Source organism: Aeromonas sp. FL131 (assembly GCF_049860615.1).
Lineage (GTDB): Bacteria > Pseudomonadota > Gammaproteobacteria > Enterobacterales > Aeromonadaceae > Aeromonas > Aeromonas hydrophila.
Genome location: NZ_CP187595.1, coordinates 4,282,501 through 4,338,257, shown reverse-complemented (window position 1 = coordinate 4,338,257; position 55,757 = coordinate 4,282,501). Strand labels below are relative to the sequence as shown.

51 protein-coding genes and 1 pseudogene (2 of these 52 only partly in view) are annotated in these 55,757 nt (G+C 62.2%); 22 read left to right on the top strand and 30 right to left on the bottom strand.

Translation table 11 applies throughout. The annotated features are described in order from the left end of the window. Together gppA and rhlB are read right to left on the bottom strand one after the other, a co-directional pair. Positions 1-1,476, bottom strand: the 5' portion of a protein-coding gene (gppA, locus tag ACPW75_RS20185) for a guanosine-5'-triphosphate,3'-diphosphate diphosphatase (RefSeq protein WP_016348957.1). 15 nt of this gene lie to the left of the window's left edge; the window shows 1,476 of its 1,491 coding nt (coding positions 1-1,476); the start codon lies at positions 1,474-1,476; its stop codon lies off the left edge, out of view. A 14-nt stretch (positions 1,477-1,490) separates the two neighbouring features. Then, positions 1,491-2,780, bottom strand: coding sequence for an ATP-dependent RNA helicase RhlB (rhlB, locus tag ACPW75_RS20180; protein WP_029302597.1), 1,290 nt, complete (start codon positions 2,778-2,780; stop codon positions 1,491-1,493). A 113-nt stretch (positions 2,781-2,893) separates the two neighbouring features. On the opposite strand from rhlB, the gene trxA reads away from it, so the two are divergent. From trxA to fre, 5 genes are all read left to right on the top strand, one after another. Next, positions 2,894-3,220 carry a thioredoxin TrxA gene (gene trxA / locus ACPW75_RS20175; RefSeq protein WP_005307306.1) on the top strand — a complete coding sequence of 109 codons (327 nt, stop codon included), beginning with the start codon at positions 2,894-2,896 and terminating at the stop codon, positions 3,218-3,220. 207 nt (positions 3,221-3,427) lie between these two features. Next, positions 3,428-4,693, top strand: a complete 1,266-nt coding sequence (gene rho / locus ACPW75_RS20170) for a transcription termination factor Rho (protein WP_005307308.1) — start codon at positions 3,428-3,430, stop codon at positions 4,691-4,693. Between the two features lie 106 nt (positions 4,694-4,799). After that, the gene (locus ACPW75_RS20165; protein ID WP_143239001.1) at positions 4,800-5,807 is read left to right on the top strand and encodes a hypothetical protein; all 1,008 of its coding nucleotides are present in this window, start codon (positions 4,800-4,802) and stop codon (positions 5,805-5,807) included. A gap of 30 nt (positions 5,808-5,837) precedes the next feature. Beyond that, positions 5,838-7,307: a 4-hydroxy-3-polyprenylbenzoate decarboxylase gene (gene ubiD, locus ACPW75_RS20160; RefSeq protein ID WP_077096695.1), complete on the top strand. Its 1,470-nt coding sequence runs from the start codon at positions 5,838-5,840 to the stop codon at positions 7,305-7,307. 168 nt (positions 7,308-7,475) lie between these two features. Beyond that, entirely contained in the window at positions 7,476-8,174 is a 699-nt protein-coding gene (fre, locus tag ACPW75_RS20155; RefSeq protein WP_016348960.1) for an NAD(P)H-flavin reductase, read from the top strand. A 132-nt stretch (positions 8,175-8,306) separates the two neighbouring features. On the opposite strand, the gene ubiK is transcribed toward fre, so the two are convergent. Next, positions 8,307-8,564, bottom strand: coding sequence for a ubiquinone biosynthesis accessory factor UbiK (ubiK, locus tag ACPW75_RS20150; protein WP_005307315.1), 258 nt, complete (start codon positions 8,562-8,564; stop codon positions 8,307-8,309). Between the two features lie 301 nt (positions 8,565-8,865). Between ubiK and ACPW75_RS20145 the strand changes: the two genes are divergently transcribed. Beyond that, the gene (locus ACPW75_RS20145) at positions 8,866-11,295 is read left to right on the top strand and encodes a VolA/Pla-1 family phospholipase (RefSeq protein ID WP_077096693.1); all 2,430 of its coding nucleotides are present in this window, start codon (positions 8,866-8,868) and stop codon (positions 11,293-11,295) included. A gap of 60 nt (positions 11,296-11,355) precedes the next feature. On the opposite strand, the gene glpG is transcribed toward ACPW75_RS20145, so the two are convergent. Then, positions 11,356-12,189 (bottom strand): rhomboid family intramembrane serine protease GlpG, encoded by an 834-nt coding sequence (gene glpG / locus ACPW75_RS20140; RefSeq protein ID WP_011704134.1) that lies wholly within the window; start codon positions 12,187-12,189, stop codon positions 11,356-11,358. Then, on the bottom strand, positions 12,186-12,509 hold the full coding sequence (gene glpE / locus ACPW75_RS20135) for a thiosulfate sulfurtransferase GlpE (protein ID WP_011704135.1): 324 nt from the start codon (positions 12,507-12,509) through the stop codon (positions 12,186-12,188). Before glpE ends, glpG begins: the two co-directional genes overlap by 4 nt. A gap of 70 nt (positions 12,510-12,579) precedes the next feature. Here glpE and ACPW75_RS20130 point away from each other — a divergent pair, with 70 nt between their 5' ends. Beyond that, entirely contained in the window at positions 12,580-13,266 is a 687-nt protein-coding gene (locus ACPW75_RS20130) for a LysE family translocator (RefSeq protein ID WP_077096691.1), read from the top strand. On the opposite strand, the gene ACPW75_RS20125 is transcribed toward ACPW75_RS20130, so the two are convergent. The 6 genes from ACPW75_RS20125 to ACPW75_RS20100 form a co-directional block, all read right to left on the bottom strand. Further along, complete coding sequence (locus ACPW75_RS20125; protein WP_077096689.1) at positions 13,263-14,096, bottom strand: AraC family transcriptional regulator; 834 nt, start codon at positions 14,094-14,096, stop codon at positions 13,263-13,265. The genes ACPW75_RS20130 and ACPW75_RS20125 overlap by 4 nt on opposite strands. A gap of 3 nt (positions 14,097-14,099) precedes the next feature. Next, the gene (locus ACPW75_RS20120; RefSeq protein ID WP_011704138.1) at positions 14,100-14,801 is read right to left on the bottom strand and encodes an ABC transporter ATP-binding protein; all 702 of its coding nucleotides are present in this window, start codon (positions 14,799-14,801) and stop codon (positions 14,100-14,102) included. A 10-nt stretch (positions 14,802-14,811) separates the two neighbouring features. Further along, positions 14,812-15,585, bottom strand: coding sequence for a high-affinity branched-chain amino acid ABC transporter ATP-binding protein LivG (gene livG / locus ACPW75_RS20115; RefSeq protein WP_024945484.1), 774 nt, complete (start codon positions 15,583-15,585; stop codon positions 14,812-14,814). 100 nt (positions 15,586-15,685) lie between these two features. Continuing rightward, positions 15,686-16,954: a high-affinity branched-chain amino acid ABC transporter permease LivM gene (locus ACPW75_RS20110; RefSeq protein ID WP_077096687.1), complete on the bottom strand. Its 1,269-nt coding sequence runs from the start codon at positions 16,952-16,954 to the stop codon at positions 15,686-15,688. Between the two features lie 94 nt (positions 16,955-17,048). After that, complete coding sequence (gene livH, locus ACPW75_RS20105) at positions 17,049-17,975, bottom strand: high-affinity branched-chain amino acid ABC transporter permease LivH (RefSeq protein WP_077096685.1); 927 nt, start codon at positions 17,973-17,975, stop codon at positions 17,049-17,051. A gap of 64 nt (positions 17,976-18,039) precedes the next feature. Further along, positions 18,040-19,161 carry a branched-chain amino acid ABC transporter substrate-binding protein gene (locus ACPW75_RS20100; protein ID WP_016348967.1) on the bottom strand — a complete coding sequence of 374 codons (1,122 nt, stop codon included), beginning with the start codon at positions 19,159-19,161 and terminating at the stop codon, positions 18,040-18,042. A 435-nt stretch (positions 19,162-19,596) separates the two neighbouring features. Here ACPW75_RS20100 and ACPW75_RS20095 point away from each other — a divergent pair, with 435 nt between their 5' ends. Then, positions 19,597-20,601 carry a substrate-binding domain-containing protein gene (locus ACPW75_RS20095; protein WP_011704143.1) on the top strand — a complete coding sequence of 335 codons (1,005 nt, stop codon included), beginning with the start codon at positions 19,597-19,599 and terminating at the stop codon, positions 20,599-20,601. Between the two features lie 69 nt (positions 20,602-20,670). Here the strand turns inward: ACPW75_RS20095 and ACPW75_RS20090 are convergent, their stop codons facing one another. Both ACPW75_RS20090 and ACPW75_RS20085 read right to left on the bottom strand, forming a co-directional pair. Further along, a complete protein-coding gene (locus tag ACPW75_RS20090; RefSeq protein ID WP_077096683.1) occupies positions 20,671-21,990 on the bottom strand; it encodes a 6-phospho-alpha-glucosidase in 1,320 nt (439 codons plus the stop codon). Positions 21,991-21,992: 2 nt separating this feature from the next. Continuing rightward, positions 21,993-23,579 carry an alpha-glucoside-specific PTS transporter subunit IIBC gene (locus ACPW75_RS20085; RefSeq protein ID WP_049045702.1) on the bottom strand — a complete coding sequence of 529 codons (1,587 nt, stop codon included), beginning with the start codon at positions 23,577-23,579 and terminating at the stop codon, positions 21,993-21,995. Positions 23,580-23,863: 284 nt separating this feature from the next. On the opposite strand from ACPW75_RS20085, the gene ACPW75_RS20080 reads away from it, so the two are divergent. After that, positions 23,864-24,571: a GntR family transcriptional regulator gene (locus tag ACPW75_RS20080; RefSeq protein WP_077096681.1), complete on the top strand. Its 708-nt coding sequence runs from the start codon at positions 23,864-23,866 to the stop codon at positions 24,569-24,571. 79 nt (positions 24,572-24,650) lie between these two features. Here ACPW75_RS20080 and norR read toward each other — a convergent pair whose 3' ends face one another. After that, positions 24,651-26,180, bottom strand: coding sequence for a nitric oxide reductase transcriptional regulator NorR (norR, locus tag ACPW75_RS20075; RefSeq protein ID WP_252411315.1), 1,530 nt, complete (start codon positions 26,178-26,180; stop codon positions 24,651-24,653). 170 nt (positions 26,181-26,350) lie between these two features. Between norR and norV the strand changes: the two genes are divergently transcribed. The 5 genes from norV (at position 26,351) to ACPW75_RS20050 (ending at position 32,247) form a co-directional block, all read left to right on the top strand. Then, the gene (norV, locus tag ACPW75_RS20070; protein WP_077098216.1) at positions 26,351-27,835 is read left to right on the top strand and encodes an anaerobic nitric oxide reductase flavorubredoxin; all 1,485 of its coding nucleotides are present in this window, start codon (positions 26,351-26,353) and stop codon (positions 27,833-27,835) included. Beyond that, positions 27,832-28,983, top strand: a complete 1,152-nt coding sequence (gene norW, locus ACPW75_RS20065) for an NADH:flavorubredoxin reductase NorW (RefSeq protein WP_077098218.1) — start codon at positions 27,832-27,834, stop codon at positions 28,981-28,983. Before norV ends, norW begins: the two co-directional genes overlap by 4 nt. A 51-nt stretch (positions 28,984-29,034) precedes the next feature. Next, positions 29,035-29,376 carry a DUF1971 domain-containing protein gene (locus tag ACPW75_RS20060; RefSeq protein ID WP_077098219.1) on the top strand — a complete coding sequence of 114 codons (342 nt, stop codon included), beginning with the start codon at positions 29,035-29,037 and terminating at the stop codon, positions 29,374-29,376. A gap of 121 nt (positions 29,377-29,497) precedes the next feature. Then, positions 29,498-30,733 (top strand): 4Fe-4S binding protein, encoded by a 1,236-nt coding sequence (locus ACPW75_RS20055; RefSeq protein ID WP_077098221.1) that lies wholly within the window; start codon positions 29,498-29,500, stop codon positions 30,731-30,733. A 287-nt stretch (positions 30,734-31,020) separates the two neighbouring features. Continuing rightward, a complete protein-coding gene (locus ACPW75_RS20050) occupies positions 31,021-32,247 on the top strand; it encodes an aromatic amino acid transporter (RefSeq protein WP_043126334.1) in 1,227 nt (408 codons plus the stop codon). A 90-nt stretch (positions 32,248-32,337) separates the two neighbouring features. Here the strand turns inward: ACPW75_RS20050 and ACPW75_RS20045 are convergent, their stop codons facing one another. The 4 genes and pseudogenes from ACPW75_RS20045 to ACPW75_RS20030 all read right to left on the bottom strand — a co-directional run bounded on the left by ACPW75_RS20045 (position 32,338) and on the right by ACPW75_RS20030 (position 34,843). After that, a complete protein-coding gene (locus ACPW75_RS20045) occupies positions 32,338-32,817 on the bottom strand; it encodes a DM13 domain-containing protein (protein ID WP_049045714.1) in 480 nt (159 codons plus the stop codon). Positions 32,818-32,930: 113 nt separating this feature from the next. Then, a complete protein-coding gene (locus ACPW75_RS20040) occupies positions 32,931-33,335 on the bottom strand; it encodes a hypothetical protein (protein WP_010635548.1) in 405 nt (134 codons plus the stop codon). Positions 33,336-33,595: 260 nt separating this feature from the next. After that, positions 33,596-33,868, bottom strand: a pseudogene (locus tag ACPW75_RS20035) (hypothetical protein); the annotation flags it as partial. Between the two features lie 57 nt (positions 33,869-33,925). Beyond that, positions 33,926-34,843 carry an IS5 family transposase gene (locus ACPW75_RS20030; protein ID WP_024946304.1) on the bottom strand — a complete coding sequence of 306 codons (918 nt, stop codon included), beginning with the start codon at positions 34,841-34,843 and terminating at the stop codon, positions 33,926-33,928. Positions 34,844-35,601: 758 nt separating this feature from the next. Between ACPW75_RS20030 and ACPW75_RS20025 the strand changes: the two genes are divergently transcribed. Both ACPW75_RS20025 and ACPW75_RS20020 read left to right on the top strand, forming a co-directional pair. Beyond that, positions 35,602-36,108: an AAA family ATPase gene (locus ACPW75_RS20025; protein ID WP_077097546.1), complete on the top strand. Its 507-nt coding sequence runs from the start codon at positions 35,602-35,604 to the stop codon at positions 36,106-36,108. A 286-nt stretch (positions 36,109-36,394) separates the two neighbouring features. Continuing rightward, positions 36,395-36,709, top strand: coding sequence for a hypothetical protein (locus ACPW75_RS20020; RefSeq protein WP_077097544.1), 315 nt, complete (start codon positions 36,395-36,397; stop codon positions 36,707-36,709). Positions 36,710-36,782: 73 nt separating this feature from the next. Here the strand turns inward: ACPW75_RS20020 and glyS are convergent, their stop codons facing one another. Then, on the bottom strand, positions 36,783-38,852 hold the full coding sequence (glyS, locus tag ACPW75_RS20015; protein WP_077097542.1) for a glycine--tRNA ligase subunit beta: 2,070 nt from the start codon (positions 38,850-38,852) through the stop codon (positions 36,783-36,785). Between the two features lie 9 nt (positions 38,853-38,861). After that, positions 38,862-39,791 (bottom strand): glycine--tRNA ligase subunit alpha, encoded by a 930-nt coding sequence (gene glyQ / locus ACPW75_RS20010; RefSeq protein ID WP_010672400.1) that lies wholly within the window; start codon positions 39,789-39,791, stop codon positions 38,862-38,864. Positions 39,792-40,000: 209 nt separating this feature from the next. Here glyQ and ACPW75_RS20005 point away from each other — a divergent pair, with 209 nt between their 5' ends. Further along, on the top strand, positions 40,001-40,582 hold the full coding sequence (locus ACPW75_RS20005) for a DNA-3-methyladenine glycosylase I (RefSeq protein ID WP_077097540.1): 582 nt from the start codon (positions 40,001-40,003) through the stop codon (positions 40,580-40,582). Positions 40,583-40,644: 62 nt separating this feature from the next. Here ACPW75_RS20005 and ACPW75_RS20000 read toward each other — a convergent pair whose 3' ends face one another. After that, positions 40,645-41,205: a cysteine hydrolase family protein gene (locus ACPW75_RS20000; protein ID WP_029302619.1), complete on the bottom strand. Its 561-nt coding sequence runs from the start codon at positions 41,203-41,205 to the stop codon at positions 40,645-40,647. Positions 41,206-41,462: 257 nt separating this feature from the next. On the opposite strand from ACPW75_RS20000, the gene ACPW75_RS19995 reads away from it, so the two are divergent. Beyond that, a complete protein-coding gene (locus tag ACPW75_RS19995) occupies positions 41,463-42,119 on the top strand; it encodes an OmpA family lipoprotein (RefSeq protein ID WP_011704158.1) in 657 nt (218 codons plus the stop codon). A 144-nt stretch (positions 42,120-42,263) separates the two neighbouring features. Here the strand turns inward: ACPW75_RS19995 and ACPW75_RS19990 are convergent, their stop codons facing one another. Genes ACPW75_RS19990 through tusA form a run of 3 tightly spaced genes read right to left on the bottom strand, consistent with a single transcriptional unit; the run spans position 42,264 to position 42,996 of the window. Continuing rightward, on the bottom strand, positions 42,264-42,371 hold the full coding sequence (locus ACPW75_RS19990; protein ID WP_010672406.1) for an endoribonuclease L-PSP: 108 nt from the start codon (positions 42,369-42,371) through the stop codon (positions 42,264-42,266). 10 nt (positions 42,372-42,381) lie between these two features. Continuing rightward, positions 42,382-42,729 (bottom strand): RidA family protein, encoded by a 348-nt coding sequence (locus ACPW75_RS19985; protein WP_016348988.1) that lies wholly within the window; start codon positions 42,727-42,729, stop codon positions 42,382-42,384. Between the two features lie 21 nt (positions 42,730-42,750). Beyond that, complete coding sequence (gene tusA / locus ACPW75_RS19980; RefSeq protein WP_005307416.1) at positions 42,751-42,996, bottom strand: sulfurtransferase TusA; 246 nt, start codon at positions 42,994-42,996, stop codon at positions 42,751-42,753. A 171-nt stretch (positions 42,997-43,167) separates the two neighbouring features. Between tusA and ACPW75_RS19975 the strand changes: the two genes are divergently transcribed. Then, positions 43,168-43,359, top strand: coding sequence for a hypothetical protein (locus ACPW75_RS19975; protein ID WP_005307420.1), 192 nt, complete (start codon positions 43,168-43,170; stop codon positions 43,357-43,359). Between the two features lie 72 nt (positions 43,360-43,431). On the opposite strand, the gene ACPW75_RS19970 is transcribed toward ACPW75_RS19975, so the two are convergent. From ACPW75_RS19970 to ACPW75_RS19945, 6 genes are all read right to left on the bottom strand, one after another. Then, the gene (locus tag ACPW75_RS19970; RefSeq protein ID WP_077097538.1) at positions 43,432-44,670 is read right to left on the bottom strand and encodes an ABC transporter substrate-binding protein; all 1,239 of its coding nucleotides are present in this window, start codon (positions 44,668-44,670) and stop codon (positions 43,432-43,434) included. A gap of 4 nt (positions 44,671-44,674) precedes the next feature. Beyond that, positions 44,675-46,120, bottom strand: coding sequence for an ATP-binding protein (locus ACPW75_RS19965; protein ID WP_042064458.1), 1,446 nt, complete (start codon positions 46,118-46,120; stop codon positions 44,675-44,677). A gap of 51 nt (positions 46,121-46,171) precedes the next feature. Next, positions 46,172-46,894, bottom strand: a complete 723-nt coding sequence (locus ACPW75_RS19960) for a response regulator (protein ID WP_016348992.1) — start codon at positions 46,892-46,894, stop codon at positions 46,172-46,174. A gap of 324 nt (positions 46,895-47,218) precedes the next feature. Next, on the bottom strand, positions 47,219-48,382 hold the full coding sequence (fadA, locus tag ACPW75_RS19955; RefSeq protein ID WP_043168043.1) for an acetyl-CoA C-acyltransferase FadA: 1,164 nt from the start codon (positions 48,380-48,382) through the stop codon (positions 47,219-47,221). 21 nt (positions 48,383-48,403) lie between these two features. Continuing rightward, on the bottom strand, positions 48,404-50,551 hold the full coding sequence (gene fadB, locus ACPW75_RS19950; RefSeq protein ID WP_077097536.1) for a fatty acid oxidation complex subunit alpha FadB: 2,148 nt from the start codon (positions 50,549-50,551) through the stop codon (positions 48,404-48,406). Between the two features lie 202 nt (positions 50,552-50,753). Then, positions 50,754-52,691: an acetoacetate--CoA ligase gene (locus tag ACPW75_RS19945; RefSeq protein WP_077097534.1), complete on the bottom strand. Its 1,938-nt coding sequence runs from the start codon at positions 52,689-52,691 to the stop codon at positions 50,754-50,756. A gap of 190 nt (positions 52,692-52,881) precedes the next feature. Between ACPW75_RS19945 and pepQ the strand changes: the two genes are divergently transcribed. The 3 genes in view from pepQ to ACPW75_RS19930 are tightly spaced (at most 36 nt apart) and all read left to right on the top strand, a layout consistent with a single transcriptional unit that may run on beyond the window. Then, positions 52,882-54,204, top strand: coding sequence for a Xaa-Pro dipeptidase (gene pepQ / locus ACPW75_RS19940; RefSeq protein ID WP_041218417.1), 1,323 nt, complete (start codon positions 52,882-52,884; stop codon positions 54,202-54,204). Next, positions 54,204-54,821 carry a YigZ family protein gene (locus ACPW75_RS19935; protein ID WP_041218416.1) on the top strand — a complete coding sequence of 206 codons (618 nt, stop codon included), beginning with the start codon at positions 54,204-54,206 and terminating at the stop codon, positions 54,819-54,821. Before pepQ ends, ACPW75_RS19935 begins: the two co-directional genes overlap by 1 nt. A 36-nt stretch (positions 54,822-54,857) precedes the next feature. Further along, positions 54,858-55,757, top strand: the 5' portion of a protein-coding gene (locus tag ACPW75_RS19930) for a TrkH family potassium uptake protein (RefSeq protein ID WP_077097532.1). It continues 558 nt past the right edge of the window; 900 of the gene's 1,458 nt are visible here — the first part of the coding sequence; the start codon lies at positions 54,858-54,860; the stop codon falls past the right edge of the window.

Sequence of the window (55,757 nt, the reverse complement as noted above, 5' to 3'; positions counted from 1 at the left end):
CCGGGTGGGCCAGCCCATCTTCTGCTGGCGTTCCACCTCGAAGCGCAACTCGCTGGCGCGCAGATAGTGCTCGTCCAGCCAGCCGCTCGGCAGGGTCAGGGTCAGTGCATCTTCATCGGCTTCGAGGGTGAAGCGGGGCACTGTGCCCTGGGTGCGGCGCATGCAGAGGATCAGCGCGATGCGCAGGATGCGGGCCAGCCGGATCGCCTGGCGACCGGTGACGGCGCCCTGCTTCTCCAGCGGTTCCAGCTTGAATTCGTCCCGCTGGTTGAACAGCAGGGCCGACAACAGCTTCTTCTGGGCCGGGGTAAAGCCAGGCATGTCGATGTTGTCGATGATGTAGGCGGCGTGTTGCGGTGCCTTCTTGTACTCGATGCACAGACCGATCTCGTGCAGCAGGGCCGCGTAGCGCAGGATCGGGCGCCCGTAGCGTTTCGAGAGTCGCCAGGCCGGCTGCAGCTGGTTGAACGCCTCGACGGCGGTGTCGCGCACCCGTTCGGCGTGCTCCTTGTCCAGCTGGTAGCGATTGATCAGGCTGTCGGCGGTGCGATCGCGGGCATCACAGTCGTGATTGTTGCCGAGCAGACCGTAGATCAGCCCTTCGCGCAGGGCGCCACCCGCCAGGGTCATGCTCTCGATGTTCAGGGTTTCGAAGATGGCGATCAGGATGGCGAGACCGGAGGGGAACACGGTCAGCCGTTCGGCCGCCAGTCCTTCCAACTGCAGTTGGTCGAGCTTGCCGCAGGCAATGGCCTGACCCATCAGCTCCTGCAGCTTGGGCAGGGTGACCCGCTCGCTTTTCCCCTGCGCCAGCATGATTTCCTGCAGCGCCTGCACCGTGCCAGAGGCGCCGACACAGGTGCGCCAGCCGAGTGCACGATAATCTTCCGCCACCTTCTCCAGCACCGCCTTGGCGGCGGCGATGGCCTGCTTGAAGCGGGCCTCGGAGAGCTCGCCGTCACCGAAGTGGTTGTTGAGCCAGGTAACGCAGCCCATGTGCAGGCTGTTGAGCAGTTTCGCTTCGCTGTGCTCGCCGATCACCAGCTCGGTGCTGGCGCCGCCGATGTCGATCACCAGCCGGTTGCCTTCCCCGGCCGAGGTCCAGGAGACCCCCTCATAGATGGTCTTGGCCTCTTCCTCGCCCGAGATGATCTCGATGCTGTGGTTGAGTACCCGTTCCGCTTCGCTGAGGAACTCGTCGACGTTGGTGGCAAGGCGCAGGGTGGCGGTACCCACTACCCGGATGTTGTCGGCCGGAATGTCCTGCAACTGTTCGGAGAACAGACGCAGACAGTCCCAGCCCCGCTCCATGGCGGCACGGCTGAGACGAAACTCCGGATCGAGCCCGGCGGCGAGGCGAACCTTGCGCTTGACCTTGGTGACGGTGCGTAGCGCACCGGCGACCTCGCGCACCACCAGCATGTGAAAGCTGTTGGAGCCGAGGTCGATGGCGGCATAGAGCGGCGAGTTGTGCAACTGGGCCAGTCCTTTCAGCTCTTGCGGGGCGGACGACGGCGGTTGTTGCTGTTGCCACCGCCCTGGCGATCGCGCATGTTGCGGTTCACCGGCTGACGGTTGCGGAACACCCGCTTCGGTGCGGTCACGTCATCCAGCAGCGCCTCGCGGTCATACTTGCTGACCGGGATCGGGTGGTGAATGTACTCCTCGATGGCCGGCAGGTTGAAGGCATAGTCTTCACAGGCCAGGCTGATGGAGTGACCGCTCTTGCCGGCACGACCGGTACGACCGATGCGGTGTACGTAGTCTTCGGCGTCGTCGGGCAGGTCATAGTTGAAGACGTGGGTCACGTCCGGGATGTGCAGACCGCGGGCGGCCACGTCGGTGGCAACCAGGATGTCGACTGCACCCTTGGTGAAGTCTTCCAGGATCTTCATCCGCTTCTTCTGCGGCACGTCACCGGTCAGCAGGCCGACGCGGTGGCCGTCGTTCTCCAGCCAGGCATGAACGTCTTCACAGACGTGCTTGGTGTTGGCGAAGACGATGGCTTTCTCCGGCCACTCCTCTTCCATCAGGGAGAGCAGCAGCAACATCTTGTCTTCGTTGGAGGGATAGAACAGCTCCTCCTTGATCCGCACGCCGGTCATCTGCTCCGGCTCGATCTGTACATGTTCCGGGTGGTTCATGTGTTCGTAGGCCAGCTCCTGCACCCGCAGGGAGAGGGTGGCGGAGAACAGCATGCTCAGACGCTCGGTGGCGGGCGGCATGCGGCGGAACAGGAAACGGATGTCCTTGATGAAGCCGAGATCGAACATGCGATCCGCTTCGTCCAGTACCACGACCTGAATGTTGCTCAGATCGATGACCTTGGACTTGAAGTAGTCGATGATGCGGCCGGTGGTGCCGATCAGTATGTCGACACCCTGTTCCAGCACGGCCAGCTGCTTGTCGTACCCTTCGCCACCGTAGGCGAGGCCGAGCTTGAGGCCGGTCGAGGCGGACATGCTCTCCGCATCGTTGTAGATCTGGACCGCCAGCTCCCGGGTCGGGGCCATGATGATGGCGCGCGGCTGGTTGATGAGGCGCGGCTTGGTCAGCGGATGGGTCAACAAATAGTTGAAGGTGGCGGCCAGGAAGGCAAGGGTTTTGCCGGTCCCTGTCTGGGCCTGACCGGCGAGGTCATGACCTTCTACCAGCAGTGGCAGAGACAGTGCCTGGATGGGGGTGCAATAGTGAAATCCCTTTGATTCCAGACCAGCCAGAACTTCGGGTTCGAGGCCCATTTGGGCGAATTTGTCGGTCGTTAAATGTGTTTTGCTCATGGCGGTAGGTTATCAGGTTAGGCTTGCAATAATAAACAGGATCATTTCAAATAGGGCAACTATTGCCTTTGTTGATACGTCAATAAAGCCTTAATTACTGACTGGAGTTGGAGATGAGTGACAAGATTGTTCAGCTGAGCGATGCCAGCTTCGAGGCAGATGTAATCAAAGCCGATGGCGCCGTTCTGGTCGACTTCTGGGCCGAATGGTGTGGTCCGTGCAAGATGATTGCCCCGATCCTGAACGAAGTCGCCCAAGAGTATGCCGGTCGCGTGACCGTGGCGAAATTGAACATCGACCATAACGCCGACACTCCGCCCAAGTATGGCATTCGTGGTATTCCGACCCTCTTGCTGTTCAAGAATGGCGAAGTGGCAGCGACCAAGGTCGGTGCCCTGTCCAAGACTCAGCTGAAAGAGTTCCTGGACGGTAACCTGTAATAATCAAAGAGGAGCGCATTGCAATAATGCGCTCCTTCTGTTTTATCACCTAGACGCTCACCCCGATTGGTGCTAATTTATCGCTCGTTTGCTAACCTTTTTGCCTGACTCTTTGCTCACACATCAGCCTGGCAAATCAAATCCGATCAGCATCAATCCAGCAGACTGTCTCCTCATTTCAATCCTTGCTTACAGACTTTCACCACTATGAATCTGACTGAATTAAAGAACACTCCTGTGTCCGAGCTGGTACAGCTTGGCGAATCCATGGGGTTGGAAAATCTGGCTCGGGCGCACAAGAAAGACATTATTTTCGCGATCCTCAAGGCGCACGCCAAGGGTGGCGAGGATATCTTTGGCGACGGTGTGCTGGAAATCCTGACCGATGGTTTCGGCTTCCTGCGTAGTGCAGACGGCTCCTACCTGGCCGGCCCGGACGACATCTATGTCTCCCCGAGCCAGATCCGCCGTTTCAACCTGCGCACCGGCGATACCATATCCGGCAAGATCCGGCCGCCGAAAGAGGGCGAACGTTACTTCGCGCTGCTCAAGGTCAATGAGGTCAACTACGACCGTCCGGAAAACTCCCGCAACAAGATCCTGTTTGAAAACCTCACTCCGCTGCACGCCAACGAGCGTCTGCGCATGGAGCGTGGCAACGGTTCCACCGAAGACATTACCGCCCGCGTACTGGATCTGGCTTCCCCGATCGGTAAAGGCCAGCGCGGCCTCATCGTCGCACCGCCCAAGGCCGGTAAGACCATGCTGCTGCAGAACATCGCCCAGAGCATCGCCTACAACCACCCTGACTGCGAACTGATCGTCCTGCTGATCGACGAGCGTCCGGAAGAAGTGACCGAGATGCAGCGCATGGTGAAGGGTGAAGTGATCGCCTCCACCTTCGACGAGCCGGCTTCCCGTCACGTCCAGGTCGCCGAGATGGTGATCGAGAAGGCCAAACGCCTGGTCGAGCACAAGAAGGACGTGGTGATCCTGCTGGACTCCATCACCCGTCTGGCCCGTGCCTACAACACCGTCATCCCGTCATCCGGCAAGGTACTGACCGGTGGTGTGGACGCCAACGCCCTGCACCGTCCGAAGCGCTTCTTCGGTGCCGCGCGCAATGTCGAAGAGGGTGGCAGCCTGACCATCATCGCCACCGCGCTGATCGATACCGGCTCCAAGATGGATGAAGTCATCTACGAAGAGTTCAAGGGTACCGGCAACATGGAACTGCACCTCTCGCGCAAGATTGCCGAGAAGCGCGTCTACCCGGCCATCGACATCACTCGCTCCGGCACCCGCAAGGAAGAGCTGCTGACCACCGGCGACGAGCTGCAGAAGATGTGGATCCTGCGCAAGATTGTGCACCCGATGGGCGAGATCGACGGCATCGAGTTCCTGATCGACAAGTTGGCCATGACCAAGACCAACGACGAGTTCTTCGACGCCATGCGGCGCCAGCAGAAGTAACCGACTCGAAAATCATCAAACCGCGGCCCAGGTCGCGGTTTTTGTTTATCTATTTTACGGTCGCCTGAGTAGTATGAAACCTCGATGTCACAAGGATAGGGACGTCATGAAGCATGTACTCCTGATATTGCTGAGCTGGCTGCTGGTGCTGCCGGTCGGGGCTGCCGAGGCGCAGCCGCCCCGGACGACACTGGTGGCCGACGAGGGGCTGCAGGGTCACCTCGACTATCTGACCGGCCGGCTGCAGCTGGGGCAGTTTGCCGCCATCGACACCCTGCTGGACTCCCTGGCGGTGGGGCAGCGGGAGTATCTGTTGTGCCAGCTGCTGGCCACCCTCAATAGCCAACCCAGGGCCAGCACGCCGCAACTGCTGGCCTGGGTGCGCGCCCAGTCGTTCAAGGCCCCCAGCTGGTTGGTGGAAAAAGAGGTGGACGGCTTTCTGGTGCAGCAACCCGCCTACGATTTTGCCGCCACCGCGCGGCAGGTGCTGAGCCGCTGGCAGCAGCAGGCCTGGCAGGACAACTATCGCCAGCAGCTGGAAGAGGGCACGTTCGAGTTCAAGCAGATCTACAACAGCCGCAATCCTGATCTGGCCCAGCAGCAGCAGGCGCTGCTGACCGTACTCGATCGGCAGCCGCTCCCGCTCCTGCAACGGGAGGCGCACACGCTGGCCGCCATGAGCATCTTTCTGCCCGACAACCGGCTGCTGCGGCTGCTGGCCGAGCGTACCGGCGACAGCGCCCTCTATCAGAAGCTGTGGCATCAACCGGTCGATCACGACAGCGTGGCCGCGCTCGCCAGCGTGAGCCGTTTTCATCAGGGCCAGGCGGCCAGCGATCTGCTGATTGCCGCCAGTCGCAATGCCCGTCTCAAGCTGCCCGCTCTGCAGCAACTCAGTCAACTTTCGCCGCTGCCAGACACGGCCCAGCAGTTCCTGCTGGCGGAGCTGGGCAATCGCCAATACAGCGGTCAGGTGGCCAGCCTGCTGCTGCAGATGGACGAACCCAGGCTGCTGGCCCAGCTTGCCGATCGGCTGACCCGGCAGGAAAAGCGCCATGCAAGTCCGGTGATGCTGCCCGATTCGGGTACACCCGCCGCCCGCCCAGGGTTATAATGCGGCATCGCCTGAACACAGGGTACCTGCATGAAATACAAGGATTTGCGTGATTTCATCGCGCAGCTGGAACAAAGCGGACAACTCAAGCGCATCAGTCGCGAGATAGACCCCTATCTGGAGATGACCGAGATCAGCGATCGCACCCTGCGGGCGGGCGGTCCTGCCCTGCTGTTTGAAAATCCCAAGGGTTGCGCCATGCCGGTGCTGACCAACCTGTTCGGCACCCCGGATCGGGTCGCCATGGGCATGGGCCAGCCCAACGTGGCCGCCCTGCGCCAGGTGGGGATCTGGCTCTCCTACCTGAAGGAGCCGGAGCCGCCCCGCGGCTTCAAGGAGCTGATGGAGAAGCTGCCGATCTTCAAGCAGGTGCTCAACATGCCGACCAAACGGCTCTCCTCTGCCCCTTGTCAGCAGCGGGTGCTGGAGGGAGAGGCAGTCGATCTGGACCAGATCCCGATCCAGCACTGCTGGCCCGGCGACGTGGCGCCGCTGGTGACCTGGGGTCTGACCATCACCCGCGGCCCCTACAAGAAGCGGCAGAACCTCGGCATCTATCGCCAGCAGAAGATCGGCAAGAACAAGCTGATCATGCGCTGGCTGGATCACCGCGGCGGTGCCATCGATTTTCGCGAGTGGCAGGAGGCCCACCCGGGTGAGCGCTTCCCGGTGGTGGTGGCGCTCGGTGCCGATCCGGCGACCATCCTCGGCGCGGTGACGCCGGTGCCGGATACTCTCTCCGAATACGCTTTTGCCGGTCTGCTGCGCGGCAGCCGTACCGAGGTGGTGAAGGCCATCAGCTGCGATCTGGAGGTGCCCGCCAGCGCCGAGATCGTGCTGGAAGGCTATCTGGAGCCGGGCGAGATGGCCCCCGAAGGGCCTTATGGCGATCACACCGGCTACTACAACGAGGTGGACGAGTTCCCGGTCTTTACCATCACCCACATGACGATGCGCAAGGATGCCATCTATCACAGCACCTACACCGGCCGTCCGCCCGATGAACCGGCGGTGCTCGGGGTGGCGCTCAACGAGGTGTTCGTGCCGCTGTTGCAGAAGCAGTTCCCCGAGATCGTGGACTTCTACCTGCCGCCGGAAGGGTGCTCTTACCGGATGGCGGTGGTGACCATCAAGAAGCGCTACCCTGGCCACGCCAAGCGGGTGATGCTGGGGGTCTGGTCCTTCCTGCGCCAGTTCATGTACACCAAGTTCGTGATCGTCTGCGATGACGACATCAACGCCCGCGACTGGAAGGACGTGATCTGGGCCATCACCACCCGGATGGATCCGGCCCGCGACACCACCCTGATCGAGCACACCCCGATCGACTACCTGGACTTCGCTTCGCCGGTCTCCGGGCTCGGCTCCAAAATGGGGCTGGATGCCACCAACAAGTGGCCGGGGGAGACCAATCGCGAGTGGGGCCAGCCCATCGTGCAGGACGAGGCGGTCAAGCAGAAGATCGATGCCCTCTGGGACGAGCTGAACATTCTCGGCTGATGAGCGGCGGCAGGCCCGACGGGCCGTGCCGCCTGGCCGGGATGCAAAAGATTGATGCCATTTGAGCTGAATTGGGTATGCTCGACTGACCTGACCACTTTGCTGGTCGCCAGTCCACAGTGAATCAAGAGCGAAAGCGGGCCGAGCGAGCCCGTCACAAGGATAAGAATGCAACGTATCAAGTGCCGCGTAGAGGAACTGCGCGAATATGTCGACACCATCTGGCACGTGGCCCTGACGCCGCTGCAAGAGGTCAGCTTCAAGCCGGGCCAGTATCTGCTGGTGGTGATGAGCGATTCGGACAAGCGTCCCTTCTCCATCGCCAATTCGCCGACCCGCCCGGGCATGCTGGAGCTGCAGATCGGCGCCACCCCGGAAAACGCCTATGCCGGCCAGGTGCTGGCCCGCATGCGCGAGCAGGGGGAGATCGAGATTGAACTGGCGGCGGGCAAGGCCTTCCTGCGGGAAGAGTCACCCCGGCCGCTGATCCTGATGGCGGGTGGCACCGGTTTCTCCTATGCCCGCTCCATTCTGGAATACCTGATCGATACCGGCAGCAAGCGCCCGGTGTTCTTCTACTGGGGCGTGCGCCAGGCGCACTGGCTCTACGAGCAGGAGCAGATGCAGCAGTGGGAGCGCGACTACGCCCCGCTCACCTTCATCCCGGTGGTGCAGGAGCCGGAAGCGGACTGGACCGGCAAGACCGGGCTGGTGCACAAGGCCATCATGGATGACTTCGTCAGCCTGCATGACTACGACATCTATGTCGCCGGTCGCTTCGAGATGGCGGGCGCGGCGCGGGAGGAGTTCAAGATTCTGGGCGCCGAGCCTGAGCGCATCTTCGGCGACGCCTACGAATTCATCTGAGTTCGGCATGAGGCCGGTCACATAGCGTGACTGAGGAGGCCTCGCTGAGTCAGCCTGCTGCAGCTTGCCCTGCGACAGGCCAGAAACAACAAACCCCAGCCTGGCTGGGGTTTGCTTTATGGGCGACCTGCGTTATTCGCCTTTGGCGCCGAGCTGCTGCTCGAGCTGGGCCAGCTTGGCCTCGAGCGCGGTCAGCTTCTCACGGGTGCGCAGCAGCACCTTGGTCTGCACGTCAAACTCTTCGCGACTGACCAGGTCCAGCTTGCCCAGCTGGGACTGCAGCACCTGACGGATCTTCTTCTCCACCTCTTCACCCATGCTGCGAATGCCGGGCGGCAGGGAGTTGTGCACCTGTTTGGCGATCTCTTCCAGTTTCTTCGGGTCGATCATGTGGTTCTCCTTAAGCAATGCGCCATTCTACCGGCAATTGATCCGCTTTGCCGAGATCGAGGGTCGCTTTTTGCCAGCTGCCATAGGGGCAGTCGCTGGTCGGGTCTGGTATTCGGGATGAAGCTGTTAACCTATCGAGTCCCGTTTCTATTCCAATTCCTTGATGCTGTACACAAAAAAAGCAGATCAGATGACCGACCAGAGGCTTAATAATTGTTGCGTTGCTGTTAAGATGTACCGGTCGGGTTCTCACCCAACTCAGTCAGCATTTCATGGATAACAACTAAAAAGAGATAAGGATATGAAAAAGAAGCTAATTTACGCCGCGGTTGTCAGTGCTATGCTGGCTGGCTGTGGTGGCAGTGACGATAACAAAGGCGACACCTCCAGCTATCTCGACTATCTGTTGACCGGTTCCAACGCCGTGCGCCCCAGTGCTCTGGCAGCCCGGGCCAGCGATGGCACCCTGAAATTCTCCACCGAAACGGCAGATCTCTCCAACCCGGTCTCGGCCATGTCGACCCTGGATGGCTGGTCCACGACCCAGGCTATCCAGATCGTGCCCGTGACCTCATCCGGCATCCAGGTGCAGGCCCCGGCCGCGGCGGAGTTTGCCGCCTCGGTGGCGCCGCTCTACCTGCTGGAGCTGAGCTTTGACAGCGCCGCCCTGCGCCCGAACGGCGTGAAGAAGGTGCTGACCTACGGGGTGGACTTCGTGGTGGCCGCTGCGGCCGGCAAGCTGAACCTGGTGCCGCTCAAGCCGCTGAATCCCTCCTCCTACTACATGGTCGTGGCCACCGACTCCCTCAAGGACAGCAGCGGCAACGCGGTCAAGGCCGGCAACGATTACGGCAACTACAAGAACAACGTCGGCAGCAATGCCCAGGAGCAGACCATCAATGGTCTGATCGCCCTGCAGGAAGGGCTGTTCAAGGCTGCCACCGGCGTCTCCACCGATCACGTCATCTTCTCCGACTGGTTCGGTACCCAGTCCGGTGCCGACGTGCTGGTGGCGGTGAAAGGGGCAGCTGCGTCCGTGCTGAAGAGCCCGACCCTGGATGCGGCCGCCCTGTGGAAGCAGGATGCCAAGGGCAACACCAGCTTGCCGGGCACCTATACCCTGAGCGTGACCGGCAGCAATGCCTTCCTGACCCAGCTGGATGCCGAGCAGTTCCTGCCGCAAGAGCAGAAAGATGCGATCGCCACCGCCTTCGGCCCCGGTGCTCCGCTCAACCCGATTGCTCAAGCGACCAAGGTCTATACCGGTACCGTCAAGCTGCCTTACTTCCTCTCCTCGCCGGCCACCGCCGGTTCCTGGGACAAGGCCAAGACCCAGTCCTGGCACGGCGCCATCCCCAGCCTGTACGCCATCGCCAATGCCCTGAAAGCGTCCGACAGCGAAGTGATCGCCGGGCTGGTGGGCGCGGGCGTGGACCCGGCCCTGCTGGCGACGCTGATTGCCGATCCGACCCGTCAGGCCGAGTTGCTGGCCGAGGCGAGCAAGCTGATCGGGGTGACCCTCACCTCCGGCGGCAAGCCGCTGGATGCCGAGCAGAACATCGGTCGCTTCAATCCGCTGCCCATGCTGGAAGAGGTGCAGCTGGTGCCGATGCGCATCTTCGCCAAGGATGACCTCAACACCATCACCGACGTGATCATCTACCAGCACGGCGTGACTTCGGTGAAAGAGAACGCCTATGCGCTGGCGCTCAGCCAGATCTATGCTGGCATGCAGGCAGGCAAGAAGGTGGCGCTGGTGGTGATCGATCACCCGCTGCACGGTGAGCGTGGCTTCGCCCTGAGCGGCAGCATGGCGACCGTGACCACCTCCGACAACCCGACCCCGTATCTGAACCTGAGCTACCTGACCGTGGCCCGCGACAACCTGAAACAGAGTGTGGCGGATCTGCTGGGCCTGCGTCTGGCTGTTGGCTTGGCCAACAAGACTGGTTCTATTGGTACTGCAGGTAATCTCAAAGTGCACTTCCTGGGCCACTCCCTGGGCGCCATCTCCGGTACCAACCTGCTGGCGGTCGCCAATCAGCCCATCGGCAATGCGCTGGCGGATGCCCTGTTCAAGTTCGATACCGGCGGCCTGGCCATGCCGGGTGGCGGCATCGCACCGCTGCTGCTGAACTCGCCGACCTTCGGTCCGACCATCAAGATGGGCGTGCTGACCAGCGGCAGTGCCGAGCTGAAAGCGGGCTTCACCGCCTATGCGCCCAACTGCAAGACCGCGGTGCCGACCTGCTTCGTCAACGAGTTCCTGCCGAGCCTGAGCACCACCCAGCAGGCGGCGGCGGCCAGCACGTTGCAGAGCTACAGCTTCGCGGCCCAGTCGGTGCTGGATTCGGCTGACCCGATCAACCTCGGTAGCGGCATCCTGAGCAGCTTCCCGCTGTTCGCCACCGAGATCGTCGGCGATGGCGCCCTGAGCCTGTCTGACCAGGTGATCCCGAACAGCATTGCCTCCGCCCCGCTGGGTGGTACCGAGCCGCTGTTCAAGGTGCTGGGTCTGCAGCCGCTGGCCGCCTCTGGTCCAGGGTTAGTTCCGGCCAGCCACAACGCGGCCCGCTTCCTGGCCGGTGGCCACAGCTCGCTGCTGGCGCCGGACGAGAACTTCGACCCGAACGGCGATGTGACCACCGAGATGCAGGGCCAGTTCGGCAGCTTCTTCGCGAGCGGTGGCGCTGCGGTCAAGGTGACCGATCCCACCCTGCTCAAGCAGTAAGTCAGTCGGCCAATAAAAACGCCGCCCTTCGGGGCGGCGTTTTTATTGGCGTAAAAACACTCAGGCGGGCTGATGGTGTCTGTCCAGCCAGCCTTGCAGCAGCCCGACCAGCAGACCGGCCAGGTGGGCCATGTTGGCGGTGCGGGTGCCGAGCAGATCGAAGAAGCCGAGCGCCAGCCAGAACAGCATGAAGCCCATCAACGCCGGTGGCAGGGTGAGGCCGCAGGCCGGCTGCAACTTGCTGCGCAGCCAGCAGTAGCCGAGCAGGGCATAGACCACCCCGGAGAGGCCGCCAAACAGCGGGCCGCTGGCGAAGAACTCGGCCAGGTTGGGCAGGGCGGCGCCTACCAGCAGCAGGATCAGCAGCTTGCCGCTGCCGAGCCGTTGTTCGATCTGGCCCCCCAGATACCACCACCACAGCAGGTTGAACACCAGGTGCAGCACCGAGAAGTGGATGAAAGCCGGGGTGAAGTAGCGCCACGCCTGCCAGTCGGTAAACTGCGCCAGGGTCGGGTGGAACGCCAGCTCATCGAAGATCGGCAGGCCGATGGCATCGAGCCCGTAGATGGCCAGACAGGCGATGATCACCACCAGGGTCAGCGGCCCCGCCTGATGCAGGAAGTCGGTGACCGGGTCGGTCATCCCCTTGCTGTAGTCGATGCGGGCATCGGCCCGGCCGGATTGCCAGGAGGCTTCCATGTAGCGGGGGTGGGTCGGCTCGGCCAGGAAGCGTTTCACCTCCAGCTGGGCCTGGGCGAGGCGCTGTTCGTCCGCCAGCCAGACCGAGACGCCAAGCTCGGACTGGGTCAGCTCGCACGAGATGCCGAGGGTGGAGAGATAGTCCACCAGCGCCTGGGCCATGCGGGCATTGTCGAGCACCAGCAGCTGGATCATGCGTCGCCCGCCTGGATCGGGAACTCCCTGCGCCATGCCTCGAAGCCGCCATCCAGGCTGTAGACCTCATCGTACCCCTGTTGCAGCAGGTACTGGGCGGCGCCCTGGCTGCTGTTGCCGTGATAGCACATCACGATCACCGGGGTATCGAAGTCCACCTCGTTCATGAAACGCACCAGGGTGCCGTTGGTGAGGTGGAAGGCGCCGACCGCGTGGGCCGTCTCGAACGACTGGGGGTCGCGAATATCCACGAGGCGGGCTGCACCGGCGGCAAGCTTCTGGTGGGCATCATGGGCACTGATATGGGCAAACTGGTCCATTAACATGTCCTGCGAATAGGTGATTGAGGGTCAGTTTACCGCAAGCGGGGGCCGGCGCTAAGCCCGCAATGTGTCCGGTTATTGCCGTAACCGATCGCAATTTCCTTCAATACCGGGGGCGGGGTGCCGGCTAGGCTGGGGGCTCCTTTTGCTGCTACGAGCGTTATTCATGGAGACGAGTCTGCTGTTATCCATGGCCGGGTTTGCCCTGGCCATGTCCATCACCCCGGGGCCGGTCAATCTGGTCGCTCTCGGCAGCGGCGCCAGGCACGGCTTTGCGGCCAGCCTGCGCCACGTGGTCGGGGCCACCCTGGGGTTCATTCTGTTGCTGCTGTTGATGGGACTGGGGCTGGGTGCCACCCTGCTGCAATGGCCGCTGGCGGCGGAGGTACTGCGCTGGGCCGGGGTGATCTTTCTCGGCTGGATGGCCTGGCAGTTGCTGGTGGACAGCGGCCGGGTGGAAGGGGTCGATGGGGTCGCCCCCTCCTTCTGGTACGGGGCACTGATGCAGTGGCTCAATCCCAAGGCCTGGCTCGCCGCCAGCATGGGGATGGGCGCCTATGGCAGTGCGGGCGGGGTGGGGCAGGTGGCCCTGTTCAGCGGCCTCTACCTGGTCATCTGTCTCGGCTCCATCGCTTGCTGGGCCTATGCCGGCAGTCGCCTGCAGGGGTTGCTGCTCGCGCCGCAGCGGCTGCGCTGGTTCAACCGGGCGATGGCGCTGTTGCTGCTGCTTTGCGCCGCCTATCTGGTGCGCTAGCCCAGCCGGGTCAGCTGATTGCGGTAGTGACCCGGGGTGGCAGCCACCCGCCGCTTGAACTGGCGCTGGAAGTGGGCCTGATCGGCAAAACCGCTGGCCAGCGCCACTTCCGCCAGCGGCTCTCCCCGCCTGAGCAGGGTGCGGGCATGGCGGATGCGCTGATCGAGCAGGTAGGCGTGGGGCGTCATGCCGTAATGGCGGCTGAAGCTGCGCACGAAGTGGGAGGGGGTGAGCCCGGCCACCGCACTCAATTGTGCGAGGGTGAGGGGGTTGCTGCAGTCGTCCTGCATCAGTTCGGCGGCCCGCTGCAGGTGCTGTGGCGGCCGATCGTCCCAGCTGGCCGGGGTGAGCCTGGCCAGCAGCTGGCGACTGAACTGGTGGCAGGCCACCTCGCGCGCGAGCGGCTCCGGCTCCTGCCATAGCTGCCGATGGAGCCGGCACAGCCCCTGGTAGAGCAGGGGATCCCGGCTTGCGGTCATGTCGAAGGGACGAAACGCATCGCCCAGCCCCGCCTCTTCCTGCTGGCGCTGCAGCCAGCCGGTATCGAGGTAGAACATCAGATAGGACCAGGGCTCATCCGCAACGGGGTTGCAGGCGTGCACCTCTTCCGGGTTCATCAGCACCAGGTGGCCGTGGCCGACCTCCTGCCGGCTGCGCTGGTTGAGGTAGTGGCTGTGGCCGCCGGTGATGGCGCCGATGGAGAAGTGGGGGTGGCTGTGCTTGTCGTAGCAGACGCGGCGGCCATCCTGCACCGCCCGCGCCTCGATGAAAGGCAGGGCCGGATCGTGCCAGAAACTGTGGTGATCCGGCGCGGTGTCGGCCCTGCTCATGGGTCAGCCGCCGAGATAGGCCTGGCGGACGGCCGGGTTGGCCAACAGGGCCGCCCCCGTGTCCTGCAGTACCACGTGGCCGTTCTCCAGCACATAGCCGCGATCGGCCAGCTTGAGCGCCTGGTTGGCGTTCTGCTCCACCAGGAAGATGGTCATGCCGTCGCGGCGCAACTGCTCTATGGTGTCGAAGATCTGCTGGATGACGATGGGGGCCAGCCCCAGCGAGGGTTCATCCAGCAGCAGCAGGCGTGGCTTGCTCATCAGGGCGCGGCCGATGGCCAGCATCTGCTGCTCGCCGCCGGACATGGTGCCGGCGCGCTGCTCCAGTCGCTCGTGCAGGCGGGGGAACAGGGTGAAAATCTGATCCAGCAGGCCGCGCTGCTCGGCCTTGTCGACGAAGAAGGCCCCCATCAGCAGGTTCTCCTCCACCGTCAGGCGAGCGAAGATGCGGCGCCCCTCCGGCACCACGGCGATGTCCTTGCGCATGATGCGGGCGGTGGAGAGCGAGTCTATCTGCTCTCCCTCGAACCAGATGGAGCCACTGCTGGGCTTGGGTTCGCCGCACAGGGTCATCAGCAATGTGGTCTTGCCGGCGCCATTGGCGCCGATCAGGGTGACGATTTCCCCCTCTTTGACCTGGACGCTGACGTCGTGCAGCGCCTGAATTTTGCCGTAGTGGGTCGATACGTTGCGAAGTTCTAACATCTTTTTGTCCTTACGACTCGCCCAGATAGGCCTTGATCACTGCCGGATTGCTACGGATCTCGTCCGGCTTGCCGTGGGCCAGCGGGGTGCCCTGGTTGACCACGAAGATGCGGTTGGAGATCTCCATCACCAGTTTCATGTCGTGCTCGATCAGCAGCACCGAGACCCCGAACTCGTCCCGCAGGTTGGAGATGAGCTCGTTCAGCTCGTCGGTCTCGTGGGGGTTGAGGCCGGCGGCCGGCTCGTCCAGCATCAGCAGCTCGGGCCGGGTCGCCATGCAGCGGGCAATCTCGAGCCGGCGCTGCTGGCCGTAGGCCAGGTTGCCGGCGGCGCGGTTGGCGAGATCCTTGAGCCCCACCTTCTCCAGCCAGAAGGCGGACTGCTCCAGCCCCTCCCGCTCGGCGCGGCGAAAGGCCGGGGTCTTGAACAGCCCGGCCAGAAAGCCGGTGTTGAGGTGCCTGTGCTGGGCTACCAGCAGGTTTTCCACCGCCGTCATGTCCTTGAACAGTCGCACGTGCTGAAAGGTGCGCACTATGCCCTTGCGAGCGATGAGGTGGCCGGGCAGGCCCTGAATCTCCTCGCCCTTGTAGCGGATGATGCCGCCGCTCGGGCGGTAGAAACCGGTCAGGCAGTTGAAGACGGTGGTCTTGCCCGCTCCGTTGGGGCCGATAATGGAGATCACCTCCCCCTTGTCCACGTCCAGCTTGACGCCGTTGACCGCCAGCAGGCCCCCGAAGCGCATCGACAGATCAGAAACTTCCATTAACTTCTGATGAGTACTCATTTTCTCAGCTCCCGGGTCAGAGTGGCGTGAGCCAGCGCCAACAGTCCACCCATGTGGCGCATCGACAGATCAGAGACTTCCATTAACTTCTGATTGGCACTCATTTTTTCAACTCCAGATGCGGACGGGTCATCGGCAGCAATCCCTGTGGCCGCCAGATCATCATGAACACCATCAAGAGGCCGAACATCAGCATGCGGTACTCGTTGAACTCGCGCGCCAGCTCAGGCAGCACCGTCATCACGATGGCGGCCAGCACCACCCCGATCTGGGAGCCCATGCCGCCCAGCACCACGATGGCGAGCACGATGGCCGACTCGATGAAGACGAAGGACTCCGGACTGATGAAACCTTGGCGCGAGGCGAAGAAGCTGCCGGCGAAGCCCGCGAAGCAGGCACCAATGGTGAAGGCGGTCAGCTTGATGATGGTGGGGTTGAGCCCCAGCGACTTGCAGGCGATCTCGTCTTCCCGCAATGCCTCCCAGGCACGGCCGAGCGGCATGCGCAGCAGGCGGTTGATGACGAACAGGGTGGCGATCACCAGCACCAGCGCCATCAGGTAGAGGAAGATCACCTTGTGGTTGGCGTTGTAGGCGATGCCGAAGAACTCGTGGAAGGTCTCGAAGCCGCCATCCTTGACGGTGCGGTTGAACTCCAGACCGCCCAGGGTCGGCTTGGGAATGCCGGAGATGCCGTTCGGGCCGCCGGTCAGGCTGGTCATGTTGTTGAGCAGGATGCGGATGATCTCGCCAAAGCCCAGAGTGACGATGGCCAGATAATCCCCCCGCAGCCGCAGCACCGGGAAGCCGAGCAAAAAGCCGAAGGTGGCCGCCGTCAGCCCGGCGATGGGCAGGCACTCCCAGAAGCTGAGCCCGAAGTAGGTGTTGAGCAGGGCATAGCTGTAGGCGCCGACCGCGTAGAAGCCGACATAGCCGAGATCCAGCAGGCCGGCGAGGCCGACCACCACGTTCAGGCCGAGACCCAGCATGATGTAGATGAGGGCCAGGGTGGCCAGATCGATGGCACCGCGCGAGGCCATGAAGGGCCAGCTCACTGCGAACAGCAGCACCAGCACGGCGGTGATGTTGTAGAGGCGTGGCGCCTCCTCCTGACTCGGCAGCACCAGCTTGGTGAAGCCGACCGAGAAGCCGCTGATGGAGGCCTGGAACAGCCGGCTTATCTGGCCGCGCAGCAGCTGGAACCAGAACACCAGGGTGGCGCCGCCCAGCAGCCAGGCCAGCGACACGTCGAGCCGGCTGGTCACCAGCAGGCGGGTGCCGTCGGTCTCGAGCTTGAAGCCGAGCAGCCAGAAGGAGAGCACCAGCAGCACCAGGCTGGCGATGCAGGCATGAATGAATTGTTTTTTCATACCTTTTCGACCTCCGGATGACCCAGGATGCTGTATATGGACATGAACAGCAGCATCAGACAGGTGATAGGTGCATGAATGAATTGATGTTGCATCATACCTTCTCCACCTCCGGGCGACCCAGAATGCCGGTGGGCATAAACAGCAGCACGCCGATCAGCAGGGCAAAGGCCATCACATCCTTGTACTCGGTGCTGAGGTAGCCGGCGGTGAGCGCCTCGACCACACCGAGCAGCAGGCCGCCCAGCACGGCGCCGGGGATGCTGCCGATACCGCCGAGGACAGCCGCGGTGAAGGCTTTCAGCCCGGCCATGAAGCCGAGATAGGGGTTGATGACGCCGTAATACATGCCGAGCAGCACGCCGGCGACGGCGGCCAGGGTAGCCCCCAGCACGAAGGTGATGGAGATGACCACGTGGGTGTCTATCCCCAGCAGGTTGGCCATCTTGATGTCTTCCGAACAGGCGCGGCAGGCGCGGCCCATGCGGGAGCGACCGATGAACTGGGTCAGCGCCAGCATGGTGATGAAGGTCACCACGAAGATAATGAGCTGCATCCAGGAGAGGCTGGCCTGGAAGCCGTCGGCTTCACCCAAGGTCCAGCCGCCGGAGATCAGGGTGGGCATGGCTATGTCGCGCGAGCCCTGGGCCATCCGCATCATGTTCTGCAGGAAGATCGACATGCCGATGGCGGAGATGAGGGGGATCAGCCGGTTGCCGCCCCGCAGTGGGCGGTAGGCGACCCGCTCTATGGTCCAGCCATAGGTGCCGGTGATGACGATGCTGATCAGGAAGGCGCCCCCCAGCAGCAGGAAGGTGCTGTCGATGCCCATCATCATGAGCCCCGCCATTACCATGAAAGCGACATAGGAGCCGATCATGTAGACCTCGCCGTGGGCGAAGTTGATCATGCCGATGATGCCATAGACCATGGTGTAGCCGATGGCGATCAACGCATAGGTGCTGCCTATGGTTAACCCGTTCAGCAACTGCTGAACCAGGTAAAGGAAGTGTTCGGACATACTGCGTTCCCTGTACTTGCCCGCAAAGAAAGGAGGGGTGACTCATGTCACCCCGACCGGCAGATTATTTGACTTGAGTGGAGGTACCGTCGGCGTGCCACTGGAATACACCGAATTCAAAGCCTTTCAGGTCGCCACTCGGAGCCCAGCTCAGGGTGCCCATGACGGTATCGATCGGTGCGGCCTTGATGGCGGCGGCTACGGCAGCCGGGTCATCCTCACCCGCCTTGGCGATACCGGCAGCCAGGGTTTGCACCGCGGCATAGGTGGTCCACACGAACGGACCGGAGGAGTCCTGACCCTTGGCCTTGAACGCGGCCACCAGCGGGGCGTTGGCCGGCACCAGGTCATATTTGTTCGGCAGGGTCACCAGCAGGCCTTCGGAGGCCGGACCGCCGATGGCGGAGATGTCCTTGTTGCCGACCCCTTCCGGACCCATGAACTTGGCCTTGAGGCCCTTCTCGCCAGCCTGACGCAGGATCAGACCCAGCTCGGGGTGATAGCCGCCGTAGTAGACGAAGTCGACGTTCTCTTTCTGCAGCTTGGCGATCAGGGCGGAGAAGTCCTTGTCGCCGGCGGTGATGCCTTCAAACGCCACCACCTTGACGCCGGCCTTGTCCAGCGCCGCTTTCACGCTGGAGGCGATGCCTTCGCCGTATTGTTTCTTGTCGTGGATGACAGCCACACGCTTGGGCTTGACCTGCTCGATGATGTACTTGGCGGCGGTCGGACCCTGGTCGCTGTCCAGGCCGATGGTACGCAGCACCAGCTGATAGCCGCGCTCGGTGATCTTGGGGTTGGTGGAGGCCGGGGTGACCATCAGCACGCCTTCATCTTCATAGATGTCGGAAGCGGGCAGGGTGTTGTCGGAGCAAAGGTGGCCGACCACGAACTTGACGCCGTCGTTGATCACCTTGTTGGCGACCGCCACGGCCTGCTTGGGATCGCAGGCGTCGTCATAGATGACGGCTTCGATCTGCTTGCCCTTGATGCCACCGGCCTTGTTGATCTGCTCGACCGCCATCTTGCCGCCGGTGAACTGCATGTCGCCGTACTGGGCGACCGGGCCAGTGACCGGACCGGCGATGCCAATCTTGATGGTGTCCGCCGCGTGGACCAGTGATACCGATCCGAACAGGGCCATAGAAACCGCTGTCCTGACTGCCATTTTGCTCAACTTATTCATCGATTCGTCCCTTAATCAGTGGATTGTTTCATTTTCCGTGTGCCATTCCGAACCGTGATCCCGCCAGTCCGGCAATAGGTATGGTTCTATCATTCCTCGCTGGGCAATAACAAGCTGTTAAAGATACTAACCAGAGAGGGTGGAATAGTGCTTTTTTGAAACAAATAACCAATATTGAAATCTGATTTAGATATTGATGCTGAAGGTGTCGATTAACATCTTCTCAACAAGATGTGCTTTCGATAAATGATAGATGAAAAAACTGACGATATTTTACCCTGACACTGCTCCCATTTTGACCAAAATCCGTTTGCGCAAATAGAAAGGAGCGCCTAGATTAGCCAGCATTGACAATTCATTGGCAGTGCTCGTTAAAACCAAGCCTTTATTCGGGAAATCTGCTAATGTTCCGCCTTTGATCTTCAGGAGACAGAGATGGCCACTATCAAGGATGTCGCCTCCCGCGCAGGCGTATCCATCTCCACCGTCTCACATGTACTCAATCACACCCGTCGGGTCAGCGAAGACGCAACCCAAAAAGTGCTTGAGGCGGTGGCAGAACTCAACTACGCGCCCAACTCGGTAGCGCGCAGCCTCAAGATAAACTCGACCAAGACCATCGGCATGCTGGTGACCACCAGTGCCAACCCCTTCTTTGCGGAAGTGGTGCAAGGGGTGGAGGCGTATTGCTTCGAGCAGGGCTACAGCCTGATCCTCTGCAATACCGAGAACCAGCCGCCCCGTCAGCAGCACTACCTGCGCATGCTGATGGAGAAGCGGGTCGACGGTCTGCTGGTGTTGGGAACCGACATCGATACCCCGCTGCGCGACATGCTGCGCATCCACAAGAACGTGCCGCAAGTGGTGCTGGACTGGGGTACCGAGTGTGACTTTGCCAACGTCATCAACGACAACGCCCGCATCGGTGCGCGCCTGGCGGTGCGCCACCTGCTGGAGCAGGGTCACCGCGACATCGTCTGCATCACGGGTCAGCTGGCCAAGCCGACCACCCAGCAGCGGCTGGACGGGGTGCGCGATGCCCTGGGCGAGCAGGGGCTGACCCTGAAAGACGAGCAGATCTTCGAAGGGGATTACGAGAGCCAGAGCGGATTCGATGCCATGCAGCGGATCCTGGCGCTCAAGCCGCGGCCGACCGCGGTGTTTGCCTTCGACGATCCCATGGCGATCGGCGCCATCTGCGCCGCCTGGGAAGCCGGGGTCAAGGTGCCGGACGACATCTCCATGATCGGTTATGACGACGTGGAGATGGCGCGCTTCTCCAGCCCGCCGCTGACCACCATCCGCCACCCCAAGGCCGAGCTCGGCCTGTTGGCGGTGCAGCAGCTGGTGAGCCGGATCCGCAACAAGGAGCTGGAAGTCGAGTCGATGACGGTCCAGCCGGAGCTGATCGTCCGCCGCTCGGTCAAGTCCCTGCGCTGATCGCGCCACGGCAGAGCCATCAACAAGAAAACCCCCTCGCCAGCGAGGGGGTTTTTGTTTGGCCTGCGTTTATTGCAGTGGCGGCCAGTACTCCTTGTTGGCGGCGATCAGGTCGTCCAGGATGGTTTTGGCCACCGAGGCGCTCGGCACCGTCTTGGAGAGGGTGATCGCCTGCCACAGCTTCTGATAGGAACGCTCGATCCACGCCTCCACCACCAGCTTCTCGACGGCCACCTGTTGACCCATCATGCCCTGCTGGAACAGCGGGATGTTGCCCACCTGCAGCGGCTCGGGGCCGCTGCTGCCCACCAGGCAGGGGATCTCGACCATGGCCTCCGGGTCGAAGTTGGGGATGGCGCCCCGGTTCGGCACGATCAGCAGCATCCGCTCCTGGGTGTTGAAGGCGATGGCGGTGGCCAGATCCACTATGTAGGAGGCGTGCTCGTCGATCTCCAGCTCGCCGGCCGCGGCGTTGCCGGCCGCCACGATGGCGCGGCAGGCGCTGAACACGTGTTTCTCGCGGTGCTCCATCACCTCGTTGGCGCGGGTGTGCTCCGGATTGGAGTGGGCCACCACATAGTCCGGGTAGAGATAGTACTTCAGATAGGTGTTGGGCAGGGTGTCCGGATCAAGGGCCCACACGTCCTTGGCCTTGGCGAAGGTGTCGTTCCAGCTGGCCTCGGCGTGGCCGGCCTGCTTGGGCACATAGCCGTGTTTGGCCACATGGGCCTTGATGGCCGGCATCAGGTCATTGCCCGCCAGATCCTCGATGCGGGTCCACCAGCCGAAGTGGTTGAGGCCGTAGTAGCGTACCCGCATCTCCTTGCGTGACGGCAGGCCGGCGATCTGGGCCATTCGTCCCTCGATGCCGATGGGCATGTCGCAGATGTTGAGGATCCTGGCGTGGGGGCGCAGGCGACGGGTCGCCTCGGCCACGATGGCGGCCGGGTTGGAGTAGTTCAGCATCCAGGCATCCGGCGAGTACTGCTCCATGTAATCGACCAGCTCCAGCACGCCGCCGATGGAGCGCATGCCGTAGGCGATGCCGCCCGGGCCGCAGGTCTCCTGGCCGACCACGCCATGACGCAGCGGGATCTTCTCGTCCAGCTCGCGCATGGGGTACTTGCCGACCCGGATATGGGCCATCACGAAGTCCACCCCGCTGAAGGCCGCCTTGGGGTCGGTGCCATAGCTGAAGGCTATGTCCGGGGCCTGCTCCCGCAGCAGGACGCGGCAGGCTTCGGCGATCACCTCCTGGCGGGCGCCATCGTTGTCGTAGAACTTGATCTCCCGCAGCGGGAAGCGGTGCTGGTTCTCCAGCAGCATGAGAACGATGCCCGGGGTAAAGGTGCTGCCACCGCCGGCAATGACGACAGAGAATTTTTTCATGATCATGACTCCGTTACGAAAGAAGAGGAGGAGGGGTTGTTCATCAGGCTCTCCATGTTTTCCCTTAGCTGGGGCACATGCAGACCGATAATGATCTGGATGCTGTCACCGTGGCGGACCACGCCGTGGGCACCCAATTGTTTGAAAGCATCATCCGGTGCTGCCAGGCTCGCATCACGCAGCGATATGCGCAGCCGGGTGGCGCAGTTGTTCAGGCTGTTGATATTTTCCGCGCCACCGAGCGCCGCCAGAATATGGCCGGCAATATCATGGCCACGCTGTTTTTTGGCGGCCTGATAATCAGCCTTGGAATACAGTTTTATTTCGCTTTCATCCCGCCCTGGGGTTTTCAAATTGAATTTCAGAATGAGCGTGCGGAATATCAGGAACCAGATCCCGGTAAAGGTCAGGCCGATGGCAATCTGGGTAAACATCATGCCGGCGTGATTGTGGAACATGGGGATCCAGTTCTGCGGCAGGAACTGGTCGAGCAGACCCCCGCCCATGTTGCCGACGACCCCGAATAGGTACATCACGGTCGCCATGGTGGCCGCCAGCAGGGCATGGATGGCGAACAGCAGGGGCGAGATGAAGAGGAAGGTGAACTCGAGCGGCTCGGTGATCCCCACCAGCATGGCGGTCAGGGTGGCCGGGATCAGCAGGCCGGCCACCTTGGCCTTGTTCTCTCTGGCGGCGGTGGCGTAGATGGCGAGCGCAATCCCCATGGCCCCGAAGATCTTGGAGTTGCCGTGCAGGGCGAAGCCGCCCTGGGGGAACAGCTCGATCAGCGGCCGGGTGCTCTGGCTGAACTCCAGCATGTGCTGGGCCCAGTAGAGCTGGATGCCACCTTCCACCGCGGCCGGGCCGAAGATGAAGGGGCCGTAGATGAAGTGGTGCAGGCCGGTCGGGATCAGGATCCGCTCGAGGAAGGTGTAAACCCAGACGCCGAGCGGGCCGGAGACCAGCATGAACTCCTGCAGGGAGGCGATGCCCATCTGTACCTTGGGCCAGCCCAGCAGGGTCAGCCAGGCGCAGGGGATCATCACGAAGAAGGCGACGATGGTGACGAACGAACTGCCCTGGAAGATGCCGAGAAAGACCGGCAGCTGTCGGTCGAACAACCGGTTGTGCAGGGCGGTGACGATGCCGGAGATGGCGATGGCACCTATGATGCTGGTGTCCAGGGTCTTGATGCCGGCCACCATGGCCAGCCCGCTCTCACCACCCACCGCCTGGTTGAAGTCGACCCCGAAATAGTCGCCCCAGGTCATCCCCATGGCATTGATGAAGTAGTTCCAGGTCATGAAGCTGACCAGCACGGAGAGGCAGGCGCGGGCCTGAGCCTTGTTTGCCAGCCCGATCGGCAGGCCGATGGCAAATATCAGCGGCATATTTCGAAATACCGTCCAGCCACCCTCTTCAATAATATGGACTATTTGAAAAAACAGTCCCTGAGGATTTGCCAGTGTCTCTCCCACGAACATGGGATTTTTCAGCATGATTGCAATGCCTACCACCATACCTGCGAATGGAAACAGTAATACAGGCGTAAACATTGCCCCGCCAAAACGTTGAATTTGACTGAGCATATAGCGTCCCTTTTTATTAGAGAATTGTCTGACTGCTGTTGTCGTATTGCTGAATTGAACCTAACAACAAGCGATCAGGCCCTCATGAAATATGTGGTGGTTATGTGATCCGACGCATGCACTTATTTAGACAAAGAGATCTAAATTTTGCGATATTGTTGTACGTCTTGTTTTTGTGACGTTTTTATCGGGTTATTTGAATTTAAAATTGTTTATTTTCAGCTAGTTGAAATAAAGGCGAGCAAATGGGTCGCCACCCCGGCTGGGTAAAGAGAGGTCTAGCAGTGATCTATAAATCGGTGGCGGATCGGTTGCGTATCCGGGTCAACGGGGCAGATTGCCGGGTGGGGGATGTCCTGCCGAGCGAGAAAACCCTGGCGAGTCAGTTCGGGGTATCGCGGATGACGGTGCGCAAGGCGGTGGACATGCTGATCGAGTGGGGGCTGGTGGAGCGGCGCCACGGCAGCGGCACCTACGTGACCAAGAAGGACGTGCAGCACGAGACCAAGGGGCTGAGCGGTTTCACCGAGCTGATGCGTGAACAGGGCCGCAGCCTGACCAGCGAGGTGCTGGAGTTTCGCACCATGCCGGCCCCGCCCGCCATCGCCAGCCAGCTCAGGATCAAGGTGAACGAGCCGGTCTACTTCTCCAACCGGGTGCGCTCGGTGGACGGCCGGGCCCTGCTGGTGGAGGAGAGCTACATGCCGGTGCGGCTGTTTCGCACCCTCTCGGTGGCCCATCTGGAGGGATCCAAGTTCGCCTACATCGAGAACGAGTGCCAGCTCCCCATCGCCGGCAACTACGAGAGCTTCAGCGCCGTGCTGGCCGACCGGCGCATGGCCGCGCTGTTGCATATCGAGCAGGGGGCGCCCATCCTGCGGCTCACCTCGCTCTCATACGGTGAGAACGGCGAGTTTCTCAACTACTCCATCATGTTCCGCAATGCCAACGACTATCACGTCGACTACCACCTGCGCCGCGCCCGCGGCTAGCCTGCCCCCCATCTTGCTGCATATGCAAACCCCCTCGCCAGCGAGGGGGTTTTTGTTTGATGGGCCCTGAATGGACGCCTCAGGCCTTGAGGCCGAGCCGCTTGGCGAGCCGGTGCAGGTTGCCGCTGTCGAGCTCCAGTGCGCGGGCGGTAGCGGCCCAATTGCCGTCATGGGCGGCCAGGGTCTGCTCGATCAGCGCAAGCTGGAAGGCGTCGGTGGCGGCCCGCAGGCCAAGGCCGCCGGGCAAGGGGGTGGTCATTGGCGCCATGGCGGGGCTGGTGGAGGGGGGCAGGGGGCCGGCCGCCAGGTTGAAGTGATGGCTGGCGAGAGTCGGGGCCTGGCTGCCCTGTTCGGCCCGCGCCAGCACGGCGGCGCGGTGGATGGCGTGCTCGAGTTCCCGCACGTTGCCGGGCCAGTCGTGGCGCTCGAGCAGTTGCAGCGCCTGCGGCTGGATGCGCAGCCGCTCCAGCCCCAGGCTGAGCCGGCAGCGTTCGCAAAAGTAACCGGCCAGCAGGGGAATGTCGCCGGGGCGCTCGCGCAGCGCCGGGGCGTGGATCGGGAACACGCTCAGCCGGTGGTAGAGGTCGGCCCGGAACTGCCCTTCGACCACCGCCTGCTTCAGATCCCGGTTGGTGGCCGCCAAGATGCGCACGTTCACCTTGAGCGGGGTATCGTCGCCGATCCGCTGCAGATCGCCGTATTGCAGCACTCGCAGCAGCTTGGCCTGCAGCGGCAGAGAGAGCTCGCCGATCTCGTCGAGGAACAGGGTGCCCTGATCCGCCAGCTCGAACTTGCCCGCCCGGTTGTGGATGGCGCCGGTGAAGGCCCCCTTCACGTGGCCGAACAGCTCGCTTTCGGCCACGGATTCGGGCAGGGCGGCGCAGTTGAGGTAGACCAGCGGGGCTTTGGCGCGCTGGGAACCGCGATGCACCGCCTTGGCGATCAGCTCCTTGCCGACCCCGGTCTCCCCCAGGATCAGCACGTTCAGCTCCGAGCTGGCGACTACCTCGATCTCGTGGCGCAGCCGGGCCATGGCGGGGGACTGGCCGATCATCTCCGGCTGCTCCGGCCCGGGCCGGGTGCCGGGGACCAGCGGCTCGCTGCTCTGGCGGGCGAGCCGCTCCAGCAGCAGTGCGTTGCTCAGGGCGGCGGCGGCCAGGGCGCCCACCAGCCGCAGCTCCTCGTCGCTGATGGCGTCGAACTGGGTCGGATTCATGCCGTCTATGGTCAGCGCACCGATCAGCGCCTGATCCGAGAACAGCGGCAGGCCGACGCAGGCGTGCACCTTGAAGTCATCGTGATCCGGCAGCAGGCCGTCATAGGGGTCGGGCAGGCTGCTGTCGGCGGGGAAGCGCACCACGTCGCCGGCGCGGGCGATGGCCTCCATGCGCGGGTGATCCTTGAGGGCGAAGCGGCGCCCCAGCACGTCCTGCATCAGGCCGTCGATGGCCAGCGGGATGAACTGGCCCCCCTCGTAGCGCAGCAGGGCCGAGGCATCCGAGTTCAGCAGGCTGCGCACGCTCTGGATCAGGCGGTGGAAGCGGTCCTGATGGGAGATGCCGAGTTGCAGGTCGAGGGCGATGCGCGCCAGGCTGTCGGTCGAGATCACGATGATTGTCCAAATGACAGTGTGTTTGTGATTTTGACTATAAGTGGTGACTGTCTAAATGACAATCACTGGTTTTTGTTACCAATAAAAACAATGAGTTATATGTTGGCACGTCCGCTGCAATAGCTGGTTCAGTCGAACATACACTATTGCATTCGAGGAACTGCCTGATGAGCATTCACGTCAAGAACAACATCCACTGGGTCGGCCAACGGGACTGGGAGGTACGCGACTTCCACGGTACCGAGTACAAGACCCACAAGGGCACCAGCTACAACAGCTATCTCATCCGCGAAGGGAAGAATGTGCTGATCGATACCGTCGATCACAAGTTCAGCCGTGAGTTCGTGCAGAACCTGGCGGCGGAGATCGATCTCGCTGCCATCGACTATGTGGTGATCAACCACGCCGAGGAGGATCACGCCGGCGCCCTGACCGAGCTGATGGCCCGCATCCCCGGCACCCCCATCTACTGCACCCACAACGCCATCGACTCCATCACCGGCCATCATCACCACCCGGAGTGGAACTTCCACCCGGTCAAGACCGGCGACAGCCTGGACATCGGCAACGGCAAGCAGCTGGTATTCATCGAGACCCCCATGCTGCACTGGCCCGACAGCATGATGACCTATATGACCGAGGACGCGGTGCTGTTCTCCAACGACGCCTTCGGCCAGCACTACTGCGACGAGCACCTGTTCAACGACGAGGTAGATCAGACCGAGCTGATGGAGCAGTGCCAGCGCTACTACGCCAACATTCTCACCCCCTTCAGCCCGCTGGTGACCGCCAAGATCAAGGAAGTGCTCGGTTTCAACCTGCCGGTGAGCATGGTGGCCACCTCCCATGGCATCGTCTGGCGTGAGGACCCCACCCAGATCATCCTGAAATACCTGGAGTGGGCCGACCACTACCAAGAAGATCGCATCACCCTCTTCTACGACTCCATGTCCAACAATACCCGCATGATGGCCGACGCCATCGCCCAGGGCATCCACGAGGTGGACCCGGGCGTGGCGGTGAAGATCTACAACGTGGCCCGCCACGACAAGAACGAGATCCTGACCCAGGTGTTCCGCTCCAAGGGCATTCTGGTGGGCTCCTCCACCATGAACAACGTCATGATGCCCAAGGTGGCGGGCATGCTCGAGGAGATCACCGGCCTGCGTTTTCGCAACAAGCGCGCCTCGGCCTTCGGCAGCTACGGCTGGACCGGCGGCGCGGTGGACCGGATCCAGACCCGGCTGATGGATGCGGGTTTTGACATCAGCATCTCCCTCAAGGCCAAGTGGCGCCCGGATGGCTCGGCGCTGGCCGAATGCCGCGAGCACGGCCGTCAGCTCGCCCGTCAGTGGGCACTGCATCCGCTGGAGGCGCCCCGTCCGATCACCGCCACTCAGACAGCCGTGACACCCGTCCCCGCGATGCCTGCTGTTGAGTTGAAAGCCGCAGCGGCCACCGCCGAATGGGACGACGACCAGGCCATGCTCTGCACCGTCTGCCAGTGGGTCTATGACCCGGCCCAGGGGGAGCCGGATCAGCTGGTGGCGCCGGGCACCCCCTGGGCCCAGGTACCTGACAGCTTCCTCTGCCCGGGTTGCGGCATCGGCAAGGAGGTATTCGAACCCTGCGCCGTGGAGGCCTGCGTATGAGTACCATCCCCCAGCGCGACGAGATTGTGGTGATCGGCAGCGGCTTCGCCGCCCAGCAGCTGGTCAAGAGCCTGCGCAAGCTGGACGCCGAGCAGCCCATCCGCCTCATCACCGCCGACAGCGGCGACGAGTACAACAAGCCGGACTTGAGCCACGTGGTGAGCCGGGGCTGCGCCGCCGCGGCCATGACCCGTCAGAGCGGCAGCGACTTTGCCGAGCAGCAGCGCATCGCGCTGCTGCCCCACTGCCCGGTACTTGGCATCGACCCTGCCCGGCGGTTGGTGCTGACCGAGCAGGGCAGCTTCCCCTATGGCCGGCTGGTGCTGGCCACCGGTGCCAGCGCGGTACGCCCCGAGCTGCCGGGCAGCGAGCATCTGGTCACCCTCAACAGCCAGCAGGAGTATGCCGCCGCCGAGGGGGCAATCCAGCAGGCCCGCCGCATCCTGGTGCTGGGGGCCGGCCTCATCGGCTGCGAGCTGGCGATGGACATGGCGAGCGATGGCCGCGAGGTCACCCTGCTGGATCTGGCCGATAGCCCGCTCAGCGCCCTGCTGCCCGCCACTCTGACCCAGCCGCTGCAACAGGCGCTGCGCAGCCAGGGGGTCAGCCTGCAGTGCGGGACAGGTCTCGCCAGGATAGATGCCCAGCCGGGCGATGGCTGGCGGGTGACCCTGACCGATGGCCGTACCAGCGAGCAGGATCTGGTGATCGCCGCGATCGGCCTGCGGCCGAATCTGGCCCTGGCCCGCGGGGCCGGGCTGGCCGTGGAGCGCGGTATCCTGGTCGACGATCGGCTGCAGACCAGCGACCCCCATATCTTCGCGTTGGGGGACTGCGTGCAGTGGCAGGGCCAGTTGCTCCCCTTCCTGCAACCCATAGTGCTGGGCGCCAATGCGCTGGCGCACACCCTGCTCGGCACGCCGACCCCGCTGACCTTGCCGCCCATGCTGGTGAAGGTGAAGACGCCGCGCTACCCGCTGCAACTGGCCGGCCGCACCAAGGGCGAGGATCTCGCCTGGCAGTGTCGCTGGAACAGCCACGGCATGGTGGCCGAGGCGCGCGATGAAGCCGGCGAGCTGTGCGGCTTCGTGGTGGGGGGCGACCAGATGAGCGCCGCCTTCCCGCTGCTGCGTCAGCTGCCCCGTTAACCCCTTTCATTGCACCGGCCGGGTCGACCCGGCCATCTGAGGAGAACCGATATGGCCATGCAACGGATTCCGTCTCACTGGGTAGTACGCCGCTCCACCCCCTTCTTCACCCGCCAGAATGTGCCCCCGGCCCTGCTCACCCACCACAACACCGCGGCCGGGGTGTTCGGCCAGCTCTGCGTGATGGAGGGGACCGTCACCTATCACGGCTTTGCCGACGAACAGGCCGAGGAGCCCGAGGTGAGCCTGGTGATCCGGGCCGGGGAGTTTGCCACCAGCCCGCCCCAGTACTGGCACAGGGTCGAGCTGTCGGAGGATGCCCGCTTCAACATCCACTTCTGGGCCGAGCAGGCCGAATCCGACCAGCCGCTGTTCAACAGCCGCAAGGCATAAGGTGTAACCATGGGGAGGGGGGGTGGGCGCAAATGTCCCCCTCTACCCATGCAGATCAAAATAATCAATTCAGATGTCCGTTATCCTTGCCGCCAGTGGTGGATGAGGCAGTGAGGGAAACATGAGCGTGATCGAAGCCGTGACCATGGCCGCCGGCCTGGCCTATCTGGTGCTGCTGGCGTGGCAGGCGCGATCGGGCTGGCAGGCGCGATCGGGCTGGCAGTGGCGTCTTGCCCTCGGCCTGCTGCTCATGCTCTGGTTGCTGGCGGCGGACAGCCTGCTCTGGCTCGGCGTGGGGCTGGTGGCCGGTGCGCTTGCTCTCTGGCACCAGTGGCGGCCGCTGCCCGCCCTCGAGGCGCTCGACAGCCAGTGGTTGCGGGCGCGCACACGCCAGCTGCTGTTGCTCTGCTGGGGGCTGGTGACGCTGCAGTACGGCTTGCATGTCTGGCAGCTGGGGCAGGGGATGAGCCCCTGGCTGGTGCGCCCTGACGTGGTGGACGGCTTCCTGCCCATCGCCGGCGGGCTCGGGCTGCGGGCCTGGCTCGGACAGGGGCTGGTGGATCCGCACCATCCGGCGGCCACCGTGACTGTACTGGTGCTCTCGCTGTCGGCTCTGCTGCTGGGGCGGGCGTTCTGCGCCTGGTTCTGCCCGCTCGGGCTGGTGGGTGAGTGGCTGCACGGCCTGCGCAGCCGATGGATAACGGGGGAGTGGACGCCGCCGCGCTGGCTCGATGCCGTGTTGCGCGGCCAGAAGTTTCTGGTGCTCGCGTTCCTGTTGTTTATCGTGTTGATCGCGGTGCCAGGCGCCGCCCTGCCCGGCTACTTCACCAGCCCCTACCATCAGGCGGCGGACATGAAGATGGGAGCCTTCTTCTTCAACCTGACCCTGATCTCGGGTCTGTGCCTTGGCTGGGTGCTGCTGCTCACCGCCACCTTCCGCCAGGGCTTCTGCCGCTACCTTTGTCCCTATGGCGCCTGGCTGGCCCTGCTCGGCCTGCTGACCCCACTGCGCATTCGCCGTGACCCGGCCCGCTGCCTGCGCAGTGCGGGTCACGACTGCGACAAGTGCAGCCGGGCCTGCCCGTCGCGCATCCAGGTGCACCAGCTCATCGCGGTGCGCAGTCTCGAGTGCACCAGCTGCCTGAGCTGCGTGGCCGCCTGCCCCAAGCGGGCCGATGCGCTGCACTTGGGCACGCAGGGGCGCCGGCTCGCGCCTCGCCAGCTGCTGGGGCTGCTCTGCCTGTTGCTGCTGGTGCTGCCGCTGCTCGCTTACGGCCTGCTGGGGATCTGGGTCAGCCAGACGCCGCTGGCAGATCGCGCCCACCTGCTGCAACTATTGCCGCAACTCACTCATTGAGTCACAAGGAGCCAGTTGCAGGCTGTCTGCGAAGGGCCCGTTGGGCAGCCTGAACATGCACCCGCATTTGATACCTGAGGGGTAGCAGGGTAAAGTCCCTTCCCCGACATGCGGCCCTGCTGCCGTGTCGGGCCGGCAGCCCGCCTTGAGCGCACCTTGCTTCCCTTGCGAAGCAGCTAGCGCCGGGCGCCGGCACCTAGATGAGCGCGATCTACCATGACAACCGGCGTAGCAAATGCAACGGTCCGCGGTCGCGATCAGATCCACAATCGTCTTTGGAGAAGTAAATGGGACAGAAACCATCGTTGGTGGGCGGGGCATGCATCATTGCCGGCGTCTGTGTAGGGGCCGGCATGCTGGGCTTGCCGAGTGCGGGGGCGGGCGCCTGGACCATCTGGTCGGTGCTGGCCATCACCCTGACCATGATCGTGATGACGCTCTCCGGCTGGATGCTGCTGGAGTCTTATCAGGGCTATCCGCTGCGCGTGTCGTTCGATACCGTCACCCGCGAACTGCTGGGGGAGAAGCTCAACGCCCTCAACAACCTCACCGTCTATTTCGTCGGCGGCATCCTGCTCTACGCCTACATCACCTCGGCCGGCCTCATCATCGACGGCATGACCGGCATTGGCAGCCAGTGGGGCTCGGTCCTGTTTACCCTTGGCTTCTCCGGCCTGGTGTGGCACTCCACCCGGGCGGTGGATCGCATCTCAGTAGTGCTGGTCATCGCCATGGGGCTGAGCTTCGTGTTCGGCATCTCGGGCCTGTCGCTCAACATCAAGCCGACCCTGCTGTTCGATACCCTGAGCGAGCACGCCAGCTATGCCCCCTATGCGCTGGCCATGCTGCCGGTGGCGCTCACCTCGTTTGGTTATCACCACTCGGTGTCGTCCATGCGCGCCTACTACGGTGAGGAGCGCCGCGCCCGTTACGCCATCCTCGGCGGCACCGCCATCGCGCTGCTGTTCTACCTCATCTGGCTGGTGAGCGTGTTCGGCAACCTGCCGCGCAGCGAGTTCGGCCCCGTGGTGGCCCAGGGCGGCAACGTCGACGTGCTGCTCAAGGCGCTGGCCTCGGTGATCGAATCCGAGGCGGTCGCCAGCGCCCTCAACCTCTTCTCCATGGCTGCCATCCTCTCCTCCTTCATCGGGGTGGGGCTGGGGGTGTTCGACTATCTGGCGGATCTGTTCAAGTTCGACAACGGCCGTGGCGGCCGCGCCAAGTCGTGGGCGGCCACCTTCCTGCCGCCGCTGCTGCTCTCCCTGCTGTTCCCGTTCGGCTTCCTGATGGCCATCGGTTACGCGGGCGCCGTGGCTACCCTGTGGACCTGCATCATCCCGGCCCTGCTGGCCTGGAAGGTGCGCGCCGGCAAGGGCAAGCAAGGTGACAAACAGGATGGCTTCCGGGCGCCGGGCGGCATGCCGATGATCGCCGGCGTCTTCCTGTTCGGGGTACTGACCGCGGCGTTCCACCTGCTCAACATGGCGGGCATGCTGCCCGTCTACACCGGCTGACCCCCCCGGCCTGCCCCGGCAGACTGCGACAAAAAACGGCGCCTGATGGCGCCGTTTTTTATGATGCAGCACTGACGGTCACCTGTGGTGCTACTGCCGGTAGCGGGCGGCGGTGATGAACTGGCCGAAGGTCTCGCACCAGATGATCACGCTGTCGTAGTCGGCCGGGTTCACATTGGCAGGGAGGGGGACGATAAAGTTGTCGAAGGTCTTCACCGGTCCGATTTTCACCATCTTCTCCTTCAGGCGGGCAAAATCGGCCTCGGTCTCGACGAAGGTGGGCGACAGGTAGAGCTGGTAGTCGGGGCCCGGTGCCAGCTTGCCCATCAGGCTGATGGCATCGGGCCCGATGCTGACCTGCCCTTCGCCCCAGTGCAGCCGGTCGCTGTCTTGCAGATCCCGACGAAAGGTGCCGTGAAAGCTGGCCTGAGCCTGCCGGGCGGCAACCTGCTCGTTGGCGGGGGCGGGTGGGGCGATCAGGATCGGCAGGGCATAGATGCCGGCCGCAAAGCCGGCGGCGCCCACCAGCAGATGGCTGGCCAGCAGCAGGGCCAGGGTTTTGCGTTGCATGGCTGTCTCGGTCGTTGATTAATTGATGACACCACCCTACCAGCAGGCCACCGTCATGCCCACCCCGGAATGGGGGCATGACGGTGGTTGCACGGGCATCCTGTGGGCGGGGTTTACTGGATACTGACCGCCAGGGTGTGGGGCACCTGCTCGCCACGGCGGGCGGAGGCACGCATCTGATAGACCTGGATCAGGTACTTGCCGGAGGCGGGCAGGGCGCCTTGCCACTGACCATCGCCATCGTTGCTGCCCAGCGCCTCGGCCTGGCCGGGTTGGGCGCCGGGGGCGAAGACATTGAAGTTGGCGTTGCTGCTGCCGCCGATCTTGACCGTCATGGTCTGGCCCGCTTTGGCCACCAGCGTGTAATGGATGGTGTCATAGCCGGTAAAGCTGCCCTTGAGCTGGGCGCTGTGGGCCCCCTTGGCAAACTGCACCGGGACAGTGGTGACCTTGTCGGCGGCCTGCGCACCGGCGGCCATGGTGACGGCCAGCAGGGCGGCCAGGATTGCTCGTTTCATCTTTTTACCTCGTGAAGGGGCCCTGTCACCCTGGCAGAGCCGCCTCGACAAGATATGCCCAAATCGGCGGGCTGCCTATCCGGCTCAGAGGTATCGTCCCGGCCGAGTTGACATGAACAGGTGAGATACGTGGCGACGCTGCTTCGCATGTTGCAGTGCAAGGCAAGCGACGGTCGCGCGGGTTGTTAAAGCCGGGCGCAGCTGCCTGGCCCGGCTTGGTGTTCACTCCCTTTATCGCACGAATCAGTGCGCGGGCAGGATTAGGGGTTGAAGCTGCGGGTAATCTTCAACTGATGAATCCCACCGGAGCATTGGGAGTCATTGCCCCAGGCACTGACCGGCAGGCCGCGTTCCAGCGCCAGCAGGGCCATCTCGAACATGCCCCTGCCGGGGTAATCATTCAGGTTCTTGAAGACATGGAAGCTCGTGCTGCCCTGCTCATAATTCTTTTCCCATGAAATCACCACCGCATTGCCCGCGTCGGGGCCGCCACTGGCCGATTTGATATAACCAGCATGCACATCGGTCAACATGGGCGTTGTTGATCAAATCCGTCGCTGGATGGCCGTTCCCCAACCCGTTGATACCACTCAATTCACTGGCTGGCGAACAGGCATACCAAGCCCTATCAGCTTGTTCATCACCTTCACGCCAGCCAGGATTTCGCCCACCTGGGCGTTGTAGTTCCGCAGGCTCAGCGTTGGCCCGATGAGTTGCTTGAACCGGTACATGGCGGTCTCGGCTATCGAGCGCTGGTGATAGCCGGAGTCTTTCTTCCATTGCTTCAGTTCACCGGCCTTGAGCGCCGTCACCGCCTCGTTGCGGGGATGGTCTTCCTCCCACGGTGCCGCATTTTTTCTCGGCGGTATGGTGGCTTTCGCCCCCTTCTTCTTCAGTAGCGCATGACAGGCCTTGGTGTCATACGCACCATCGGCGCTGACCTGTTTTATCTTGCGTCGTAAGGGGTTGAGCAACGTCGGTAACACCTCGTTATCCGCCACCGTCTCCAGGCTGACTTCGGCAGCGATGACCGCATGGGTTGTGGCATCCACCGCCAAGTGGAGCTTGCGCCACACTCGTCGCTTCTCCTTGCCGTGTTTGCGAATTTTCCATTCGCCTTCGCCATAGACCTTGAGGCCGGTGGCATCAATGACCAAGTGAGCCACCGGGCCTTGGCTGGGGAGGCGGTACTTGATGTCGACGGTCTTGGCGCGCTTGCTGATACAGCTATAGTCCGGCGACTGCAAAGGCACCGCCATCAGTTGGAACAACGAGTTAATGAAGCCTTCTAGCGCCCGCAGCGGCAACTTGAACAAGCCTTTTAGCATCAGGGCCGTCTCAATGGCGGTGTCACTGTAGTGGAAACCTCTCCCTCGGCGGCCATGGTGGACCAGGCAATGCCACTGCTTAATGGCTTGTTCGTCCATCCAGATGGTCAACGAACCGCGTTGCACCAAGGCTTGGTTGTACTGCTGCCAGTTGCTGATCTTGTGCTTGGACTTGCCCATCTGATGCTCTCGGAGACTGCGCTACAGGATCAGATCACCGAGATGACAGATAGTTCCCCGATTTGAGCAACAAGGCCGTCAACATGACCCGATCAAGACATTGCACGTCGACCCGGTAAGTGGCCAAGGCACTGGTAGATAACATCAGGGTGGACAAGGCGGCCAACACAATAAACTTCTTTTTCATAATCATTCTACACATCTCCATTTGTGTGTTTTAGGTGAATGGCGGAAATTAAAATGGAGAGGTGGAAAAGGCCATGTCTATTTAATTATGATAAATCTGATATTGATTTTATATATTGTTTTGCAAGTGCATTGTCTGGGTATTCTATTTTTACGAAATGATAAGGATTTGATTTTCAATGGTTTATTTTTTAATGCGGGCGTCACTATTTTTCATTGTCGCGGTGATATGAAAGATGGTTGGATATATAAAACAAAGCATTTCTAATGCTGCATTATTTATTTTTAGGTATGACTTGGTAAAAGCTACAGCTTAATTGATGAGTCACAACAAGAAGAAATGGGGCGTAAAAATATCTTTTTTGGTTATTGCTATCCATCAGCCAGCCTGCATATGAATTTGGATGATCGGTAGAGCGGCAGGCTTATATTCGCGCGTATTCGATGATGGCTGCCGAGCAAGAGAACCCGCTGGCGGGCATATCCCGTGGAGCCTTGAACAAGACGCTGCGGGCACGATGGCAATCCGATACCCTATGGCCCAGATTCTTCTTTTATCACGGGAATGGAACATGCTTATCATCTTCAGTGGTTTGCCGGGCAGCGGAAAAAGCACCATAGCACGGGCCTTGGCCCAGCGGCTGGGCGCCGTCTACCTGCGGATCGATACCATAGAGCAGGCCATTCGTGCCGCTGAGCAGGCGGATAACGAGATGGGGCCGGCCGGTTATTTCGTCGCCTATGGGCTGGCCAGAGAGAACCTGGCACTTGGCTCGATCGTCATCACGGATTCCGTTAACCCCATCCAGCTCACCCGGGATGCCTACCACGAGATCGCCCGCTCGGTCGGGGTGCCCTGTCTCGATGTTGAGGTGATCTGCTCCAATCCGAAGCTGCACCGCAAGCGGGTCGAAAACCGGACGGTGGATATCGAGGGGCTGGCATTGCCGGATTGGCAGGCGGTGATCGATCGCGACTATCAACCCTGGGACAGTGAGCGTCTGGTACTGGATAGCGCCATCCTGTCGGTCACCCAGAGCGTGGAAAAGATTGTCGCTGCGTTGGCAAAGCCGTTGTAGGTTCGATTAGCGCAGCGTAATCGGACGAACGAGAGGCTTTTGTTGCGGTTGTTGTCATGAAGCGGGGGCGGCCAGCCGGAGGGGAAATTCGGCTGGCCGTTATGGCGGGAGAGTTGATTTACGCGAACGTCCGATTACGCCTGACGGCTAATCGAACCTACGGATTTTCAATACCCCAGCCTTCATGGAGTAATAATCCTCCCTTTATGGATACTTGTGAGTTGCAACACGAAAAAACTATAGGTTGATGGTTATATTGAGTTTCCTGTCATTTAAAGGAGGGGTTATGCAAGAAGCTCAATTTATTGATGCAATTCATGCCAAAACAAAAATAAGGCTAACTTTCTTTTCTAAAGAGGATGGTAGGCCCTTAGTGCGTTTATGTGCTCCTATGGATTTCGGCCCTAGTCGCCGAGCTCACAATAAAGACAACCGTTATCATCTTTGGGATTATGAAAGTGATGAGAAGAACCATGTGCTCTCACTTTTGCCAGATCAAGTCTCAAAAATGGAATTTTTAAACCAGAATTTTTGTCCAAGCGAATTTGTGACATGGCCACCAAATTGGTTTGTACCAAGAAATTGGGGACAATATAGCTAGTCAATACTTGAATATTTCAAAACAAGAACGGCGCCTTTCGGCGCCGTCTTTAATATCACAAACCCAACCAAGATCACTGCAGCAGGGAGATATCCGCGACTTGCAGGAACAGGTTGCGCAGGTTGTTCAGCAGTGCCAGACGGTTGGCCTTGAGGGCCTCGTCGTCTGCCATCACCATCACCTCGTTGAAGAAGGTGTCGACCGGTTCACGCAGGGCGGCCAGACGGGTGAGGGCAGCCTGATAGTCACCGGCAGCGAACAGAGGGGCCAGTTCGGCTTGCAGTGCTGCAACCTGGGTGGCCAGCGCCTTCTCGGCGGCATCGACCAGCAGTTCCGGTTTGACGGCAGTCGGCAATTCGCCTTCGACCTTGGCCAGAATGTTGCTCACGCGCTTGTTGGCGGCAGCCAGTGCCAGGGCGGCATCCAGCGTGCGGAAGTGGCTGACGGCCTTGACGCGACGATCGAAGTCGAGCGGACGGGTCGGGCGGCGGGCCAGTACGGCCAGCACCACGTCGGCACCGATGCCTTCGTCCTGATAGGCGGCGCGGAAGCGACCCAGCATAAAGTCGACCACGTCGGTGACGACGGTTTTGTTGGTCAGCTTGTCGCCGTAGACGCGTACCGCTTCTTCCACCAGTTCAACCAGATCCAAGTCCAGCTGCTTCTCGGTCATGATGCGCAGGGCACCGATGGCGGCGCGACGCAGGGCGAACGGGTCCTTGTCACCCTTCGGCAGCATGCCGATGCCGAAGATACCGGCCAGGGTGTCGAACTTGTCGGCCAGCGCGACGGCGCAGGCAACCAGACCGGACGGCAGGGCATCACCGGCAAAGCGCGGCATGTACTGCTCGTTGAGGGCCACGGCAACCGCTTCGTCTTCGCCATCGTGACGGGCGTAGTGCATCCCCATGACACCCTGGGTGTCGGTGAACTCGCCGACCATGTTGGTCATCAGATCACACTTGGAGAGCAGACCGGCACGCTTGGCCTGAGCCACGTCGGCACCGATACGCTCGGCGATAAAGCCGGCGACGGTCTCGATGCGCTCGACCTTGGCCTTGACGGTGCCCAGCTGTTGCTGGAACAGCACGGTTTCAAGGCGCGGCAGGCGGGAGGCCAGAGTCTGCTTGAGGTCGGTCTTGAAGAAGAACTCGGCGTCAGAGAGACGGGGGCGAACCACCTTCTCGTTGCCGCTGATGATCTGGCTCGGGTCTTTCGACTCGATGTTGGTGACGAAGATGAACTTCGGCAGCAGCTTGCCGTTCTTGTCGTAGACCGGGAAGTACTTCTGGTCACCCTTCATGGTGTGAACCAGCGCTTCAGCCGGCACGGCCAGGAACTTCTCTTCGAAGTTGGCGGTCAGCACCACCGGCCACTCGACCAGGGCGGTGACTTCTTCCAGCAGGGCGTCGTCCAGATCGGCCACGCCACCGAAGGCGGCAGCGGCCGCTTCGGCGTCAGCCTTGATCTTGGCCTTGCGCGCCATGAAGTCGGCAATCACCATGCCGCGCTCCTGCAGGATCTGCGGGTACTGGCTGGCGTTGTCGATAGTGAACTCGCTCTCGCCCATAAAGCGGTGACCGCGCAGGGTGCGGGCAGAGTCGATACCCAGAATGTGGGCGGGCACCAGCTCGCCATCCAGCAGCAGGGTCACGGTGAAGACCGGACGCACGAACTGGATGGTCTTGTCGCCCCAGCGCATCATCTTTGGGATCGGCAGTTTGGCCAGTGCAGAGGCAACCAGTTCGCCCAGCAGATCTTTGGCCGGACGGCCTTCGACCTTGGCGGTGTGAACCAGCCACTCGCCCTTGTCGGTGACCAGACGCTCGGCCTGCTCAACGGTGATGCCGTTGCCACGGGCCCAGCCTTCGGCAGCCTTGGTCGGCTTGCCGTCGGCATCGAACGCCTGCGCCACGGCCGGGCCGCGTTTCTCGACGCTCTTGCTCGGCTGTTCGCCGGCCAGCTCGTGCACCTTCAGCGCCAGGCGGCGCGGTGAGGCAAACCACTCGACGTCGCCGAAGGCCAGATCGGCCTTGGTCAGTTCGGCTTTGAAGTTGTCGGCAAAGGCTTCGGCCAGGGAGCGCAGGGCTTTGGGCGGCAGCTCAGCAGTACCGATCTCTACCAGAAATGTATGTTGTGCCATGTCCGTTCCTTAACCTTGCTTGTTCTCGTTGCTGCCGCGTTGGCACATCGGGAAGCCCAGCGCTTCGCGGGAGGCGTAGTATGCCTCGGCCACGGCCTTGGTCAGGGTGCGAATGCGCAGGATGTAGCGCTGACGCTCGGTGACCGAGATGGCCTTGCGGGCATCCAGCAGGTTGAAGGAGTGAGCGGCTTTGAGGATGCGCTCGTAGGCAGGCAGCGGCAGCGGTTTTTCCAGTGCCAGCAGATTCTGGGCTTCCTTCTCGTACTGCTCGAAGCAGTGGAACAGGAACTCCACATCGGCGTGTTCGAAGTTGTAGGTGGATTGCTCCACTTCGTTCTGGTGGAACACGTCGCCGTAGGTGGTCTTGCCCAGCGGGCCGTCAGACCAGACCAGATCGTAGACGCTGTCGACGCCCTGAATGTACATGGCCAGACGCTCGAGACCGTAGGTGATCTCGCCGGTGACCGGCTTGCACTCGAGGCCGCCAACCTGCTGGAAGTAGGTGAACTGGGTCACTTCCATGCCGTTCAGCCACACTTCCCAACCCAGACCCCAGGCCCCTAAGGTCGGGTTTTCCCAGTTGTCTTCCACGAAGCGGATGTCGTGGATCTCGGGATCCATGCCCAGCTCTTTCAGGGAGCCCAGATAGAGTTCCTGAATGTTGTCGGGGGAAGGCTTGATGATCACCTGGAACTGGTAGTAGTGCTGCAGGCGGTTCGGGTTTTCACCGTAGCGGCCGTCAGTCGGACGGCGGGACGGTTGCACGTAGGCGCAGGCGATGGGCTCGGGGCCCAGGGCGCGCAGGCAGGTCATGGGGTGAGAAGTACCGGCACCCACTTCCATATCCAGCGGCTGAATGATGGTACAGCCCTGGCGGGACCAATAGTCCTGCAGCTGCAGGATCAGGCCCTGAAAGGTTTTGACATCGAATTTTTGCATAATTTTTTTCGCGCGAAATGAAATCAGAGCAAGATTTGCTGAATGTGAACCGAAGGAGTATACCGTCTGGCATGGTCGGATAATAGGCGAAATTACAGCGGATTAATGTGATGGCGCTGCGCCGGGCCTGGGCGGGAGGGGTTGTCGGCACTCCCGCGCCCGGGTTGCCATCGACCCCGGGGATTGGATGAAATGACAGGAGAGAGGGAATGGAGTTGCGTTGCGCATGGGTGACCAAGGACCCGGAATACATTGAATACCATGACAAACAGTGGGGAAGGCCGGTGTATGACGCCCGCGAGCTGTTTGCCAAGCTCTGCCTCGACGGCCAGCAGGCGGGGCTGTCGTGGATCACCATCTTGAAGCGCACCGAGAGCTACCATCGCGCCTATGCGGATTTTGATCCGGTGCGCATCGTGCAGTTCGACGAGCAGGATGTGGAACGGCTGATGCAGGATACCGGCATCATCCGCAACCGGCTCAAGGTGCAGTCGATCATCAAAAACGCCCGCGCCTATCTGGCGCTGGAGGCCGAAGGCGTCGACTTTGTCGATTATCTGTGGGGCTTCGTGGGCGGCGCCCCCATCGTCAACCAGCGGCAGGGCAACGGCGACATTCCGGCGACCTCAGCGGAGTCGGATGCCATGTCCAAGGCGCTCAAGAAACGCGGCTTCACCTTCGTCGGCAGCACCATCTGCTACGCCTTCATGCAGGCGGTGGGGATGGTGAACGATCATCTGGTGACCTGCCCCTGTCACGCCGAGTGCCAGCAGGCCCCTGCGCGCCAATAAACTGGGCGCAAGGCAAAAGAGAAGGGAGGCTGATGCCTCCCTCTTGCATCTTGAGCCCAGAATTATCCGGGCTGAAGGGGGTGAGTCAGCGCCTCGCACACCTCGTCGCTGCTCATCAGCTGGACGAAGGGGCCGGCCAGGGTGGTGTTGTGGTGAGCGATGATCTGGGTTGCGGCAAGTGTCTGGGTATCCATGCAGGTGTGGGCATCGCTGACCAGTACCACGGAATAACCGAGATCCGCTGCCGCCCGGCAGGTGGTATCTATGCAGTACTGGGTCTTCATGCCGGTGACGAGCAGGGTTTGTACCCCGCGCTGCTTCAGCCAACTATCGAGGGCTGTGCCGTGAAAGGCACTTGGTCGCTGTTTGTCGAACACAAGGTCGGCAGCGGTCACGGCCAGCTCGGGCACCAGTTGCCAGAGGGGGCTGCCCGCAGCGATGGGACTGCCGGTCGGGCCCGTGTGGCGTACCGCCAGTACGGGGATGCCGGCACTATGGGCGGCATCGGCAAGCCGGTTGATGTTGGCCAGTAGCTGTGGGCCGGCATGGGGCGCCTCCGGGCCATGCAGCAGGCCGACCTGCATGTCGATGATGAGCAGGGCGGAATGGGCGAGTGAAGACATGGGCTGGCTCCGTTGTGGGGGAGCCCCACTCTGGCGGTAATGTCACCGGGTCGGCAACCCGCATCTGGGGGGCGTGGGCCTATGTGTTGTTCGCGCTGACCGTGAAACGTCAGCGAGGTTCGGGGTGCATTCCTCTGCCCGAGCGGCAGCCATGCGTGGCAGATGGGGGATCTGCATCGACAGCGTCACACCTTGGCACAGCTCTGGGGTAGAATGCGCCCTCTTTGGATTTGAGTCGGTTTTTTTAGAGGTTTTTCATGCATTTCAAGACACTTGTTCCCGCCGTTGCCCTGCTCGTAGCCCTGACCGGCTGTACCACCAACCCCTACACTGGGGAATCCCAGACCTCCAAGGGCGCCTGGGGCGCGCTGGCTGGCGCGGCCACTGGCGCTGCCGTGGGCGCGCTCTCTTCCAGCAAGGGTGACCGCAAGAAAGGGATCCTGACCGGCGTGGCCGCCGGCGCCGCCCTGGGTGGCGGTATCGGCTACTACATGGACGTGCAGGAAGCCAAGCTGCGCGAGAAGCTGCAGGGCACCGGTGTCAGCGTGACCCGCAACGGTGACCAGCTGATCCTCAACATGCCGAACAACGTCACCTTCGACAGCTCCAGCGCCCAGCTGAAAGCGGCCGGTGCCAACACCCTGTCCGGCGTGGCCATGGTGGTCGGTGAGTTCGACAAGACCCGCCTGAACGTGGTCGGTCACACCGACAGCACCGGCTCCCGCGAGCTGAACATGAAGCTCTCCGCCCAGCGCGCCGATGCCGTCGCCGCCCAGTTGATCGGCCAGGGTGTGACCGGCAGCCGTATCTCCACCAGCGGCGTGGGCCCGGATCAGCCGGTAGCCACCAACAGCACCGCCGAAGGCAAGGCCCAGAACCGTCGGGTGACCATCACCCTGACCCCGACCGCCTAAGCAGTCCGGTTCGCAGCCATGAAAAAGGCCCCGCCAGCGATGGCGGGGCCTTTTGCTATCCGGCGTTGCGGGCAATGGCACCTTGTTCTTTGCTCCCTTCTCCCCTTGTGGGAGAAGGGGTGGGGATGAGGGGGTAACCGCCTCTTAGACTGCCGCGGTCAGCTGCACTTCCACCTTGTAGCCTTCGTGGGCCAGGCGGGCTTGTACGCAGGCTCTGACCGGGGCTGTGTCGGCATCAGGGGAGCCAGGCATCCCGTTTTGCTTAGACAGCTGCGGTGAGCTGCACTTCGACCTTGTAGCCTTCGTGGGCCAGGCGGGCCTGCACGCAGGCGCGGACCGGCGCGGTGCCAGCCGGGATCCAGGCATCCCACTGCTCGTTGAAGGCCGCGATGTCCGCAATGTCCTTGAGATAGATGTTGGCCATCAGGATCTTGTCGACGCCGGAGCCGTTGGCTTCCAGCAGGCGCTGCAGGCTTTCCAGCACTTCACGGGTCTGCTGGTGAATATCGGCGGTATCGGTGGCTGGCACTTCCACCACGTAGAGGGTGCCGTTGTGAATGACCACGTCAGACCAACGCTGGGTGGTGCCGATTCGGGTAATGGCTGGCATGGATTGCTCCGGTGTTGGGGCTTACTGACCTTTGCGGATCAGATAGCGGTAAGGGGCCTGCTCTGTCTCGCTGGCGACCAGAGTGTGATCCATGAAGCGGCAGAAACTGGGGATGTCGCGGGTGGTTGAGGGGTCGTCGGCACTGACCAGCAGGGTCTCCCCGTCAGCCATCAACCGCACTTTTTTACGAACCATCATCACTGGCTCGGGGCAACGAAGCCCGATTGCGTCCAACTCGTGAGTCGCGTCGCAGAATAAAGCACTCATCAATAATCAACCTTCAACCAAATCAGCTGCCAATGATACTCACGGCGAAAAAATAATCAAACCACTCAGGCAACTGGCAGCATATGTAACCAAAGTGTTATCTGGGCCTACCCACTCACCGCCGTATGAGTAATATAAAAATTGAACCATATTCAACAAGGAGGTGTGAATATGCAGGTCTCCTACGGCAGATTACAAGCCTACGCAGGCATGGGGTTCTTGTCTTTCGCCATGATAGTGATGGGCAGCCCGATCGGTAATACCGGCACCTGGTTCGGTTCCATGGTGATGATCGGACTGGGGCTCTGGATCGAGCTCAGCGATTACTACGACGAGGATGAGGACGAAAACGATCAATCCTGACCCCAATACTTTCATAACGACAAAGGCGGATATCTCATCCGCCTTTGTCGTTTCTGGCCGCGGCAAAAAGCGTCAGCGGGTCGAGCGCATGGCCCGCTCCAGATGCAGCGCAGTCTGCTGCGGGTTGGCTCTGGGGTCGTTGAAGAAGTTGCTCAGCACATCCATGATCGCCTGGCGCATGTTGGTCGGCATCGCCATCCCCTCCGCCATGCTGGGCAGCAGGTTGCCCTCCCGCTCCGCCAGCAGAAAATCTTGATAGGAGCGGATGGCACAGCGGTCGAACTTGCTCATGTCCGGCTTGGTCAGCGCCGGTATCGAACCTTTCACCCGGTTGAACTCCTGCTGGAAGCGCGGCGTCATCAGCAGCTGGGCCAGCTCGCCCTGGGCCTGCAACTGGGCGGGATCCCGCTGCTTGAACATGGCGATGGAGTCGAGGTTGTAGCTGAACAGGTTGGCACTGCCGGGGCTTGGCAGGCACTCGATATCCTCACCGGGCCGGTAGTTGCCGGCGCTCAGTTCGCCCTTCACCCAGTCTCCCATGATCTGCATGGCGGCGCCGCCGCTCTCCAGCAGGTTGGTGGCCTGGTGCCACTTCAGGCCGGCGTATTTCTCCGGCACATAGCCGCGCAGTTGCTGAAAGCGGGTCAGCACCCGCACCATGTCGGGGCCGGTCAGGGTGGCGCTGTCCTGTTCCACGAAGGCTTTGCGGTAGAACGCCTTGCCCCCTTCACCGAGTGCCACCGTTTCGAACAGCACTGCCAGCTGCCAGGGCTCGTTGCCGATGGCGAGCGGGGTGATCCCTTGCTGCTTGAGCCGATCGGCCACGGTGACGAACTGGGCCCAGCTGGTGGGCGGAGTCAGCTTGTTGCGCTCGAAGATCTTGCGGTTGAGCCACAGCCAGTTGACCCGGTGGATGCCGGTCGGCACCGCCATCAGGGCACCGTTCTGGCTGAGGGTCTCCCGCACCATGGGCGGCAGCTGGGGATACCAGCCGAGGTGTTCGGCCATGGGGGTGAGGTCGCGCAGGAAGCCGAGCCCGGCCCACTCCCGCAACTCGAACCCCTTGAGGTGGGCCGCCTCCGGCGGATTGGCCGCCAGTGCCCGACTTTTCAGCACCGTCATGGCGCTCTTGCCGCCGCCGCCCTGCACCGCGAAGTCGTTCCACTGATTGCCCTGCTCGGTCCACTCGGACTTGAGCACTTCCACCGCCCTGGCCTCGCCGCCGGAGGTCCACCAGTGCAGCACCTCCACCTGGGAGGCGCTTACAGGCAGGGAGAGCAGGGCGATGACAGAAAAAGACAACCACTTCATAAGGTTACTGCCTTGGTAGGGAGAGGGTGGCCTGCAGGCCGCCCTGCGGACGATTTTCCAGCACCAGATCGCCGCCGTGGGCGTGGGCTATGTTGCGGGCAATGCCCAGACCCAGACCGGTGCCGGCCAGATCCGTACTGAGCCGGTAGTAGGGCTCGAAGATGCGTTCGAACTGATCCTCCGGCAGGCCGGGGCCCTCGTCCATGATGAACAGGATCAGCATCTCCTCATCGTCCATGATGATGATGCGCACCCGTTGGCCGTACTTGATGCCGTTGTCCACCAGGTTGCCGATGCAGCGCTTGAGGGCCAGCGGCTTGCCACGGTAGGGCTGCTTGCAGTGGCCTTCGATGGTCAGCCGCTCGTCGTGCAGGTTCATGGCCTCCGCCATCTGCTCCAGCATGGCGTCGATGTCGAGCTGCTCGATGTTCTCGTGGATGTCGGTGTCTTTCACCGTCTGCAGCGCTCCCTTCACCATCAGCTCCAGCTCGTCCAGGTCCTTGTTGAACTTGGCGATCTGCTGCTCGTCATCGAGCAGCTCGACCCGCAGCCGCAGCCGGGTGATGGGGGTCTTGAGGTCGTGGGAAATCGAGCTGAACAGCCGCTCTCTATCGTCGATATAGCGGCGGATGCGGTGCTGCATGATGTTGAAGGCGCGGGTGGCCGCCACGATCTCGGAGGCCCCCTCCTCTTTCAGCGAGGGTTGGTCGATGTCCTTGCCGAGGTTGACCGCCGCCTTGGCCAGTCGGCGCAGCGGCCGGGTCTGCCAGCGCACCAGCAGGAAGGTGAAGAAGCAGAGGAACACCGTCATCAGGGCGATGAAGCGCACCTGGTTGCTCGGCATGACGGTGTCGTCGAGCGTCATGTAGGGGGCGGGCAGCAGGGCCGCCAGATAGAGCCACTCGCCCGGTTCTATCTCGATCTGGGTCACCAGCACCGGCGGGTTGATCGGCTCCAGCGACAGGGTGTAGCGGGCCCAGGAGGAGGGCAGATCCGCCAGCAGGGTGTCGTTGTTGAAGACGTGCAGCTCTTCGGGCCGCGAGAAATCCACTTTGATCGCCATGGCGTCGGAGAGCTTGCGGGTCAGCACCCCCTGCACCTCTTTGAGCACCAGCGTCTTGCGCTCGCTGTCGGGGATGGCGCTGATGTGGATCTCCTCCTCGTTCAGCGACACGAAGAAGCGGCTGCCGCCCATGTTGCGCAGCTGGTCGAGGGCGATGTGGCGGTACTGCAGCGGCAGGGATTTGAAGAAGTTGACGGTGGAGGCGGCCGACAGCGCCAGGTTGCGGGTGGTGCTGAGCATGCCTTCCAGCTCCCGCTTCTGGATCTGCTGCATCCAGATGCCGGTGAGGATGGTCTGGGAGAGCAGGATCGCCAGCAGCAACAGCAGCAGCATCCGCGACAGCAGGGAACGGGGCACCAGCGCCCGCCAGAACCACCTGGTACTCATGGGATCTCTCGCCTTGTGTCGATCAGCATGCCGTCGCTACCTTGCTGGCTCTCATGGGATCTCGTGCACCTCGGCGATCAGCATGTAGCCGCTGCCGCGAATGGTCTTGATGATGCGCGGGCTCTTGCCGTTGTCACCCAGCTTCTGGCGCAAGCGGCTGATCTGCACGTCGATGCCACGCTCCATCGGCAGGCTCTCGCGACCGCGGGTGGCGTCCGAGATGGTATCCCGGTCCAGCACCACGCCGGGCTGCTGCAGGAACATGCCGAGCAGCAGGGCATCGCTGCCGGAGAGGTCCAGCAGGCTGCCGTCCTCGTGGGTCAGCTGGTGGCTCAGGGTATCCAGAGTCCACTCGGCGAAGCGCAGCCGGCGGCTCGGTTCTTTCTCTTTTTCCGGCTGGCGGAATTCGGCGCGGCGCAGCAGCGCCTTGATGCGGGCCTGCAGCTCGCGCGGGCTGAACGGCTTGGCGATGTAGTCATCGGCACCGAGCTCGAGGCCGATCACCCGGTCCGCTTCGTCGGAGGCGGCGGTCAGCATGATGATGGGCACCTGGGAGTCGCGACGGATCTGCTGGCAGAGGGTAAAGCCGTCGTCGCCCGGCATCATGATATCGAGAATGATGAGGTCCGGGTTGTGCTGGGCGAGCTGCTTGCGCATCTCGTTGCCCTCCGCTGCGGTCAATACCTCGAAGCCGGCCCTGGTCAGGTATTCGTTGAGCAGCTCGCGGATCTCTTGGTCGTCGTCGACGATCAGCAGTTGTTTGCTCGTTGACATATGTATGTGCATCCACCCATTTTTTTGTGCAGATTGAACCTGTCAGGGGCGCAAAAAGCAAGCAAGCCCCCCATCTAATGTGAGGTTATGGGCAATATCCTCCCATATCCTGCCGTGCAAATAAAAAAGGCCGACCCAAACGGGCCGGCCAATACGCAGATTCCGACGGCAGAAGTGCACCCCGTGTGGCGCACTCCACAGACTCGATAACGGGCCGGGCAGACCGACCCTAAAACCGCTGACAGGAGCCCGCTTCGCCGGGAAGCAGGAGCGGGCTCCTCTCTGTCAATCCAGCCCCGACCGGCGAACCGGCCAGGGCGCTACTTACACTCGTTCGAACACGGTGGCGATGCCCTGACCCAGGCCGATGCACATGGTGGCAACCCCCAGGGTGGCGTCCTTCTCTTCCATCAGGTTGAGCAGGGTGGTGGAGATGCGGGCACCGGAGCAGCCGAGCGGGTGACCCAGGGCGATGGCGCCGCCGTTCAGGTTTACCTTCTCGTCCACCACGTCTTGCAGACCCAGATCCTTCACGCAAGGCAGGGACTGGGCGGCAAACGCCTCATTCAGCTCGAACAGGTCGATGTCACCGATGGTCAGGCCGGCCCGCTTGAGCGCCTTCTGGGTGGCCGGTACCGGGCCGTAACCCATGATGGCGGCATCGCAGCCGGCGACGGCCATGGCGCGCACCTTGGCACGCGGGGTGAGGCCGAGCGCCTTGGCGCGGTCCGCACTCATCACCAGCATGGCGGCGGCGCCATCGGACAGGGCCGAGGAGGTGCCGGCGGTGACGGTGCCGTTGACCGGGTCGAATACCGGGCGCAGCTGGCTCAGGGTTTCCACCGTGGTCTCCGGGCGGATCACTTCGTCGTAGTCGTAGAAGAAGCGGGCGCCGCTGGCGTCATGGCCTTCCAGCCCGACGATCTCCTTGGCGAAACGCCCTTCCACGGTGGCGGCGTGAGCGCGGCGGTGGGAGCGGGCAGCAAACTCGTCCTGCTGCTGACGGCTGATGCCGTGCAGCTTGCCGAGCATCTCGGCGGTCAGCCCCATCATGCCGGAGGCTTTCGCCACCGACTTGGCCATGCCGGGGTGGAAGTCCACCCCGTGGCTCATCGGCACGTGACCCATGTGCTCGACGCCGCCGATGATGAAGATATCCCCATCACCCACCTGGATGGCGCGAGAGGCATCGTGCAGCGCCTGCATGGAGGAGCCGCACAGGCGGTTGACGGTGACCGCCCCCACCTGCTTGGGAATGCCGGCCAGCAGTGCGGCGTTGCGGGCGATGTTGAAGCCCTGCTCCAGGGTCTGCTGCACGCAGCCCCAGTAGATGTCCTCGATCTCGTTCGGGTCGAGGTTGGGGTTGCGCAGCAGGATGGATTTCATCAGGTGCGCGGACAAGTCTTCTGCACGCACGTTGCGGAAGGCGCCACCCTTGGACCGGCCCATCGGGGTCCGGATACAGTCGACAATGACTACGTCTTTCATGAATGGATCTCCTTTCCGCAATCAGTAGAAGGTTTTGCCCTGGGCGGCCATCTCACGCAGCTTGTCGCTGACGCGGTAGAGCGGGCCCAAGTCGGCATACTGGTCGGCCATGGCCACGTAGCGATCCAGACCAATGGTGTCCAGATAGCGGAACACGCCGCCGCGGAAGGGAGGGAAGCCCAGACCGTAGACCAGCGCGATGTCGGCTTCGGCTGGCGTGGCGACTATGCCCTCTTCCAGACAGAGCACCACCTCGTTGATCATCGGGATCATCATGCGGGCGATGATGGCGTCCTTGTCGAAATCCTGTTTCGGCTTGGCGATGGGGGCCAGCAGCTCGTAGCTGGCGGCGTCGGCCACCTTTTTCGGCTTGCCCTTCTTGTCCTGCTCGTAGGCGTAGAAGCCCTTGCCGTTCTTCTGACCGAAGCGATTCACTTCGTACATCACGTCGATGGCGGTGCGGCCTTCCTTGCTCATGCGCGCCGGGAAGCCCTGCGCCATCACGTCACCTGCATGGTGGCCGGTGTCGATGCCGACCACGTCCAGCAGGTAGGCAGGGCCCATCGGCCAGCCAAACTCCTTCTCCATCACCTTGTCAACGGCGGCGAAGTCGGCGCCATCGGCGACCAGCTTGTTGAAGCCGAAGAAGTAGGGGAACAGCACGCGGTTGACGAAGAAGCCCGGGCAGTCGTTGACCACCACCGGGGACTTGCCCATGGCGGCGGCGTAGGCCACCACGCGGTTGATGGTTTCATCGGAGGTCTGCTCGCCGCGGATGATCTCCACCAGTGGCATGCGGTGCACCGGGTTGAAGAAGTGCATGCCGCAGAAGTTCTGCGGGCGCTTCAGACCCTTGGCCAGCAGAGAGATGGGAATGGTGGAGGTGTTGCTGGCGAGCACGGCGTCTTCGCCAATGATCCCTTCCACTTCGCCCAGTACGGCGGCCTTCACCTTCGGGTTCTCGACCACGGCTTCGACCACCACATCCACATGCTTGACGTTGTCATAGCTGAGGGTCGGGGTGATGGCGGAGAGCACCTGGCCCATCTTGATGCCGTCGATGCGGCCCTTTTCGAGCTGGCCGTTGAGCAGCTTGGTGGCTTCACCCATGCCAAGCGCCAGCGCCTTCTCGTTGATGTCCTTCATCACCGCCGGAATGCCCTTGCTGGCGGATTGGTAGGCGATGCCGCCCCCCATGATGCCGGCACCCAGTACGGCGGCGTGGCCAGTGGCCTTAGCCGCCTGCTTGGCCGCCTTCTTGGCCAGCGCCTTGATGTGCTGATCGTTGAGGAAGATACCGACCAGCGCCTTGGCGACATCGGTCTTGGCCAGCTTGATGAAGCCTTGCGCCTCGACGGCCAGCGCCTCGTCACGGCTCATGCCGGCAGCGGCTTCGACGGTTTTTACCGCCGTCATCGGCGCCGGATAGTGTTTGCCCGCCACGGCGGCAACCATGCCGGCGGCGGTGGTGAAGCTCATCATGGCTTCCAGTTTGGAGAGGCGCAGCGGGGCCTTCTTGGCGGCGCGGCGGCCCTGCCAGTCCAGCTTGCCTTTGATCGCGTCCTTGATCATTTGCAGCGCAGCGCCCTGCAGCGCGTCGGGGGCGACCACGGCATCGATGGCACCCACCTTGAGGGCGTCATCGGCACGGTAATCCTTGCCGGTGGTGATCCACTCCAGCGCGTTGTCGGCGCCGATCACCCGCGGCAGACGGACGGTACCGCCAAAGCCGGGCATGATGCCGAGCTTGGTCTCGGGCAGGCCGATTTTGGCGCTGGTGTCAGCCAGTCGGAAGTCGGTGGAGAGGATTGTTTCGCAGCCGCCGCCCAGGGCGTGGCCCTTGATGGCACAGAGGGTGGGCACCGGCAGATCTTCGATGGCGCTGAAGATGTCGTTGGCCTTTTTCAGCCAGCCGAGCAGATCTGCCTGCGGCAGATCGAACAGTTCCAAGAATTCGGTAATGTCGGCGCCGACGATGAAGGCGTCTTTGCCGGAGGTGAGGATCAGACCTTTTAGTTCACGTTCTTGTTGTAATGCGGCGATCGCTTCGCTCAGGGAGAGCAGGGTAGCGCGATCCAGCTTGTTGACTGAACCCGGAGCATCGAACCTCAGCTCGGCAATGCCGTCTTCGAGGTAGCTGACCGTCAGGGTTTCGCCTTGGTAGATCATGAGAGTGTCTCCTTGTTCCCACATGGTGGGGGGTGGTGCTCCTTTATCCCCAGCAGGGGGCGAGGCTCACTATTGATCCAAAAGAAGACAATTTCAACACCTATTTAAAACATTCGTTTAACAGATATCGAGTAAAAGCTCGCCTCAGATTAACAACCAAAATAAAGGCGTCTGATGACGCCTTTATTAACCTTGTGTGGCCTCAGCTGGCCAGCTCGGGCCGGTCGCGATACTGGCTCAGCACCTCAGGATCGGCGAGGGCGTGGGTGTTGTTGACGGGCCGGTTGTGCACCACTTCCCGCACCGCCAGCTCCACTATCTTGCCGGACTTGGTGCGCGGAATGGCGTCCACCTGCAGGATGCGGGCCGGCACGTGACGGGCGGTGCAGTGCAGGCGCACCTGCTGGCGGATACGCTCGCGCAGCGCTTCGTCCAGCATGAGGCCTGGCTTGAGCTTGACGAACAGCACCACCCGCTCGTCCTGTTGCCACTGCTGGCCGATGACGATGCTCTCTTCTACTTCCTCCAGCTGCTCGACGTAGCGGTAAATCTCGCTGGTGCCGATGCGCACGCCGCCCGGATTGAGGGTGGCGTCGGAGCGACCGTAGAACAGGATGCCGCCGGTCGGGGTCAGCTCGATCCAGTCGCCATGGCACCAGATGTTGTCGAACCGTTCGAAATAGGCGGCGTGGTACTTGTCGCCGCTGTCGTCCCCCCAAAAGCCGATGGGTTGGGCCGGGAAGGGCTTGGTACAGACCAGCTCGCCCTTTTCCCCCTGCACCGGCTGACCCGCTTCGTTGAACACCTGTACCGCGAGGCCGAGGCCACGTCCCTGGCTCTCGCCGCGGTAGACGGGGCTGATGGGGTTGCCGATGACGAAGCATGAGCAGATGTCGGTGCCGCCCGAGATGGAGCTAAGCTGCACATCCTGCTTGATCTGCTGATAGACGTAGTCGAACCCCTCCGGCGACAGCACGGAGCCGGTGCTGCAGATCAGCCGCAACTGCGGCAGCTGGTGAGTCTTGATGGGGGCATAGCCCTGCTTGTGTAGCGCATCCAGGTATTTGGCCGAAGTGCCGAACAGGGCGACCTCTTCGTCGCGGGCGAGATCCCACAACACGTTGCCGTCCGGGTAGAAGGGGGAGCCGTCGTAGAGCACCAGGGTGGCGCCGGAGGCGAGCGCGCTCACCAGCCAGTTCCACATCATCCAGCCGCAGGTGGTGAAGTAGAAGATGCGCTCCCCCGGCTTGATGTCGCAGTGCAGCTGGTGTTCTTTCAGATGTTGCAGCAGGGTGCCGCCGATGCCGTGCACGATGCACTTGGGCTTGCCGGTGGTGCCGGACGAATAGAGGATGTAGAGCGGGTCATTGAAGGCCATGGGCTCGAACTGCAGGCTGGCGTCCGGCTGGCTGGCCATGATCTGGCGCCAGTCGTGGCCCAGTTGCAGGGGATGGCCGAGCAGGGGGATGATGACTGTCTGCTCTATGCTGTCGATCTGGCTGACGACCCCCGCCACTTTGCCCTGAATGTCGATGGCCTTGCCGTTGTAGCGATAGCCATCCACCGCAAACAGCACCCGCGGCCGGGTCTGGCCGAAGCGCTCCACCACGCTGGCTTCGCCGAAATCGGGGCTGGTGGAGGTCCAGATAGCGCCCAGACTGGTGGTCGCCAGCATGGCCACCACGGTTTGCGGGATATTGGGCAGGTAGGCCGCCACCACATCGCCCCGGCCGATACCCTGGCTATGCAGCCACTGGGCCAGCCTGGCGACCTGATCCGCCAGCTCGCGCCAGCTCAAGGTCTGGCTGGGGCTACCCTCGATGCGGGAGATGATAGCCGGCGTGTCATCCTGGCGGCGCAGCAGGTTTTCGGCGAAGTTGAGTCGGCTGTCCGGGAACCAGCGGGTACGCTGCATCTCCTGGCGGTTCTCCGCCACTATGTTGCCGAGCTCGCCCTTGACGCCGCAGTGCTGCCACACCAGCGGCCAGAAACGGGTTGTCTTCTCCACCGACCACTGGTAGAGCTGGGCGTAGCTGTGCAGCTGCAGGCCGTGGAAGCGGTTGACCTCGGCCATGAAGTGCTGGAGGTTGGATTGCTGAATCCGCTCCTGATCCGGTTGCCACAGGCAAAGGTTGTGCATGAGTAGTCCCTGACTGCATGTATCTACCGGCAGTGTATTGAATTGTTTTTTATTTGTTAATGGTTGGTTTTTGTTTCATAACAAAAGCCTTGTAACGTATGCGTTACCTCACGAAGCGATTGCTTGACGGTTCGAGCCTTGATTCGCTTGATGTTATGCTGAAACCACATTTCTCCCGGAGCAGGACGCCATGAGCAGCTACAGCCAACTTTTTGCCCAGCACCTCGACACCTTGCAGCAGCGCACCCGCGACATACTGCAACAGCAGGGACTGAGCGGTCTGGCCATCCACTCCGGCCAGACCCACCGCATCTTCCTCGATGATCAGGATTACCCCTTCAAGGTGAACCCCCAGTTCAAGGCCTGGTTGCCGGTGCTGGACAATCCCCACTGCTGGTTGCTGGTGGACGGCGTGAACAAGCCGGTGCTGCTGTTCTACCGGCCGGTGGATTTCTGGCACAAGGTGGCGGAGCTGCCCAATGCCTTCTGGGTCGACTTCTTCGATATCCGTTTCCTGACCCGTCCGGAGCAGATTGCTGATCACCTGCCGGCCAACAAGCAGGAGTGGGCCTATCTGGGCGGCCACCTGGAGGTGGCCGAGCTGCTGGGGCTGGGCCAGCCCAATCCGGAGGCGGTGCTCAACTATCTGCATTATCATCGCGCCTACAAGACGGCCTATGAGCTGGAATGCCTGCGCGATGCCAACCGCATCGGGGTGCGCGGTCACATTGCGGCCAAGGACTCCTTCATGGCGGGGGCGAGCGAGTTCGAGATCAACCTGGCCTACATGAAGGCGGTCGGGCAGGGGGCCAATGAGGCACCCTACGGCAATATCGTCGCCATCAACCGCAATGCGGCCATCCTGCACTACACCCACCTCTCCGCCCAGCGGGTGCCCGATGCGGAGCGGTACTCCTTCCTCATCGATGCCGGTGTGGATGTGCACGGCTATGCCTCCGACATCACCCGGACCTGGGCCTGGCGTCGCGGTGAGTTTGCCGATCTGATTGCGGCGCTGGATGCCCAGCAGCAGGAGATCATCGAGGAGATCAAGCCGGGCCGCCGTTACAGCGAGCTGCATCTGCAGATGCACCACCGACTGGCGCGCCTGCTGCAAGCCACCGAGCTGGTGGACATGTCGGTGGACGAGATGATCCATACCGGGGTGACCAATGTCTTCTTCCCCCATGGTCTCGGCCACTTCCTCGGCCTGCAGGTGCACGATGCCGGTGGCTTCATGCAGGATGAGCGCGGTACTCACCTGTCGGCCCCCGAACAGTTCCCCTATCTGCGCTGCACCCGGGTGATGGAGGTGGGCCAGGTGTTCACCATCGAGCCGGGTCTCTACTTCATTGACAGCCTGCTGGAGCCGCTGCGCCTCGGTGAACAGGGCAAGCGGGTCAACTGGAACAAGGTCGAGGCGCTGCGCCCCTATGGCGGCATCCGCATCGAAGACAACGTGGTGCTGCACGCCAACGGGGTGGAAAACCTGACCAGACAAGCAGGGCTCTGATGGCGGCAGACTATTCCATACCGGCTGCACCGCTGGAGGTGAGTGAGGAGATCAAGAAGAGCCGCTTCATCACTTATATTGCCCACACGCCGACCGTAGAGGCTGCCAAAGCCTGGATCGGCGAGATAAAACAGCAACATCCCGGGGCCCGGCATCACTGCTGGGCCTTTGTTGCCGGTGCTCCGCAGGACAGTCAGGTGTACGGTTTCAGCGATGACGGCGAGCCCTCGGGCACCGCCGGCAAGCCCATGCTGGCCCAACTGATGGGGGCCGGTCTCGGGGAGATCGCCGCCGTGGTGGTGCGCTATTACGGTGGGGTACTGCTGGGCACCGGCGGCCTGGTCAAGGCCTATGGCGGTGGCGTGGGCACCGCCCTCAAGCAGCTCGAAATCCGTATCAAGCGCCAGCAGACTGCCTCCCTCATCCAGTGCGACTATACCGACATGGGAGCGGTGGAAGCGCTGATCCAGGCGCATCAGGGTCAGTTGCTGGCGGCCGACTATGGCGCCAGCGTCACCCTGCAGGTGGCGTGGGAAGCCGCTGTTTGGAGCAGAATCGCACAGGAATTGACCGACCGAACCCAGGGTCGGGTATCCCTTCGTCCCTTAGATGGCTAGAATCCATCGCTCTTTTAGTCTGAAGAGGGAGCCGGAATGCAGATTCTGAGCATCATTCGTATCGTTGGCCTGCTGGTCGCGCTGTTCAGTTCGACCATGTTGCTGCCCGCGCTGGTCGCCTTTGGCTATCGTGATGGCGGTGGTGCCGAGTTCGTCAACTCCTTCTTCATCGCCCTGCTGCTCGGTGCCGCGCTCTGGTTTCCCAACCGCCATCAGAAGAAAGATCTCAGATCCAAGGAAGGCTTTCTCATCGTCGTGCTGTTCTGGGTGGTGCTGGGCAGCGTGGGGGCCTTGCCGTTCCTGCTGGGAGAGGTGCCCGGCATGACGGTGTCGGAGGCCTTCTTCGAGTCGTTTTCCGGCCTGACCACCACGGGGGCGACCGTGCTCACCGGGCTCGACAATCTGCCCAAGGCGTTTCTGTTCTATCGCCAGCTGCTGCAGTGGCTGGGGGGCATGGGGATCATAGTGCTGGCGGTGGCCATACTGCCGCTGCTCGGGATTGGGGGCATGCAGCTCTATCGCGCCGAAATTCCGGGGCCGGTCAAGGACAACAAGGTCACCCCGCGCATCGCCGAGACGGCCAAGGCGCTCTGGTTCATCTATCTGCTGCTCACCTCCCTCTGCGCCCTGGCGTACTGGATGGCGGGCATGACCCTGTTCGATGCCATCTGCCACTCCTTCTCCACCCTGTCGGTGGGCGGCTTCTCGACCCACGACGCCAGCATCGGCTTTTTCAACAGCCCGGCCATCAACCTGATTACTGTGCTGTTTCTGCTGCTGGCGAGCGTCAACTTCGCCCTGCACTTCATGGTGTTCGCTCACAAGCCGGTGCGGCTGAGCAACTATCTGCGCGACTCCGAGCTGAAGGTGTTTCTGAGCATCCAGTGCGTGCTGGTGCTGATCTGCTTCGTTTCCCTCTTGTTTCACGGCCATTAC

Excerpts from the sequence above, each read along its gene's own strand:
- fadB (WP_077097536.1), bottom strand. The coding sequence starts at position 50,551 with ATGATCTACCAAGGCGAAACCCTGACGGTCAGCTACCTCGAAGACGGC.
- ACPW75_RS20095 (WP_011704143.1), top strand. The coding sequence starts at position 19,597 with ATGGCCACTATCAAGGATGTCGCCTCCCGCGCAGGCGTATCCATCTCC.
- ACPW75_RS20090 (WP_077096683.1), bottom strand. The coding sequence starts at position 21,990 with ATGAAAAAATTCTCTGTCGTCATTGCCGGCGGTGGCAGCACCTTTACC.
- ACPW75_RS20085 (WP_049045702.1), bottom strand. The coding sequence starts at position 23,579 with ATGCTCAGTCAAATTCAACGTTTTGGCGGGGCAATGTTTACGCCTGTA.
- ACPW75_RS20110 (WP_077096687.1), bottom strand. The coding sequence starts at position 16,954 with ATGAAAAAACAATTCATTCATGCCTGCATCGCCAGCCTGGTGCTGCTG.
- ACPW75_RS20020 (WP_077097544.1), top strand. The coding sequence starts at position 36,395 with ATGCAAGAAGCTCAATTTATTGATGCAATTCATGCCAAAACAAAAATA.
- ACPW75_RS19985 (WP_016348988.1), bottom strand. The coding sequence starts at position 42,729 with ATGCCAGCCATTACCCGAATCGGCACCACCCAGCGTTGGTCTGACGTG.
- ACPW75_RS20050 (WP_043126334.1), top strand. The coding sequence starts at position 31,021 with ATGGGACAGAAACCATCGTTGGTGGGCGGGGCATGCATCATTGCCGGC.
- glyS (WP_077097542.1), bottom strand. The coding sequence starts at position 38,852 with ATGGCACAACATACATTTCTGGTAGAGATCGGTACTGCTGAGCTGCCG.
- ubiD (WP_077096695.1), top strand. The coding sequence starts at position 5,838 with ATGAAATACAAGGATTTGCGTGATTTCATCGCGCAGCTGGAACAAAGC.
- ACPW75_RS20025 (WP_077097546.1), top strand. The coding sequence starts at position 35,602 with ATGCTTATCATCTTCAGTGGTTTGCCGGGCAGCGGAAAAAGCACCATA.
- glpE (WP_011704135.1), bottom strand. The coding sequence starts at position 12,509 with ATGGACCAGTTTGCCCATATCAGTGCCCATGATGCCCACCAGAAGCTT.
- ACPW75_RS20120 (WP_011704138.1), bottom strand. The coding sequence starts at position 14,801 with ATGTTAGAACTTCGCAACGTATCGACCCACTACGGCAAAATTCAGGCG.
- ACPW75_RS20000 (WP_029302619.1), bottom strand. The coding sequence starts at position 41,205 with ATGTCTTCACTCGCCCATTCCGCCCTGCTCATCATCGACATGCAGGTC.
- ACPW75_RS20005 (WP_077097540.1), top strand. The coding sequence starts at position 40,001 with ATGGAGTTGCGTTGCGCATGGGTGACCAAGGACCCGGAATACATTGAA.
- ACPW75_RS19995 (WP_011704158.1), top strand. The coding sequence starts at position 41,463 with ATGCATTTCAAGACACTTGTTCCCGCCGTTGCCCTGCTCGTAGCCCTG.
- fadA (WP_043168043.1), bottom strand. The coding sequence starts at position 48,382 with ATGAAAGACGTAGTCATTGTCGACTGTATCCGGACCCCGATGGGCCGG.
- livH (WP_077096685.1), bottom strand. The coding sequence starts at position 17,975 with ATGTCCGAACACTTCCTTTACCTGGTTCAGCAGTTGCTGAACGGGTTA.
- ACPW75_RS20145 (WP_077096693.1), top strand. The coding sequence starts at position 8,866 with ATGAAAAAGAAGCTAATTTACGCCGCGGTTGTCAGTGCTATGCTGGCT.
- ubiK (WP_005307315.1), bottom strand. The coding sequence starts at position 8,564 with ATGATCGACCCGAAGAAACTGGAAGAGATCGCCAAACAGGTGCACAAC.
- ACPW75_RS19990 (WP_010672406.1), bottom strand. The coding sequence starts at position 42,371 with ATGCCTGGCTCCCCTGATGCCGACACAGCCCCGGTCAGAGCCTGCGTA.
- tusA (WP_005307416.1), bottom strand. The coding sequence starts at position 42,996 with ATGAGTGCTTTATTCTGCGACGCGACTCACGAGTTGGACGCAATCGGG.
- ACPW75_RS20100 (WP_016348967.1), bottom strand. The coding sequence starts at position 19,161 with ATGAATAAGTTGAGCAAAATGGCAGTCAGGACAGCGGTTTCTATGGCC.
- rho (WP_005307308.1), top strand. The coding sequence starts at position 3,428 with ATGAATCTGACTGAATTAAAGAACACTCCTGTGTCCGAGCTGGTACAG.
- ACPW75_RS20030 (WP_024946304.1), bottom strand. The coding sequence starts at position 34,843 with ATGGGCAAGTCCAAGCACAAGATCAGCAACTGGCAGCAGTACAACCAA.
- ACPW75_RS19970 (WP_077097538.1), bottom strand. The coding sequence starts at position 44,670 with ATGAAGTGGTTGTCTTTTTCTGTCATCGCCCTGCTCTCCCTGCCTGTA.
- ACPW75_RS20060 (WP_077098219.1), top strand. The coding sequence starts at position 29,035 with ATGGCCATGCAACGGATTCCGTCTCACTGGGTAGTACGCCGCTCCACC.
- ACPW75_RS19935 (WP_041218416.1), top strand. The coding sequence starts at position 54,204 with ATGGCGGCAGACTATTCCATACCGGCTGCACCGCTGGAGGTGAGTGAG.
- ACPW75_RS20040 (WP_010635548.1), bottom strand. The coding sequence starts at position 33,335 with ATGAAACGAGCAATCCTGGCCGCCCTGCTGGCCGTCACCATGGCCGCC.
- ACPW75_RS19960 (WP_016348992.1), bottom strand. The coding sequence starts at position 46,894 with ATGTCAACGAGCAAACAACTGCTGATCGTCGACGACGACCAAGAGATC.
- ACPW75_RS20125 (WP_077096689.1), bottom strand. The coding sequence starts at position 14,096 with ATGAGCAGGGCCGACACCGCGCCGGATCACCACAGTTTCTGGCACGAT.
- trxA (WP_005307306.1), top strand. The coding sequence starts at position 2,894 with ATGAGTGACAAGATTGTTCAGCTGAGCGATGCCAGCTTCGAGGCAGAT.
- pepQ (WP_041218417.1), top strand. The coding sequence starts at position 52,882 with ATGAGCAGCTACAGCCAACTTTTTGCCCAGCACCTCGACACCTTGCAG.
- rhlB (WP_029302597.1), bottom strand. The coding sequence starts at position 2,780 with ATGAGCAAAACACATTTAACGACCGACAAATTCGCCCAAATGGGCCTC.
- ACPW75_RS20055 (WP_077098221.1), top strand. The coding sequence starts at position 29,498 with ATGAGCGTGATCGAAGCCGTGACCATGGCCGCCGGCCTGGCCTATCTG.
- livG (WP_024945484.1), bottom strand. The coding sequence starts at position 15,585 with ATGAGTACTCATCAGAAGTTAATGGAAGTTTCTGATCTGTCGATGCGC.
- ACPW75_RS20045 (WP_049045714.1), bottom strand. The coding sequence starts at position 32,817 with ATGCAACGCAAAACCCTGGCCCTGCTGCTGGCCAGCCATCTGCTGGTG.
- fre (WP_016348960.1), top strand. The coding sequence starts at position 7,476 with ATGCAACGTATCAAGTGCCGCGTAGAGGAACTGCGCGAATATGTCGAC.
- ACPW75_RS19945 (WP_077097534.1), bottom strand. The coding sequence starts at position 52,691 with ATGCACAACCTTTGCCTGTGGCAACCGGATCAGGAGCGGATTCAGCAA.
- glpG (WP_011704134.1), bottom strand. The coding sequence starts at position 12,189 with ATGATCCAGCTGCTGGTGCTCGACAATGCCCGCATGGCCCAGGCGCTG.
- glyQ (WP_010672400.1), bottom strand. The coding sequence starts at position 39,791 with ATGCAAAAATTCGATGTCAAAACCTTTCAGGGCCTGATCCTGCAGCTG.
- ACPW75_RS19975 (WP_005307420.1), top strand. The coding sequence starts at position 43,168 with ATGCAGGTCTCCTACGGCAGATTACAAGCCTACGCAGGCATGGGGTTC.
- norW (WP_077098218.1), top strand. The coding sequence starts at position 27,832 with ATGAGTACCATCCCCCAGCGCGACGAGATTGTGGTGATCGGCAGCGGC.
- norV (WP_077098216.1), top strand. The coding sequence starts at position 26,351 with ATGAGCATTCACGTCAAGAACAACATCCACTGGGTCGGCCAACGGGAC.
- ACPW75_RS19965 (WP_042064458.1), bottom strand. The coding sequence starts at position 46,120 with ATGAGTACCAGGTGGTTCTGGCGGGCGCTGGTGCCCCGTTCCCTGCTG.
- ACPW75_RS20165 (WP_143239001.1), top strand. The coding sequence starts at position 4,800 with ATGAAGCATGTACTCCTGATATTGCTGAGCTGGCTGCTGGTGCTGCCG.